Consider the following 52,866-nt stretch of genomic DNA (forward strand, 5'->3'; position numbering starts at 1 on the left):
GGCGACTCTGACGTTCTGCTTTCCGTCTGTAAATGTGCAAGATGAAGTGGATTCACTTTCTAAGTTCTTTAAGGTTGCAGTACCTGTGAAGCTCTCTAAATCAAAACTTTGATCCTGTGTCGTCGAAATGTATTGACCTAAAAAAAAAGTATAAGGCTTTGCAACATTAATTATTAGATATTTGACGACGCCAAGTACTTGACTTTCTATAACTTTATCTTTTTTAACATTTTTTACCTGTGGGTACAACGGTACATATACATAATTTAGCTTATCATTCTTATTTTCCCGAGTTGACTCATTCCATGCAGGGCTCCAAAAAACGGTTAACGAGTCGTTTAATACTTGATTAATTTTGGAGGCGTAGCCAGATTTATTAAAATAATTTTCTAGCTCTAAATTGCCATTTTCAAGAGGTGTTTCTGGTGTTACATCTTTTTTACAAGAAGTTGCAGAGAGGATGATTGCTACAATAATTGCTAAAACAGTGCTTTTCATTGACTTTTAAGTTAGGTTGAAAAAATAATTATTAAGCACTATGGATACTACATCGGCGCTATTGCCGAAATATTTATTGTTTATTTATAAAGACTAGACTGGTTTTTGTCGAAATAGTAACCGATGTACAATAAATTATTTGATCAATGAATTCATGAGTTTATATAGATTGATTTCTTTTTGCTCATAATGAGTGAGTTGTCGATTTGTTTGAATTAAGAAATTAATAAGCTCGCAACATGGGCCTGTGTCTTCACAGGACTGTCGCACTATATATTCCCCAGCCATTTGATTAGTTGAACAAAAGATCAATTACATACACAACAATCCGTTAATCGAGTGGTGGAATCGGACTTGTCGCCAGAAGTGTAACGTTTGACATCTGCTAAATTTTATGAGTCAGATAACGTTGAGTTTGGTATTTTGACGAATTATAGTGAGCGTTTTTAAATGGCGTTTTGCAGGGTGCATTTCAATTCTTCGCACCTAAAAAAATCGACAGAATTTTCTTCTGAGACTATGAGGCGGAAGAGTAGATATGGACTAAAATCTGGCAACCACAGTCTTGCGCGAAGCCGATTACTCGAAGTAAATCAAATATGTAGCTAACAAAATTTGGTCATTTTTTTCTTAACCGAAGTTTTGAAATGCACCCGTTTTGCACTAAGTCCTGTAAAGACAAAGGCCACGGTGGGCCGATGTCGCTAATAACTTCTCCAATGGTTTATATCCTTATTAACGGCTATTCCACTTTTACGTATTTTTCGTAGCAATATCAATCAGTTCCTCAATCATATGGGTGGTAGAATCTATTTCTTTTGCCTTTCTAAATAAGTCCTGTGCCTTTAGATATTCTCCTTTGTCAAGGTAGTAAATGCCCAAATTGCGGTAGCTATATGAATTGTTCTCATCGAGTTTGAATGAATGACTTATATTATCTAGCCCTTCCTCAAGTTTTCCAATTTTGATCCTGGCAAGTCCTCTATTGCTGTATGAATAAGCGAATGTTTTATCAATATCAATTACTTTATCAAAGTATGGAATCGCTTCTTCAAATTTATTTAGTAAGTTTAATGTTAAGCCCTTGTTGTACAAAGAGTATTTATTGTCTGGATCTAATTCTATTGATTTGTTGTAAAATTCTAATGCATCGTCGTGAAGGCCAAGTTGCGAGCAGGAAATGCCTGCTGTTGAAAAGTCTTCTGAATTCATTTTACCTTGATTATTGAATTTGTTGGATAATTATTTTACTTCAATATATTCTTTGATTTGCATATAGGAAATAATCGCTAACCTATAAATATTTTCATCTTTTACCCCTCTATTCAAAATGTCGCTAAAAGCAATAGCGGCTTCTGCAAAATCTTGTTGATTATATAATGTCTTAGCCTGTTCATACTCTTTTGAAAAGCTTTTGTAGGACAGCAACCGTCTTAATTGATAGCCGTCATTGTATGTCAATGTGCCATCATAAAGCTTTATTGGTGTTTTTCTTGGTATAAGGTTTATGAATAGGTCGGTAATTGCGGAAAATAGAAATACAATAAAAATGATTTTAAAAAAACCGTGCAAGTCATAAACAAGTGTGAAATAACAAGCAAATAAGGCAATTGCTAGTGATGTTAACGGTCCAGTCAGTGTGAAAATAATTTGTTGATTGATTGAGATTGATTTTTCTGAAGGAATGCAAAGACCATAAGTCCATGCAAATGGATTATTCGTAAACCAAAGGTCCAAAAGGCCAACCTTAAAATGTAAGTTATTCCTTGGGTCACCATAAGAGCCAATATAAATTGAAACTGTCTGTTTAGTAATTAGAATTGCCGGAATTGCATGACCAAGTTCATGAAATAAAACGATGAATGGTCTTATGAAAAGATAAAGTAAGATTAGAAAAAAGAGTATAATTGGAAAATTTACCATGGAGATGCAATTGTTTTGTTGTTGATTATTGCGCTGTCAGAATGTCGAAGTTGATAAATATAATAGAATGTTATTTGATAAGTTACCAACTATTGTTACCCAACTAAATAAAACTTTGAAATCATAATTGAACAACAAGTTGTCTCCAGCAATAGAATTGAAATTTGTAGTTTTGGAACTGCGAAATAAGCCTCTTCACCCAGAATAATCAACTCCTTTGCTGATGCCGAAGGAAACATCATCACATCTCCCTTCCCAATGGATTTTCCTTTGGAAATTTTTAATCAGATCACATTGGAGGAAAACGAGGGAGTTACCACATTAACGATTCAGGGACAGCCCGTTAACGCCACCGCAGCACAAATCGAGACTTATAATTCAATTAGGGATAACATGGAGCAAGGTTTTGGCGGGACATTTGATCAGTTAGCGTCTTATTTGGCGGAAGTCCAAAAATGATTGCTAATCGGGAACGGTAGGGCGTTTGGATATCTTTTATTTGACATTTCTTTGGACTGGCGGAAATAGTGCGATCAGCAAAATATCGGGCGGAAAGGTCTTAACTTTAAATAGTTTGAAAACGGATTCTTTTAAAATATGGATTATGAAACAATGCGGACGGTATCGAGCAAACCTAAGCCAGAATTTGTTGTTTAAATAGCACAAAGACAAGATTTATTTTTAACTTTCGAAAGGATCTGTTACTCAAACTCAATCATCTGAACTGACATGAAAACAAAACACTACGTTGCCTTACTGGTTATGTCAATCAGTCTATTGTCGATTGCAGCGCACAAGGCATTCAAAGCTGAGGATCTGATCGGTACCTGGAAATACCTGATCAGTGATGTGCCACCTGAATATGAATCGGGACTTTTGGTTTTCGAGCAAAAGGATAATAAGATGGTTGGGTACGTCGAGAGTGCTGAAAAGAATGAGATGAAGGATTTGACAGTTGATCAAGGTAAAGTCACTTTTACGACTGAAAACCAGAGCGGAGTGTTTAAATATAGCTTTGCCCAAACAGGCGATACGCTAACAGGAATGATCGGGTCTCAATATGGAGATTTTCCGATAAAAGCAGTCCGGCAGGCAAAAAATTAATTTTTTCAAATCTGCGTTGCTCCGCCAAACCGCCAGAGGGTATATCAAAAAAGCTTGCAGATCTTTGGAATGCAAGCTTTTTTGATTTTCCTCTCCGCGCATGCAGCTCACTGCAAAATGCTCATATATCCGCCCTGGCTATTGGCATACATACAGGCACCTTAGTCTTATCATATTTAAAGGTTAACTTTTTCGCAGGAACTTTGACAAATGCGTCGTCTCCTTCACGAATCTTGATAAACTGATTGGCAGCGATATGGCGGAACGTCTGCACTTTTCCACTGCCATTCCACTTGATTTCAAGTTCGTCTATCATCTGAGCCTGACCTAAACCTATTTCCCGCTTGAATGGCGAAGAGCCGAAACTTCCACCGGAGGTTACGTTTCGGTAAACGCTCCTGGTCTTTCCATTTTCGGTGAACGTTACTTTGAGTCGTGACCCCACGGCTGCTTTGTTTGATGTCACGCCTTCAAGGTCAATCGAAACCCAGTTGTTATCACCCTGACCAGGATTCATGAAAAACGAGTTCTGATAGGCATCACCAATATACGCGCCACCCATATCGATGTAAATGTCCTGATCACCGTCGTTGTCCATATCGGCAAAAGCTACTCCATGACCCTTTTGCAGGTTACCTACTTTGGCAGACGTTGTGACGTCACGGAAGCTCTTTCCATCGACATTCTTAAACATTTTGTTCGGAACCAGCGATTTATAACTCGGATTGCCGGTTCCAAGGAATAGGTCAAGATAGCCATCGTTATCAATATCTCCGAAATTACCTCCCATCGCGAAGGCTGTTTTGTCGAGTCCCATCGCTTTGGTGACATTGCTGAATGTACCGTCGTGGTTATTATGATAAAGAACAGGTTGTCCGTGGAATTCAGGCGATTGATTAAGTCGTTCAGCAGCAGCGTAGTAACTTAGATTATGATCCATTGTGTAATCGCCGCAAAGAATATCGAGCCAGCCGTCGTTGTCATACTCCCAAAACCAGGTAGAGAAACTACGGTTCTGGTCTCTGTCCAGTGTTGCTGATGCCGTCACATCTTCAAAACTCATTCCGGTGCCATTTCCTGCTTTTCCCATACCTTTGTTTTTCAACAAAAACCGGCGACCACTTAATGTTGAAATGAATATATCATTCCAGCCGTCGTTATCATAATCTGCTGAATTAACGCCTTTTACAAATGCCACGACGTCTGTGCCAGTTTGCTTTGCAACTTCTGTGAACGTTCCGTTTTTGTTATTCAGGTAAAGCTCGCAGGGATGGTAATTGGCGCCAATTGTTGTTTCGTTTCCAATAAAAACATCAAGCCATCCATCGTTGTTAAAGTCATTCCAGGTGGCAGTCTGGGTAGGGTGCATCGAAAGCAAACCGCTGTCAATAGTAACATCCGTGAAGGTACCGTCGCCGTTATTTCGCAGCAGGGAATTGGGCTGTTCACCAAACTGGCCATTCAGCCAAGCCCCGCGAAGAACAAAAATGTCTTTGAAGCCGTCGTTATTATAGTCCGTTTGAGTCATATGCAGCCCTCCGGTGAATTTGCTCAACCGCGATTGCTCCGATCTGTCAGTAAATGTCCCGTCACCATTGTTTTTGAAATAGTGCATGGGTTCGCTAAGGTCCCAGCCAGTCGTTGCAAGATCCGTAAATCCGTCGTTATCGAAGTCCTCGGTAATTACTCCACCGGCCATATTTTTAATATCCAGTTTCAAGTCAGGAGCAATATCCAGGAAAGGTTGGATGGCAAACGAATCAGGAGCGTCAATGGCCGGTACTAACATCGGCTTTGGCACACGGGCAGGATATTGGCCCAAAGTCATATAAGCGATGTTAAGGAGCCATAGATTTTCAAAGTCATTCGTTTTTTCGGACAAAAGTTCGGTGTAAACGGCCACGGCACCTTGCGAGCCCCGCATATTTCGATGTACGCCTCCGTCTTTAATCGGTAGAATGCAACCATCTACAGTATGGTTGTTGATACAATTGATCTGTTCTCCAAAACGCAGATAGGCAACGGCCATATCGTCGGCCACTTTCCGTAACACGCCTGGCAATCTTTCGAAAGAGCCAGGGTTGTTTGTGAGTTGTTTAAATATAACAATCGCATCTTCGGCCTTTCCCAGCTGCAAAAGCACATTGGCCTTGAAATGCATAACCCTGAATCGCTACGCCTCCTCGTCTTCCGGTATTGCTTTGAGCAAAGAATCGAGATATAGCAGCTGCGCTTCGGGGCAAAAGTTATTCTGATAGTTATAGGCCCTTTACTTACTCTCTTGTAGCAGAGAAAGCATCTTGTCCTCTGACGTCGGCTTCATGCGCAGGCATATAGCCAGCACACCCAAAAGCACGACGATAAACAATAAAAGTTTTCGCCTCATTTTCTTGATGTTACTGTGATTTTTTGAAAAATACACGATGACCTCCCCGCACAGTTTAGTGGCAGAAAGGGGTGTAAGGGGTAGGGGGATATTTCAAAAAATCACCTTTGGAGGCGGAGAAGCAACCAGCATATGCAGGGTTGGAAAAATCAAAAAGATACCTTTGAAACTGGTCCGGTGATCAAGCCAGTCCATTACAAAAAACCAGTGTTTTCTGTTAAAAGTGAGGTAATCTTTTAAAAAGTTTTTGAGTAGTTGTGGGGTTTTGCCCTTGCCATCCGTTACGTCTCCTTTTACATGCTTATCGACGTGGGAAACTAAATCCAGATAGCGGTCTTTTGCAGTGATATCAAGCTTACATTTAACGTACAACGTATCATTTTTCAGTTGTTGTTCTATGATCTGATAAAAGTCGTCGCCACGTCGCAAACGCCCCTCGGCGGGTTCTGCTACCTGCCAGTCGGTTTGGTATGGAATCATGATGGGGATTTTCAACATTAGAAAATCCTCTTTTTCGACGGCTTCCAGTGAAAAATGCCCGGTTTCACCAATCGACAAATACTCCTCTATCCAATATACAATGGGAAAACCCATGATATTGTAGAGTATCAGTCCTGACAAGAAAATGGCGAAGACCTTTTTCAACCTGATGCTTTTTAATCAAATGTAGGGCTTTTGTAGGTATTTTTTAATATTTAGTATGCTTATATTTCTATTTGGAATGTATAATCAGGCTGTCGAAACAAGGAGTGCGGGGAAGGAATTTTGTGAAAGTTTTGGAACGCTGTTGGATTTGCCTTAATGTCTCTTTCATATCTATTTGAGCAAATGGTATTGTGTATTAATATCCGACATTTGCCGAACTTTCAATGAGAAATATAGTATCTATACGTTGGTTTCGGAGGTGTTGAATTTTTTGCTTGATCTGACTCACGATGTTGTCACCTAAAAACAGAAGAATTATTGGCAGAATCATGCCATATGGTGTGATTTGGCTGATTTTTAGTTTCGTTTATACCTTTCTTGAAAGAGGACTGCTAGGCCCGATCAACTACTATCCCGGAACAGGCAATCCGTACAGTTTCAGGACTGCACTTTTAGCTACTCCCATCGCTGCCACGTTAACGGGTCTTTGCCTGGGTACGCTTGAAATTCTTATCATTAGCAAGTGGTTTAAAAAGACTAGTTTTGGCAAGAAGATTATCTATAAGTCCGCGATATATCTCACATTTATTTCAGTTTTTCTTATCCTTCTGGTTGCTTTCGGAGAATACTTAACTTTAGACAAAGGTTTTTTCAGTACGGAGCTTCGGGATATGGTGAAAGCGTTTCTATTTACCTATTCCTTCTTCAGTATTCTCCTTTTTATAGCTTCGATACTTGTTGTAAACCAGTTTTTCATTGAAGTGAGTGAGAAGGTTAGCTTAGGCGTTCTTCAAAATTTCTTTATTGGAAAATATCACAATCCAGTGGAGGAGGAGCGGATTTTTATGTTTTTGGACATGAAATCTTCAACGACGATCGCCGAACGTATGGGGCATATCCGGTACTTCGAGATGCTTAAAGATTACTATGCCGATTTATCCGATCCGATTTTGAATCATTCAGGAGAGATTTATCAATATGTTGGCGACGAAATCGTAGTGTCATGGAGCCTTAAAAACGGATTGCATGATAACAATTGCATCCGATGTTTTTTTGATATGAAGTCGGCAATAGAAACCCAGGAATCGAAATACAAAGAGAAGTTCGGAGTCGTACCTCAATTCAAAGCAGGCTTTCATTTTGGTAAAGTCACGACAGGCGAAATTGGCGTGATAAAAAAGGAAATAATTTTTACAGGAGACGTACTCAATACCACGGCCCGAATTCAGGAACTTTGCAATCATTTTAATGTAGACATACTAATCTCCTATAATTTAATTTCAAAACTGAATCTCGACTCAGATTATCAGGTCAAGTCGCTGAGTGATTTTGAGTTGCGTGGAAGAGATGAGAAAATCGAGCTGTTCACGATTTCCCGGTTATAACCACCAGCAATTAGCCCAGATCCGTTTTTACGTTTAGGTTAAATAATGGACGAGCCGTATCTGGTTTTTTGGTACCTAAGTGCACCTTTTATATCGGTGCCTGATGTGACTGGTATATACCCGCATGAACCTATCTTTTAAAGGCTGGCCATGGTGTAACTGACCCCATCAAACGTTTTCCAGATATACCTCTCGTTTTAAATTAAGCTTTTTGAAATAGGATGGAGTAAGACCTGTTATTTTCTTAAACTGGTTTGATAAATGTGCAACGCTGCTATAGTGCAGCCTGTACGCAATTTCTGTAAGATTGAGATCCTCGTTTAGCATCAATTCTTTCACCCTTTCAATCTTATGGCGGATGATATACTGCTGGATATTAATGCCTTTGACCGCGGCGAAGGTGTTGGCAAGGTAAGTATAGTCGTACCCGAGCTTCTCGCTGATATAGTTTGAATAGTTGGTATGAGGCAGTTCATCCGAATAATGTACCATTCCAATGATGACAGTTTTAATCTTTTCGATCAGAATATTTCTTTTGTCATCCAAAAGTTCAAGTCCCAATTGGCGGAGGTTTTTTTTGAGTTCATGATGTTGCTGGTGAGTAATATCACCAACTATCTCAGCCGATCCCAATTCCACAACACTGTAGTTTATCCGGAGTTTTTTCAGTTCCTGTTTCACCATCAATTTGCACCGCAAGCTGACCATGTTTTTGATATATAGTATCATTTGATGTATCTGAAGTGGGTTATACGGAAAATTTGTATTTCAATAATCGGGTATCCTCCAGCTGGCTATTACCTATCTGACAGGGAGGCATGCAAATTTCCGAGGTCGCAACACTGACCGCGTCTGCAATCATTACGATATACCACAACCATGCCAATGGTCAATTAATATCAGAGAGATTTGAATCAGCATGGTGAGCGGCGCAGGCTGATGAGGACGAGGTAGTGAAAATTAGTTTACGTTATGGGTAACGTGATATGTTAAATTAGTTTTTTCAAGCTTGCATTTTCCAGAAAGTTTCGGTTACGTTCATTTTTATACCTAGAAAGGAATCGTTACATAATCCTTCTTTTGCAGATAGTAGAATGCGAATCCCATATCGATCCTCATGGGAAATATGGGTTTAATTGAATAGCTTTTTCCATGATAGTGAAGCCATCATTGAAATAGCTTGCGCATATCAACATCACACTGTGCACATCAATGATATTGCGATCGCTGATATCCATGTTCCGTCGTTGGAGGCAGATGGCACAGCGAAAATTACAAAGTTGGTAAAGTCTTTTCTAACAGCCGATCGCAAGCTAAATATGTCGGTTGAACAGCGTTCCTTTGAGAGTGAAACACCGGGTTTGAAAGATGTTGTTGCTAACCCACCTCCGTTATTTTTATGGGTAACGCCGAGCCATTTCACCTTAGCTGGATGGTGCTCCGACAAGTGCTGCTACAGGTATTCAAAATCTGGATAAAGCACCGTGACCGAAGAGTCATGAAGGTATACCTAAGGTCCTCTTTCTCATTCCTCACTTAATAAAAATGAGGTGAAGTATTTCACATACTTCACCTCACAAAAACTTAATGTAGCTATCTAAAAAGATGTCTTGCAATATAAAATTTTATCACTATTCACCTGGCTTGACAGCATTATTAGCCTCCAGATCAGCTAATTTTTTCTCGTCTTTCTCTATACGTGACTCCAGAGATTTGATGTCATTCCTGAGGTCTTCCAGATCGCTGGCTGCCTTCCGGGCTCTTTTGGCATCTGCCCTCGCCGAACTGGCTGTCTTGTCTGCTTTTTTTGCCAGTTTACGATCTTGAGATTGCGTACCAAGAGCTTCCGCAGCTTCCTTGTTAGCATCGGCAGATTTCTGTGCATTTTCAGAGGTTTCCGAAACGGCTCTGGTTTTTGCCTCTAATTCGTTTTGAAGCTTCGCAAGTTCAATCTTATTGTCGTTGATCTCCTTGCTGACCTCCAGCATTTCTTTTTGCCCTTTTAACACCGAAATGGAATCCTTGGATACTTGGGCGAAGAGTGCATCTGATGCAAACAGAAAGCCTAGTGTGATGATTATGAGACGTGCTTTCATTATTGACTTTTTAATTGTTACTGGTAATACAAGTTCGGTCAAAGATGACCATAGTTATTCAATATCGCGAAGTTCAGTACGTTTTTTGAGTTGATTGTTACATATCTGAGCTTAATTGTTACATATTTCACACATTTTAGTGTAATCACCGCGAACCTCGCAGGCGACCGATAAACCGTAATGGTGTTCCAACAACTGCGCAGGCTTTGATCTATGTGGGGTAAACGCATCTTAAAATCCCATGACCCCTGTACTGATGGCAATAGCGAAAATGGAAGCGGCGATTCCGAGGATACCCAATACAATTCCGGTGATGGCCTGTTTTTTAGTTCGCTTAATATTGTCTTTTTCTGAAGCCGGATATCCTGTTTTTGTTAAACGATTTCTTTTGAACAAACTATCGATACCACTAATCACCGCAACTAGTCCGACAACAATACCAATGGCAAATATCCCGGCCTTGTCGTCGAATTTGCCATTCAAAGCCTGGGTCACACCAAAAATTCCGAAGAGAGCAGCGCCTGCACCGGTGCCAACGGAAACACCCGAAGCCGTCAATCCCGAAGGAGATATTCCATGAGTACTGTCAGGAATCGTATCGCGCACAAATATTGGAGAATCGGACGCGAACGCATTGGTAGAGAACGCCAAAATTAAGATCAGGATATGTTTCATCTGGAGCGATTGAGAGGTGAGAAGGAGCGACCTTAAGAATTCGCTTTTAAGATCGGGATCGAGCCTCTAAATGTAAAAAAAACTACAAGAAAAACAATCGGCACAAAAGGATCATGAATAATCTATGTCGGGCAATGACACAGAGGAATTCAAGAAAATAAGTGGGTGCCAGAATCCCTGATGATTTGACGCCCTCTTATTTCAGATATAAAGTTGTTGCTTTTCAACATACTCCAATATTATACAGAGACATGAGTCTTGACAGTGAGACTACCGTTTCTATATTTAATTTTTCCATTATTCGTCTTTTATAAGTATTTCCGGTTGAATACTGAATATGCAATTGAGAGCATATATCATTTAAAGTTATTCCTCTTTTAAGGAACATCGCTATTTCTAATTCTCGTGTAGAGAGTTGGGCAAACGGATTTGCAACTTTTTCTCTTTTTTGAGCGTGAGACACTACCTCTGCCAATGTTGGAGTGATATACGTCCGGCCGAATAATGTGGCCCTGATCGCTTCAACCAGTTCGCTGTTATCACAGTTTTTATTCAAAAACCCTTTTGCACCCATATTGAGACACCGAATTCCATAAAAGGATTCTTCATGCATGGTAAAAACGAGAATATTTGTGGCAGGAAAGGAAAAACACAGCCATTCCAAAGTTTTTATGGAGTCAGAATGGGGCATGTTCATATCCAGAATGATCAGATCATAACGGGTTTTGTTAACATGTTTTCTGATGGCCGCTTCACTATCGGCTTCGTCAATTCTATCCACATTCAGGTTTTTCAAAATAATATTTTTGACTGCCAATCTAACGATAGGGTGGTCATCGGCGAGAAGGATATTTTTCATATACTATGGATGGGTAAAGTTGTTTATCATATACTCAATAGGGCGATGTACAAGTGTGAACCCTCTGAGTTCGACTTTCGTACCTTCGCCGGGGCTGCTTTCAATAGTCACAGTGATGCCCATTAGTTTACTGAAATGAGCAATAAGTTTGTAACCATGACCACTGTTTGACTGTAAGCCGGGTAGAGTTAGTCGATTATCAATCAGCACTTGATTGATCTCAGATAATCGATCCGCGGGTATTCCAGTCCCTGAATCGATTATAGTGATCGTGCAATATTCGCGGTCTTGGTTAACGGATATTTTAATGAGGTTGTTGGAGCTATTTTTATTCGCGTTATCAATGATATTCCTGATAATTATCTTCACCAATTCTTTATTGGCCCTAACGTTCAGCTCTTGGTCGATATCTTTAAAATGAAATTTATTATTCCTGCCTTTAAATAGCTCGTCAAAAAATAATTCAATTTCATTAAGTGTTTTATGCAGATTTACGGATTCAAGGGGCAGCTTATAATCTTTGTCGATGGATTTTATCCAATTTGATAACTCAGTTACAAATATTAATGTTTCATGTATCGAATTTCTCAACGCTGTCGGGATAGAATCGATTTTGTCATAGTCTCTTGCTGAAATTAATTCATCCAAAGTTTTGGAACTGAGATGCAGGAATTTAAGAGGAGACTGGATATCGTGTGAGATTGTCGATAGCAAATCTTTCAAAAGCCTGTTATTTTCAAATAGCTGTTCCTTCGAATCTTCAACCTGCTGAACGGTGGTTTCAAATTCCGCGATCAATGCTTCCTGCTCCTTCTTCATATCTGCGAGATCTATCCTTAACTTATTGTTTTTGCCCCACAGGGTGTAACAATAGTATATCAGGTATGCTGCTATCGTTGCAAACAGTATAATCACATAATGGTCGGCCATCTTTTTTGCTCTAGCACTGAAGCGAGGAATGATTGGGGAATTAAACTGACCTACAGTTAATAAAAATCGAGCCTGGAGCAAAGCGCAATGAATTTTGCTTTTATTTAAGCCGTCGGTTCCCTTAAACCGGATACCAATGACACACTCACTATAGAAGCCTATTCAGGAATTTACTCCTTGAGAAGGCAAGTTGACAATGGCATGTAGTAGGCGTTGATATCAGGTCAGCGGTATTTTTACGGGTTGAATATGCTGATATACAGGCTATTGGTGTCATTATATTCTAGAACGAATATAATAATAAATGGGATATTCGAAGCAAAAAAATATTCAACTTTTATTTAACGGTAGCGGCTCAAAGAAAAGATTTGTACGTAACATAAATGGGGTACCAGTGGGGCGTTTTTTGGCCAGACATGTGAAAATGAAAAACGGGGCAGTGCAGAAACCTTTGATTCTGTACTGCCCCGTTCTCATTTTGATCGGCAATAATTTTAAATACTTAACAACTTAAAAGCTGAGGTTATCTAAGCAGTTCATCGAAGTTCAGGCTGATGTAGTACATGCCTCCCACCGCCGGTGAGCCATACGCCTGAACGATGTATTTATTGGTGAGGTTCGATGCGCCCAGTTTTACGATCGTTTTCAGACTCGGTATCTTATAGCTTATCTGCGCATCCAAAAGGCTGTAACCCGGGACTCTTCCCGGACGCATTTCGTTAAACGATCCATACCAGTCGAAGCTTTCCTGCCAGTGCCACGCTACACTGAATCCAAGGTTTTCGGTCAATGCGGGATTGCTAAACGTCAGGTTAGTTTTCCATCTTGGTGTGTTGAAAGCAGGAACGTTGTTCTTGTCTGCTTCCTGCAAATTAAAGTCGGCCCATGTGGTATTAAAGCCAACCCTGTATTTTTTAGGTAATGCATATTGAATCCCGGCACTAACGCCCTGCGTGCTCACTTTGTCAGTCGCGTTGGTATACAATTGAAACAGTTGGCGTGCAGGGCCCAGCAGTTCGCCGGCCGCTGCGGGATTTATTGTTCCATCCGGAAGCAGGATACTGGAGTTGGCCCTGGCAACCACAGTATTCATCAGGAAATTGGTGTATTCGCTGTAATAATAGTTAATATCAAAAAACAGGGTTTTACCCAACAAACCTTTATAACCCACCTCGAAACTTTTAACTTTTTCGGAGGTAATAGGCGGTACATTGGACTTTACCAGCAAATCCTTATTATTGAGCACCGCCTGAGGGAAAGGAGTGCCTTTCTGCAAATCAGCTCCTGCTGCTCCTGCAAACTGACCAAAAGAAGCGATGGTAACCGAGTTTTCATATGCATTTGTTCCTGCAACGTTGTCCGGCGCACCTCCCAAAATGATAATAGGGCCAACATTCAATTTAATATACTGGTCACTGATTGACGGATTACGGAAGCCTGTCTGATACGATGCACGGAAATGGTGGTTGTCGTTAGGGGAATAAACGGCTGAAGCACGTGGGGTAAAACTGCCGTCGAAATTTTCATTTTTATCATATCTTCCTGAAAGAGTAAGTTTCAACTTTTCATTCAGGATAGCTTTTGAAGCCTGTGCGAATATACCGTATTCGTGATTTGTGATTTTTTTGTCCTTATCATCAAATAGCGTACCCTCGGAATTCAGAAAATACTTTCTGTAATTACCTCCCACCTGCAGATTTAACACCTTTATCACGGGCGTCAGATCATATAACCCTTCGATATGGCGAAGGCTTGACTTACTAAGAATTCCGGCTCCGTCGAGGCCTGTTGTTTGAATCAACTTATCTTTTGCCTGGTTAAAAGATGAAGAACCGGGCAAAACTCTACCTATGTCAGCAAATGATCTGGCAGCATCATTATTACCTCCGGCAACTCCGCTGATCGTTCCTTTATAGGCGGCTGTATAACGCTGAAACCATGTTTCGTCGGCTAATTTTGGATCTACCACATTGCCGGCAAGATCCTGAACCCATGTCCGGTTAATCTGCTGTCCCAAAGCACGCGTGTTATAAGAGTTAGTCGAATTCTCATGAGTTGAATAGGCTCTGATATAAAAATTGCTGCCACGCAATTCCAGACGATGCTGAATTAGTTTAAAGTCGTTGATTACGAAACGGTTGCTGCCTGTGTACTGCGCTGTACCCTGGTTAAAATTTCCTTGATATATTGCTTCCAGTTTGTCAGTAATCCGATAGTGAAATGCTCCGTTTAGCTTTAGGCTATATACCCCATAGTTTGCCAAATCGATCTCCTTATACCCAGTTCTGGAAACACGACCGACATCTTCGATGGTCTGCGCAACTTCATCTCCATAGATATTGAGTGCATTTCTGGCCGGATTATTCGGACCCCGGTTCGCTTCGGGAGTATTGGCGTCAATGTCTGTATAATCGGTTGCATACCAATCAGTACCTTTCAGATAAGAAGCGTTGATTTTGAATGCAAAACGGTTTTTAAATGCCTTTGCATATCGCAGAGCAAGGTCATACACTGGTTTCGCGCCCGTTCCGTCATTGATATGGTTTACGCCGAATTTTGTCTGTACGCTCAATCCCTGATATTCAAATGGATTTTTGGTACGCATGGAAAGCATTCCGTTGAAAGCAACCGGGCCATATAATGCTGACGCTGCGCCGGGAATCAATTCTACACTTTCCACATCCAGATCGTGTGGTCCAAACAAGTTTCCCATTGCAAAACCAAGCCCTGCAGGCTGATTGTCCACTCCGTCAACCAATTGCAAAAAACGACCGCTCCCTGTACTGTTGAATCCTCTGGTATTGATCTGTTTGTAAGTCAGGCTGCTCGTAACCATGTCGAGGGATTTCATATTGACCAGCCCATCATAAAAATTGGCCGAGGGGGTCTGCCGAACTGCTCGCACATCCATTTTCTCAATACTTACCGGTGACCGCAGAATATTCTCCTCCACGCGGGAGGCTGATATGACCACTTGATTAAGCTCTTCCGTGGCCTGGCCGATCGATATATTGATAGCACCCGGGTTGTCGACTCGAACTTCCTGACGGGCATAGCCAACATATGAAATAATCAACGTCGCAGGAGTGGAGGTTTTTAATTCGAAGGCACCTTCGCTATTTGTTACTGTACCTGAGTTTCTGCCTTTTACAGAAATTGAAACGCCTGATAAAGCACGGTTCGATTGGGAATCTCTGATTGTTCCGCTCACCACACCGGTTTGCGCCACCGATATATTCGTGAGTAAAGAGCAAAACAGGGCAATAAAGAAAAATAGATTTTTTTTCATAGTATATTGAAAGATGAAATATCAATGTCTGGACAACGATGTTTACCTGAAACACCGGTAATGAGGGTTGACTCTATTCAGGCTATGCGCGGACAATTGCTATTTAATAGTAGCCGCTATCATCCCATGCAGATGCAAAGGATGCTATGTCCGTATTAAATTGCCGAAGTCAATCACAATCCTGAAGAAGTTAACAGGCTGGATTTGGGGGAGGAGAAAGAACGGTCTGGTACTGTTCCGGTAAAAGAGCGTTGGATTGGGGTATTTCAGATTGAACGGATTCAACCCATTCCAGCAGATAAAAAATATGTTTTCTGTCGGGAGACATATATTCTTTGAGGAAACTCTTCAGAACAGAAGACGGCACAGGTTTTTCAGAGTTCGAATGACCTGTCACCTGGTCGTTGATCTTTGCCGCCAGATCCATGAATCGATCTCTGGCATTCTGATCGAATTCACATTTAACATACAGGGTATCATTAACGAGTTGACGACTTTTCATCTGATAAAACTGCCCGTTATACTCAACCTTACCTTCTGCCGGTTCTGGCGCATCCCAACTGCTTTGATATGGAACCGCCACGGGAACTTTGATCGTGATATTTCCACCCCCTGCCTGTTGTTCCACAAAATCCTTGGCATGATTACCTATTGTGCTTCTATCCTCTAACAAGTAGACCACAGAGTAGCCGATCATATTGTAGAGGAGAAGTACAACTAATAATATGGATAAAATCCTGCGCAATGTTTAAATATTTAAATTTTGGACGAGGTTCATCAAAATTAGACAAAGCGCGGATATTATCCAGAATTTTTCCGAGGTATTTTAGGAAGAATGAATGAGAGAATGCGAAAATAAGTGGAGCAGCCGAGGTTGCGGATGAATGAGAGGCGGGCGATCGCTGAATGGTAACGGGATAGATTTGGCTGTATTTATAGCGTCAGGAATAAATTTGGCTACTTGGCTGGTACTTTCCCTTAGGTACGCTCAGTTTTTTCATTTGAACGTATAAATGCATACGTTTCTACTACCAAAGTTCGGTTTGGTTTAACAAGGTTCTCACATCGGAATTGGGCTCTGTTTACTGACGCGATGGCTTTCTCTCGCTTCTTCATGAAATATTAGCAATGGAAGTATTGCGGAAATTCTATTCCGCGCTTTTTTGCAAAATTGGCATCATATTACTTTTTGAAGTTCAAATGCGTTCCCTCGCTATTTTTTCTCATCCTTCTTCTCATCTTTTTTTTCGTCTTTATCTTTTGAAAAGATCTTCTGAAAAAAGTTCTTCTTTTCCTTTTTCTCAAGTTTAACCGATCCAATATTTATTTCGTTATCAATGGAAGGCTGAAGTGCCTGAATGAATGCGTTTTGAAGAATTGTGGTTATAGCTGCCCAAACATTGGTTTCTGGTTTATCCAGGTTGCCTTGAAAAGGAATTTTAGTTGCCAACTGATCCTTCTTCTGATTCTCAAAAACCTCTCCAACCGCTCCAACAACTCCTTCCCATGCTTTTTGAAAAATATTGTCTTTCCGATCCTCGTGGCCAAGTACGTCCAGATCTTTAATAATTGGTTTCACATAACCCGCAAACTTCTTGTCTTTCGCTGCAACTTCGGTATATAAACCGAACGTGCCTTTGTTTACATCCACTTTGGCATATGCTTTAAAAAAGTCGTTTAATTTCACCAGATTGGTATTTTTAAGCTCAGCGCTCATATCAAAAGTAGGGGAGTCAGCCAGTGGATTTGCCCTTGCATTGAAATTCAAAGTCCCCTCATAGACTGACGCTTCAGCATCCACTGTTGCAGGAAGCACAGTAGTGGAATCGTAGCTGTTTCGTAAGTTTTGAGCCAGAAGGTCGATTTGGTTCATTTCGATATCCACTTTGGGATGAGAGCTTTCATCAATATATTGAACTTTCCCGCGGTTGATCTCACAACGGTTGATGCTAAGCGGCATGAAATCGTCAAGTAATTTTTTCAGATCCGAAGAATCCTTTGCGACGTCCTTCGGTTCCACTTTATCTTTTGTAAATCTTATCATCGGGCTGTCGAGCACGACCTCACCAACGATCGAGCCTTTAAAAAGTGCTTTCCATTCAACAGAAAGGTCGATTTCCGAAGCTCTGAAGAATGGTGTCTGTTTTTGAGTAATTGAATCCTTTTTATCGAGGTATATGCTGTCGACTACATAGGCGCCCCGCAAAAGGGCAATGTCGATATCTTCCACATGCCCGTAATATCCCTTCATCGTCGCCAGATTTTTGTTGACCAAACGCAGTACGACGTATGGCAGTATCAATCGTGCAATGATCAGCAGAACGATCAGTCCTCCAAAAAACCAAAGCGTCTTTCTTTTTTTACTGGTATGGTTCCTTGTTTCCATCAGATATAGTGTTGTTTTTAATTCTCATTCTATTGTAAAACGGCGGGTTGGTTCTTCCAATACTTGATTTGAACGCTTTCAGAGCCCCGGGAAAATACTCCCTCATTGTCCCTGCTAATTGCATATAGTAAAAACTGTTCCCGAAATGAGGTGGTACAATTGTTGTTGGTTCGCTTCCGGCTGAGACCAGGTAGTTCTCGGCGTTCGGAATTACATAAACAAGAATTCAAATGGGACGCATCAAGTTTATCTTCTCTTTATTAAAAGAAAGTTTTTCAGAATTCATGGATGACAACGGCTTAAAACTAAGCGCCGCTCTTTCCTATTATACTATATTTTCACTGGCCCCCATGCTTTTGCTGATCATCTCAATTGTCAGTATTTTTTATGGACGGGAGGCATTTCAAGGCGAGCTTTTTGGGCAAATCAGCGGACTCGTCGGTAAGGAAGCGGCAACCCAGGTTCAGGAGTTGATCAAAAACGCGGCGATAACGAACAAGTCGAACATGGCAGCAGCAATAGGAGTAATAACCTTGTTGATTGGTGCCACGGGAGTGTTTGCCGAGATTCAGGATTCGATTAACTATATCTGGTCTATCAAGTCCAAGCCTCAGAAAAGCTGGCTTCGGTACCTCAAAAACAGATTGTTGTCTTTTTCAATTATAGTAACGCTGGGCTTCTTGCTGATCGTATCTTTAGGTATCAATGCGATGGTAGATGTTTTGAGCGGGCGACTTGAACGCTACTTTTCCGAGGTATCAGTAATTATTTTCAGCGGACTGAATATCGCATTGGTTCTCGTCATCATAGCGGCACTTTTCACCGTGATTTTCAAAATTCTTCCCGATGGACATTTAAGATGGAAGGAATGTATGGTCGGTGCCACGTTTACCTCTATCATGTTTGCGATTGGTAAATTTGTCATCAGTTTTTATTTAGGGCAATCAAATCTTGGTGCAGCATATGGCACTTCTGCGTCTATTGTCATCTTGTTAACATGGATATATTATTCCTCCATTATCCTGTATTTCGGGGCAGAATTTACCAAGGTATATGCGAAACTAGATGGGGTATCCATTGCTCCAAACGAACACGCTGTGCTGATGGTAAGGAAAGAAATCGAGAAGGAGGCGCCTGTGGTAGCCAAAAACGAACAACGGAAAAGGGATTTTACAAGAGTGCCAGAGGGTGTCACTCATTTTTTTAAAGATTTGATCAACAACGGAGTTCAGAAGGTAAAAGAAGATATTGAGGTGGTGTTGCTAAAACTTTTCACGCCGGCCACCTATTATATTATCGCAGGAGTAATGGCAGTGGTCCTGTTGAACGTTCTTATCTTTTTCCTAGCTCAATTTTTAAACGGAATTATTGGGAATGAGTACCTTGGTTTTATTATTGTTTTAGCTATAGCGGTTATCCTGGGTGTCATTATGTGGAAGTATAAAAAAGGAGTATCAGAGATAATCCGCAGAACATTAATCAAATTGGCGAAGGACTGAGGAACCACGTTTCGATCATGGAGCGAACTATTTTCTTAAATTGGGTCTGGTACGATATTTAATGAAAAGGAGCTGAATAACAACAATGCCTGAACAATATGGCTAATAAATTGAATGAGATGTTTGACAAGATCGCATCTAAAATTACAACTTGGACCGGCAGCTCCCTGGCTTTTTTAACAGCTTTCGCAGTGGTTGTTATGTGGGCAGCAACAGGGCCCGTTTTTGGATACTCCGAGACCTGGCAGCTCGTTATTAACACCGGCACCACGATCGTGACATTTCTGATGGTGTTTATCATTCAAAAGTCGCAAAATAAGGATTCCAAGGCTATTCAGCTAAAACTAAATGAGCTGATCGCTGCCAGTAGATACGCCAGTAACCGCATGGTCGATATAGAAGATTTGACAGAAGAAGAACTGGATGTACTTCACAAATTCTATCAAAAACTATCCGATGAGGCAGAAGACGATCAGGACATCCATAACTCACATTCTATTGATGACGCAGAGGAGTTGCAGAAGAAAAAGGCAGGTGCTCACATAAAGAAATGAGCGTTGATTCGCAAAAATATAAACTCACGGATCATAGATGATCTTTAGAAATATACGGGTCTGATAGATGACCTGTCTGCATCTTTATGCGACAGGCTATTTTTCGTCAATCGGGACTGATATTTGTAAAAATCAAATCGGTATCCTAAACCCGAAAAGCCATCGGCGACAAGGTGGTTTGCTTTCTGAAGAAATTGGAAAAGTGCGCCACTTCTTCAAAACCCAGTGAATAGGCTATTTCGGAGATATTCCAGTCAGTCTGTTTTAGGAGGATTTTAGCCTCTTTCAGGATCCGGCTGCTAATTAAGTCAGTTGTGGTTTTGCCTGTGCTCTCCTTTAGGACTTTGTTCAAATGGTTGACATGAACGGCAAGTCGATCTGCGTAGTCCTTCGCCGTTCTGAATTTGAGTTTTTGCTGCGGAGACTCGATCGGGAATTGACGTTCCAGAAGCTCAACAAACAAGGAAGATACCCGAGCGGCCGCATTATGGGTAGGATACAATGCTGTGGCAGGTTGCAATTTTTGTCCATAATGAATAAGCTCCAGCACGTAGTTTCGCAACAGATCATACTTGAAGATATAGTCGGAAGCCATTTCTTTATGCATTTTAATGAATATAGACCGTATTTCCGCGGAGTCTTCTTCCGTTATCAGAAAGATAGGATATCCCCCTGAACGGAAAATGGGCAGGTCTTCCAGATTGACGCCGCTTTTGGATTGGACCAGAAACTCATCCGTGAAAATACAAAAGTGCCCCGACTGGTTCTGGTCATATGGTAGCCAATTGTAGGGGATCTTCGGTGTTGCAAATAACAAGCCGTTGTTCTCAATCTCGATCACCTTATCGGCATATTCAGCCCTGTTCCTACCTGTGATCAAACTGATTTTATAGTATGACCGGCGATTGTATGGCATAACGGGTTTTCCATTTCCCTTGCTGACTAGTTCGGCCAGATCAAAAACATTGAAGTGACCAATTTCTTTACTGATACCTGCGGGCAGTAGTTCAGAAGTTTCTTTATAAAAGTCGTTTACGGTTGTGGTCTTCATCGTTTCGATGGTTTGCAAAATTCAAATATATAGAGCAAGTAAGGCGTTTTAAACCTCGGTGCCTGATTTGTTCACCGAATGTAATGGATAAGTATGGTTATGCTGCAGGATCCGTCTTCAACGAGAATTTCTAAGATTTATAACGCCTTAAAATTCAGATAATTGCAGTAAATTTCTTATTGATAAAATGATTTAAACATTTGATTAAATTATTTGGTTAACTCAAAAATTTATTTTTACATTTGGCAAAATATTTGACGAATTATGACTTCAGAAGGACCAGGAGAAGAGCTGGATTACTCCACCGAGGCGAGAATCAAAAACGCTGCACGGTTGGTTTTTCATAAAAAAGGTTTTGCAGCAACAAGAACGAGAGATATAGCAGAGGAGGCAGGGATCAACCTGGCACTTTTGAATTACTACTTTCGAAGCAAACAAAAGCTGTTTGATTTGATCATGCTGGAAACAATGCAAATGTTTTTGATTTCGATTGGCCGGGCGTTTAATGAGCAGGATACAACACTAGAGCAGAAAATTGAAAAAGCAACTGAGGGGTATATCGACCTGCTGGTGGTGGAGCCGCAGATCGCCTTGTTTATAATGAGTGAGTTGAGAAACAAACCCGCAGAATTGTTTAAAGCTCTGAATATAAAAGGATTAATTCTCAATTCTTTTTTCGCAAAACAGTTTGACGAAGCAGTTGCTGACGGCCGGATTGCAGAGCCGAATATGCTCCATTTTATCATGAACTTTATCGGATTGACTGTCTTTCCTTTTATAGGGAGTCCGATGCTCAAAATGATGGGTGGCGTTGATGATGATCAATTTAATACAATGATGCAGGCCCGGAAGAAGATGATTCCGGTTTGGATGAAAGCCATCATGGTAGTAAAGTGATTTTTTTTTGCACCGAGTTTAAACAAATGATTAAAACCGATACGAGGTAAGATGGTTACAAGAAGAGCCGAAATTATTTCAATGGCAGGTATATTGCTGCTTATCAGCAAATTGTGCCTTGCGCAAAATGGGTATTCCTTGACTGTGGACAGCTGCTATTCATTGGCGCAACGTAATTACCCGTTGGTTAAACAATATGCGCTGATTGAAAAGTCAAAGGAATACTCTCTGGATAACGCTTCCAAAGGAACGCTTCCTCAGTTCAATATTGCCGGTCAGGCCACCTATCAATCGGCAGTGACCAAGGTCCCGATCGATATACCCAATGTGCATATCGCCAATATTAGTAAGGATCAGTATAAGTTATATGGCGAAGTAAGTCAGCCGATTACAGATCTCCTGACTGTGAAAGATCAGAAGCTGGTGATTGCTTCTAATGCTGCAGCAGAAGGTCAAAAGATTGAGGTTGAGTTATTTAAATTAAAGGAACGAATCAATCAGCTTTTCTTCGGAGTGCTTTTGCTAGACGCCCAAATTCAGCAGAATGAGTTGCTGAAAAGGGATATTTTGACCGGAATTGATAAAACGAATTCAGCAATCGCAAATGGTATTGCGCTCCGCAGCAGTGCGGATATTTTGAAAGCTGAATTGTTGAAGGCAAACCAGCGGACCATCGAGATGAAAGCGACCCGGAAAGGATATACCGATATGCTTTCGTTGTTTATTAATCGATCCGTAGACGAAACCGTAGTTTTTGAAAAGCCTTCGATGCTAACTCTTACTAATGAAATCAATCGACCGGAGCTTAAACTTTATGATTTACAGAAAACGATTTTTGATGCTCAGGATAAGCTTATTACCGCCAGAAACCTTCCGCGATTTAGCCTTTTTTTTCAGGGTGGTGTAGGTCGTCCGGCACTGAATATGCTGAGCAACGATTTGACAGGATATTATATAGGAGGACTGCGACTGAACTGGAATTTGTCTGGTTTTTATACAGCAGAAAAAGAGCGGGAAATTCTGTTGATCAACAAAAATCTGCTTGACGTGCAACGACAAACGTTCATTTTTAATACCAGCTTGACAATGAAGCAACAAACATCGGAGGTTGTGAAACTGCAGGAATTGATTCAGACGGATTCGGATATCATTGATCTTAGGGAACGGATAAAAAATACCGCGAAAGGCCAGCTCGAATTCGGAACTGCGACCACCAACGACTATCTGACCTATATCAATGCTGAGGACCTGGCGCGGCAAAATCGGGTACTCCATGAATTGCAACTTTTGATGGCGATGTACAACTATCAAACGACGGCGGGCAACTAGGAGCGTCGTGCGGGTAACTTTAATGGTCGGGAGTTGTCAGGAGCGGGGCATTTTTTGTGCTTATTCAAGAGAATGATATGGTCTGGTTTTGTCGGGAAGCGAACCTTTCTTGATGTTTATTAAGGGTTTGGTATTCAACTGTTTAATCTTGGCTTCTTCCAGCCTTCGTAGCAAAATAATCTTAATCAAAAGCGGAAAACAATGAAAAGTTTTAATTCAGCATTGGCGGCGTCGTTCATATTACTCAGCATCATTTCCTGTAAAAAGAAAAAAGCCGATTTTGATGCATCGGGTGCCTTTGAGGCGGAAGAGACCATTATTTCTTCCGAGGCGACAGGTACTCTGAAACAGTTTAATCTGGAAGAGGGGCAGGTCTTGAAATCAGGACAGATGGTGGGATACATCGATAGTGTTCAGCTTTTTTTAAAGAAGAAGCAGCTGGAGTTACAGGCTGAAGCGATGCTGGGGAAGCGTCCTGACGTCCCGGTTCAGCTGGCATCTTTGCAAGAACAACTCAAGACTGCAGAGAAGGAGAAAATTCGATTCACGAATTTGGTAAAAGCAGATGCTGCAACACCTAAACAGCTGGATGACATTTCGGCGCAAGTCGATCTTCTTAAAACGCAGATTTCGGCGCAGAAGTCGGCATTGGAAATTTCGTCGGGTGGCTTTAGCAAAGACGCTGCGCCATTTTATGCTCAAATTGACCAGCTCGACGATCAATTGGAAAAGTGCAAAATTATCAACCCGATCAATGGGACGGTGCTGACGAAATATACTGAACAGAATGAAATGACTTCTCCGGGGAAACCGCTGTATAAAATTGCAGATTTGTCCACCATAGTTTTACGTGCATATATAACTGGTGATCAGCTTTCTGGGGTTAGGTTGGGGCAAAAAGTAAGCGTGTTAACGGACGATGGGAAAGGCGGTATGCGTGAAGCAGAAGGAATCGTATCGTGGATCAATGATAAGGCTGAATTTACCCCCAAAACGATTCAGACCAAAGAAGAGCGGGCCAACATGGTATATGCCGTGAAGGTGAAGGTGAAAAACGACGGTATTTACAAGATCGGGATGTATGGCGAGATAAAATTCCATTGATATGACGGACGTGGTTTTAAGTAATATCGTCAAAACCTATAATAAAGGAGAAATCCGAGCAGTTGATGACGTTTCATTTTCGGTGGAAAAAGGCGAATTATTCGGTCTGATCGGGCCTGATGGTGCGGGAAAAACATCCATATTCCGTATGCTGACAACTTTACTTCTACCCGACAGCGGGTCAGCGTCGGTTACGGGCCTGGACATTGTGAAAGATTTTAAAACCATTAGGCGACATGTCGGCTATATGCCAGGAAGGTTCTCACTATATCAGGACCTGACTGTTGAGGAAAATCTCAACTTTTTTGCGACCATATTCGATACCAGTATTCAGGAAAATTACGATCTGATCAAAGAAATATATGTTCAGATCGAGCCTTTCAAAACCAGACGAGCGGGGAAATTATCAGGCGGAATGAAACAAAAACTGGCACTCTGCTGCGCCTTGATACACCGACCAAAAGTGCTATTTCTGGACGAACCAACCACTGGCGTAGATACCGTTTCGAGGAAGGAATTTTGGGAAATGTTGAAGCGATTGAAAGAACAGGGAATCACGATTTTAGTCTCAACGCCCTATATGGACGAGGCGACATTGTGCGAACGAATTGCTTTGATCCAAAATGGAAAGGTTATGTCGATCGATACGCCGGCTCATATCATCGGGCAATATCCAAAAAATCTTTATGCGATCAAGGCTCAGAAAATGAGCAAGTTATTAGTTGATTTGAGAAGTTCTGAAGAAGTAGAAACCTGTCAGGCATTCGGTGAATTCCATCATATCACTTTTAAAAATGACGATGAGTCAGCTAAGGACCAACTTAAGCAATATTTGACATCAAAGGGAAATATAGGAATAGAGATGAACTCAACAACACCGACGATTGAGGATTGCTTTATGCAACTGATGAGTGAATGAGCGAATGTTGGCAGGGCGGCGGCTTCCTCAAGAGCAGGCTGATCGCAAAATGCCGGTATACCTTGAATCTCTCAATTGCGCCGAACCATCGAGAGCCACTAAAAACTAATACCTAAACACTAACAGCTAAAAAATGTCAGAAATCGTTATACAAACCGACAAACTCACCAAACGTTTTGGCGATTTTGTTGCGACCAATGAGATCACTTTTGACGTTTATAAGGGTGAGATTTTCGGGTTTTTAGGTGCTAATGGTGCAGGGAAAACCACGGCAATGCGGATGCTTTGCGGTCTTTCGCGGCCATCGTCCGGTTCTGCGAAAATCGCAGGTTTTGACATTTACAAAGAAACTGAGGATATCAAACGCAGTATCGGGTATATGAGCCAGAAATTTTCATTATATGAAGATTTGACGATCCTTGAGAATATCAGATTTTTTGGTGGGATATACGGTTTGAGCAACAAGGATATTAAAGAGAAAAGTGCTCAACTGGTTGATAAATTAGGGCTTGGTAAAGAAGAAAAGAAATTAGTGGGTGCACTTCCACTGGGTTGGAAGCAAAAGCTTGCTTTTTCTGTGGCGATATTTCACGAGCCTAAAATTGTATTTCTTGATGAGCCGACCGGTGGTGTGGATCCTCTCACGAGACGACAATTTTGGGATATGATTTATGAAGCTGCCGACAGAGGAATCACCATTTTCGTAACTACTCATTATATGGACGAAGCAGAATATTGCAACCGGATTTCGATGATGGTCGACGGGGTGATGAAGGCCTTGGACACGCCGGTGAATCTAAAAAAACAATATGGTGCCAGGTCGATGGATGAGGTATTTTATGAATTGGCTCGAGGTGCAAAACGAACAGCAGACTGATATGAAACAGCTTTTCACTTTTATCCGAAAAGAGTTTTATCACGTCTTTCGTGATTCAAAAACCATGCTGCTGCTATTCGGGATGCCTATTGCGCAAATCATTCTTTTCGGATTTGCATTGACGAACGAGATCAAAAATTCCAAAATCGTTATTTGCGATTATGCTAACGACATTGGCTCTCACCGGATTATAAATAAAATTAAAGCAAGCAAAAGCTTTGATATTGAGAGGGTTATATTGAATCACCGCCAGATCGAGAGCTCGTTTAAGGAAGGAGCAGTTAAATTGGTAATCGTCTTCCCACCTAATTTTAACGATGACTTATCAAGGCTTAATAAGGCGCAGGTGCAGATTGTTGCAGACGCGTCTGATCCAAATACAGCCAGCACATTAACGAATTACGCTACCAATATTTTGATGGATTATCAAAGGCAATTGTCGATTGGATCGTCAATGCCTCACACCATCAATACCGATGTTAGAATGATATATAATCCTGAATTGAAAGGAGTTACGAATTTTGTGCCCGGTGTAATGGCGCTCGTGCTATTGTTGGTTTGCGTTTTGATGACATCCGTTTCCATCGTGAAAGAAAAGGAAACTGGCACTATGGAAATTCTGCTGGTTTCGCCATTTAGCCCTGTGTTAGTGGTTATTGCCAAGGCGGTTCCCTACTTCTTTTTATCGCTGGTCAATCTGACAGTCATTTTGTTGTTGAGTGTAAATGTGATGGAGATGCCGCTGAATGGAAGTATCCTTTTGCTTTATCTCGAAAGCTCTCTTTTCATTTTATGCGCCCTAACGTTAGGGTTGCTGATCTCGAACTCTACGGATTCCCAACAAGCCGCCATGTTGATATCGCTGATGGGGATGTTGTTACCGACGATGATGTTTACCGGTTTCATGTTTCCAATCGAAAATATGCCGCTTCCGTTGCAGATAATTTCAAATATCGTTCCGTCCAAGTGGTATTATATTATTGTCAAGTCGATCATGATCAAGGGATTAGGTTTTTCCGCAATTTGGAAAGAAACGCTTGTGTTGGTGGGGATGACGTTGGTTTTAGCATTGATCAGTATTAAGAAATTTAAAGTCAGACTGGCATGAGGACGCTTCGATTTTTGCTGCAGAAGGAGTTCCGACAAATTTTCCGGAATACGGTCATCCTCCGGATGATCATCATTTTGCCGATCATCCAGTTGATAGTTATGCCGCTGGCAGCCGATTTTGAGATTAAGAATATCAACATATCCATCGTGGATCATGATCATTCAACCTATTCGAGGAAACTGGCGAACAAGATTCTGGCTTCGGGCTATTTTAAATTGAATGATTTTAGCGGGTCTTTCAACCAGTCTTTCAAAGAGTTTGAAACCGACAACTCAGATCTCGTACTGGAGATACCGAAGAATTTCGAAAAGGATTTGGTGCGCGAAAACAAGAGCATTCTTTTTGTAGCCGTTAACGCCATCAACGGTACTAAAGCATCGGTTGGAAGTGCATATTTAGCCAGGATCATTACTGCGTTTAATGCTGAAATTCGTCTGGACTGGGTTCAACCACAGCCGATTGGCAATATGCCTATGCTGGAAATTATTTCGTTGAACTGGTTTAATCCATATCTGAATTATCCGTTTTTTATGGTGCCCGGTATACTCGTTGTGCTGGTCACAATGGTCGGGGCGTATATGTGTGCGTTGAATATTGTGAAGGAAAAAGAGGTGGGAACAATTGAGCAGATCAATGTAACGCCTATTAAAAAATATCATTTCATTCTGGGAAAGCTGATCCCGTTTTGGGTCATCGGCGTATTCATTTTCAGCGTCGGGCTGTTTGGCGTTGCCCGAATCGTTTATGGAATCGTATCCGTCGGTTCGCTGCTCGTTTTGTATAGTTTTCTGGCAATTTACCTAGTGGCTTTGTTGGGAATCGGGTTGCTCATCTCAACCTACTCGAACACCCAACAGCAGGCCATGTCACTGGCGTTCTTTTGCATGATGATATTCCTGCTCATGAGTGGACTTTTCACTTCTGTGGACAGCATGCCGGAATGGGCCAAATGGATCGCGAAATTTAACCCTGTCACCTATTTTATCGAAGTAATGAGGATGGTGGTATTGAAAGGCAGCTCGTTCTGGGATATCAGAATTCACTATCTCTGCATGATCGGCTTTGCGATTTTCTTCAACACCTGGGCTATCCTAAATTATCGGAAGACGAGTTGAGAGCGTAAACAGATCGGTTTTCTTCTTTAGTTTCACCCAAACAAGAGAAAAGTCAAGGCTTGCCGAGGGTACGCTGGTACCGATTTCAAATCGGTACCCAATGGTTCAGCGTTTTAAACGCGAAACTTTACGCCAGCTGACTTAAATAGAAATTAATTGTTAAAAATCATTTAACCGTCAGCTTCCTCGATACCCCTTTTGAAGATACCATTTCAACTTCTTTGACAGTCGATGGAATGATTAGTCGAGATGTAGTTTGAGATAGAAACGAGGAGCCCAGGTATACCTCTTGCTTTCGGGTTTTGCCGTTTGCCAGTTTTAATAAAGCTTTTGTATCTGTTCCCATCACAGTAGAAAAGGTGCTATGCCTGTTGACTCTGTGAACTATCAAAGAGTCGCGGTTTTGGGAGGTGATTGCCAGCGTATTACCATTGGCAGTTGTTATTTCTACCATTGCTTTTGCATTTCCTGAGACTCTGAAGCCGCTCTGCCATAGTGGTTTTGCCTGAAATCCGCCTGCGCCGTTTCCCTTTAGAAATAATCCGTTTTGTGCATCGTTTCTTCCGCCCGCCACGTCCGATCCGAAGTCGTTTCCGCAGATCAACACATCCGGATTGCCATCATTGTCAAAATCGTCAACAACCATGCCGAATATAGGCCCAAACTGAGCCTCCATTGGCAATTCGCCGATCACAAATCCTGCCTTTCCCTTGTTTTCGATATAGCTTGATTTCATCCAGTTTGCGGATAATTTGATTGCGTCCTCCAGTTCTTCTGGTTTGAAAATATCGTTAATTCCAGATTTCGCATATCGCTCATATTCCTGAAAACGCTGCCTTACCTGAATGACTTGCTTACCCATTTCATCACGGGTGTTGTATGGGAATTCCTGATAGGTTTGATCCTCAGCTTTATAGTATACCATCGGGATGGCGTCAAAGTATCCGTCCTTATTGAAATCTTTGGCGTACAACGTAACAGGTTTATTTGGCCTGACTCTGAAAAGAGTGTTCGTTCCCATATTGCCGGCGATGTAGTCGGTGTCCCCATCATTGTCAAAATCGCCTGCCGTCAAACTCATCCACCATCCGGTTTTGTTGTCACCAGCGGTCTTGATTTTGCTAAACTTTCCGTTCGTATTTTTCATAAAAGTGATTGGCATCCATTCTCCCGCCAAAATCAAATCCATCCAGCCGTCGTCATCAAAATCCGACCATAGTGCATCGCAAATCAACCCAATCTGGTTAAGCTCCGGGGCAATTTTGGAGGTGATATCTGTGAAACGGACGCCACCTTTATCTGAGTCATTCCTCAATATAAAACTTGAAACTGGCTTAGGATATCCTGCCGGTTCCACACGACCTCCAATGAAGAGATCCAGATCGCCATCTCTGTCGAAATCAGTTGCTTTTACACAGGAACCACTTGAGAAAATGCCAGGTAGCGCACTACGATCTGCAGTAAAATTTCCCTTCCCGTCGTTTATATATAGCCAATCCTGCAAATCCTCTTTTGGTCCCTGCATCTCATAACTTCCCGATACCAGATAAAGGTCATTGTCGCCGTCTCCGTCCGCATCAAATAACAATGCGCCCATGTCTTCCGCCACTTTTGAAGCATTGTCTTCCACGCGAATTCTATCGGAGACTTCAAATTTCCCATCCTTTTTCTGGATCAAAAATGTCCCCTTCTGATGTACGCTTCCGCCAACGAAAACATCTTCCAGTCCGTCGCCATCAATATCTGCCACAGCCAGAGCCGGTCCATATTGGGATAATTTATGTGGCAAAAGTTTCTGAATATTAAAATCGATAAAGTCCGTCTCCTGATGTTTGAAAGGAATAATTTGAGCGATGTTTTGAAAAAGAGTGGGAGGGGCAGAGGGTTGAGGATTATCGCCCACAATGGCATTTTTTTCTGATAATGTAAGAAGTCCGACCGGGATATTTGTTAAAACCTGCCGCTTGCCACCAGGCCAAGTCACTTCTAGTTGATCAATCTTTTTAATTTTGCCTAAGCCAAAATGCACCATAGCTTCTACCGAAGACAGGTATCCGCGATACGGTGAGTTTTCAGCAATTTGAATTTCTTTTTGGTTGAAGGTTATTTTCACAATTGCCCCAAGCCCGTTGCGATTATAACGTTCGCCTTCAAACCTGATCCTTAAAGAATTTGATATATCGGGATAGAGATCCCTGGCATTATTCCTGAATACAAAAGCAGAGTCGTTAATATTATTGACCACGTAATCCAGATCACCGTCATTGTCCAAGTCGGCATAGGCAGCACCATTTGAAAAACTCGGCATATCAATACCCCAGTCGTCGGTTACATTGTCAAATGTAAGATCACCCCGATTTTTGAACGCGTAGTTTTTAATTTTTACGGAAGGTATACTGTCCCGCATATCCATTTTTGTTACTAGCCCATACACTTCATTACGATAAGCAACAAAGTCTAAATCGCTTATATCGCGGGGAAATCCGTTGGTGATGATCAGGTCGCGTAGACCGTCATTGTCAAAATCGGTGAGCATCGGTGCCCAGCTCCAGTCAGTTTCTGCTATGCCACTCAGCAAGCCGATTTCACTGAAAATCATATTCTTTTTGTCCCCCTGATTAAGCTGCAGCGTATTTCGGGCGACCTGATATTGATATCCGAACAGGTCGTTATTCTGATAGTTGATATAGCTGTTAGCCGGCGTCATCATCTTTTTTCGGTAGTTCATTTCCGGCATCATATCGACAGCCACAATGTCTGGAAGCCCGTCATTGTTGATATCGGCGACGTCATTTCCCATCGCGGAATGGGAAGTGTGCTTGAAATAGCTATCGGCCATATTCACAAAGCCCGCATGTTTTCCATCCTTGATCCCCTGATTGACGTACATCAAATCATTGGTGAGATAATCGTTGGTAATATAGATATCCTTCCAGCCGTCCTGATTAATATCGGTCACATTTACCCCGAGGCCATATCCTTCGATCAAAATACCAGCTTCGGATGAGACGTTCGTGAAAACAGGATGGTTCAGTGCATCGCTCCAATCGTTTCTGAAAAGTCTATCAGTTCGTTTAGATGAACCGTCGACTATTTTCTTGTGGAATTTATTAGGGAAATTATGATCGTCCATTTCGTTAACGAGCACGAAAAGGTCTAAATCGCCGTCATTATCGTAATCGAAAAATGCCGAGTTGGTACTGTGTGTTGTATCCGATACCCCATATTCTTTTGCCATTTCCTTGAAAACAGGAACCTTATCTTTATCAATTCCCTGGTTTATAAATAGCATATTTTCGCGCTCTTTCGCCTCCTTTCGAACGCTGGCACAAACATATATATCCAGCAAACCATCGTTGTTAATATCGACTACCGAAACACCCGTTGACCATTTGTTTTCTGCTCCAACCCCTGCTTTTTTAGTAACATCTTCAAATTTGAAATCGCCTTTATTAAGGTATAATTTATTGGCAACAGAGTTTCCTGTGAAGTAAACATCCTGCAGGCTGTCATTATTGAAATCGCCCATTGCCACGCCTCCGCCATTATATACATATTCAAAGGCAAGGATGTTCATGGTGTCGTTTTCAGCGATCCGGTTAGAGAAGGTGATTCCCGTTTCCTCCGTTTCCAGCCCGGTGAATTGTTTTTTCTCTTTGGAACAGGAGGCTAAAAGAATGGCAGAAGCGATTACCGAGCAAAAATATTTAAAATACATGGAGCGATTAATGTTGAATTAAGAGCTGGAACGATACCCGTTAAAAAATACAAAGAGATGGAAAATACCACCTCTTTGTATCAAACTAAAGATTTAGAATAGGTTAATAACCAGGATTTTGTTTTAATATGTCTTTACCAATCAAGTCAATTTGAGACTGTGGAATTGGTAGCAGTTCATTTTTACCACCTGTAAATTTAGCTCCACCCAGTGCTCCGCTAAGTTTTTTGCTCTCGTAAGTCAAATAAGAGTTGACTGCGGAGTCCGCTATACCCCATCTTACAAGATCATAAAACCGGTGTCCTTCGCCTGAAAGTTCGAGTTTTCTCTCAAAACGCACGGCTGCGGTTGCTGCATCCTTACTTGTCCAGGCGTCTTTGTAGATATCGATCACATATTTGGCTGCGAGTGTTCCGTCCGCACGTTTAACAAAACTTGCTGGATTGGCAGCCCGGGCACGAACCAGGTTTACATACGACCGTGCTTTTTCCAAAGATCCACCTCCTTCAATTTCCGCTTCCGCAGCCATCAATAAAATGTCAGCAAAACGGATAATAGTAAAGTTGATAGCGGTATATCCCGGAGTCCAAGAACTGTTATCTTGCAGTGAGCCCACATCCGACTTATAGTACGCATATTTTTTAGGAGAATAAGGTCCCGCATTTGACTGGTTACGAATCCAGTCATTTCCCGGGTGATCTATCCAATCAAGAAATGGAATTCCTCTTCTTCCAAGCGAATGATCAAGGCGCGGATCCAGCGTTCCTGCGTCAGGAGTGAAGGCATCGGCAGATTTCAGCCCCATGTCAGTCTTAACCTCGTTTCCTGCATTGTTGTAGCTTCCATCCAATAACGGCAATCCAGCAGCCGTTGTTCTGAACGAGTTTGCAAGTTCAAAACTTGGAGCAAAGAAACCGCAGCAGTTGCCAGGACCATTCGGGCCGGTGTTGTAAGGCCAGTTCAAGTCAAATTCCGGGTTTGCATTATTCACACTTCCGGTATTAGCCGCGGCCTGGAAAGCGAAAATCGATTCGGAACTGTTATCATTGCTTGCACGGAAAACATCCTGGAACTTGTCGTCCAAACCATATTTTTTACCGCTGCTGGTTTGTCCGTTGGCAATGATCAGATCAAAAAGTGGTTTTGCATCTGTGAATTTCTTCTCGTACATATACACCTTTGCCAGGTAAGACGCTGCAGCCCATTTGTTGACGCGTCCTACAGCCGATTGAGTTTCCGGAAGATTGTCATAGGCATATTTCAAGTCTGCTTCGATCAATGGATAAAGATCCTTGTCGTTAGCAACCTTTTCGATACCCGTCCCATAATCAACTGTCTCGTCTACGTATGGCGTATTTCCATATGCTCTCTTCAGAGCAAAGTAATAATGTCCACGCAACATACGCGCCTGAGCAGCGATCGCAGTTTTTCCTTCTTCCGTCAAATCGGTAGTTTCGCCCAGCAATTTCAAAGTCAAATTTGCCCTTGCTACACCTTCATACAAACCTTTCCACTGATCTTCAACTACATCCACACTTGGCTGATACTCAAACCGTTGTATCTGGTTTATCGAACTGTAGTCACCGGGATCCGTTCCTTTGTTGGCATCACCACCGCGAATACTTCCCCAAACCCAGTTGCTTGGGCTGGCCATACGAAGGCCCCGACCATTTAGCTGGGCATACACCGATATCAACACACTTTCGACTCCCTTAGCCGTAGCCAACTGGGTTTCGTCCAGTTGGCCGGTTGCAGGAACCTCTAAAAAGCTTTCTTTGCAAGAATATCCAAGGACCATTGTCAACATAAGCGCCCCGATCAATCCTTTTTTACCAATTTTTTTCATATGATATTTTCTTTTAATCCTGTCAAATCTGTAAACCAATTAAACCGCAAGTTCTTAAAACCCTAGGTTTAGCCCGAACGTCCAACTTTTTGTGATTGGATAGTTACCAACGTCGATACCAAAGTTTGTATCAGCGTTTCCGCCCACACCAGGATCAAGACCTTGATACTTCGTGATTGTGAACAAGTTATTTGTTGAAGCGAAGACACGAACCTTTGTCATTCTTACCTTGGCAAGCAAATGTGAAGGAAGCGTGTATCCAAGCGTTATGTTCTGCATTCTCACATAGTTACCATTTTCGATATAGAAAGAGTTCGATTGCGTATTTGTGCTAAAATTCGAAGCTGGTTCAAAAATTGGAATGGTGGTATTGGTACGTGTAGGCAACCAGGAATCTTTAACTCTGTCACTAACGGCTGCTCCCGTAAATGAAGGATAAAAGTCGGTGAACCATTTAGATACGTTGAAGATTTTGTTACCCATAGAAGCATATACATAGGTGGCTAGGTCAAAACCTTTGTAGGTCAACTTGATGTTAAGACCGGCAGTGAATTTTGGAACCGGACTACCTAAAAATGTACGGTCGGCGTCCGTGATCTTTCCATCCTTGTCGATGTCTTCGTAACGGAAACGACCTGGCCCAGCTCCATCCTGAGTAGGAGCAGACTTAACCTCTTCGATGTTTTGGAACAAACCTTGTACTTTGTACCCGTAGAAGGACGAGAGCGAATACCCCAATTGATTACGAACTGGTTTGATCCCTCTAAAATCAGGATTTACTGTTGTCAGATATTGCTGATCACCTACGATGGAAACGATTTTGTTGCTCAAAACACCCGCCGTAGCATTCAATTCATAACCAAGTCCGTTGGTAATGTTACCACGGTTAATGAGTTGAATATCAATACCTTTATTAGACATTTTTCCAACGTTGACAGATGGTACCGAAGCATTGTAACCAGCTGTTTCAGTAACAGGGACAGGAGTTAACAAATCTTTGGTATCCTTTTGCCAAAAGTCCAGGATGATATCCAATTTTCCTTTGAAAAACGTCCCGTCGATACCAAGGTTTTTGGTAATACTTGTTTCCCATTTGGCGTTGATGTTGCCAATACGAGTACGATAATTACCCGCCACCGCGCTAGAGTTTGTTCCATTGATGTCATAAGAAGAAAGATCAAGACTGGAGCCGTAAAGACTATACTGGTTGTTCGGATCCACATTATTGGAGTTACCCATTAATCCGTAACCACCTCTGATCTTAAGATCTGTAATCCACGCAATGTCCTTCATAAATCCTTCAGATGAAAGTCTCCAAGCTGCGGAGAATGCCGGGAAAACTCCATATCTGTTGTTAGAACCAAATCTGGATGAACCATCACGACGAATTACTCCAGTTACGATATACTTGTCATCCCAGGAATAATTCAAGCGCCCGAAGAGTGAGTAAAAGTTAACACCGCTATAAAAGTAGCTGTCAACTTTCTTGGAACTCACATTGGTCATATTAATATAGTTGTAGTCAGTCGAGAAAGGGTTTAAACCCGATGAGGATTGATTTTTTCCATAGCCAGTGTTCAGCGCTTCCTGCCCTAACAGCACATCAAAGTTGCTTTTTCCTATTGATTTTTTGTAGGCAAGCGTATTTGTCAATGTCCAGCTAAGCCGTAATGACGAACCTTCGTTATATCCGTATGCAGAGTTGTTTTCGGAGTTTTCATATTGTAGTCTGCTAAATCCACGGTTAGAGGAAGTGACAAATTGTGCTCCAATGCTAGAGCGGAATGTCAATCCCTGGATAATATCCCACTCTCCGTAAAGATTACCAAAACCCTGACCTGCAAATGCTTTATTATTGATCAAACCATCACGTGACGCCACCGGGTTTCTTGGGTTGTTGAAACCTTTTGCTGCGGTACCTGCGTATCCCCCAAATTCATCATATACAGGAATAATAGGGGGCATACGGAAAGCTGAAAGAACGTCATTTTCGTCCGCGGCTACTCCCTGTCCACCGGTTCCACCACTTATTCCGAGGATCTGAAGGTAGGTGAACTGTGCATTTTGTCCGATTCTGATGTTCTTGGTTACGTCAAATTCGGAATTAGCACGGAAGGCGTATCTTTTGAAGCTATTGTTTTCAAGAATACCTTTTTGATCCTGAGCGCTTACTCCAACATAAAAACGGCTAGCTTCACCACCACCTGAAAATCCAAGTGAATGGCGCTGCATCGGAGCAGCACGTGTAATCGCGTCATACCAGTTTGTGCCAGCTTTGTTGGCTGCAACCACTTGATAGATAGGTCCTTTTGTAGGGTCGATGTTGTATTTGGCCTTCGCCGCTACTAAATCTACTGTACCAATAACCCCGGTAGCACCGCCGACATTGATGTAGTCTGGCAAACGAGGGGTGTCACCAGATCCGTATTGACCGCTTGCCACGTTCGAAAAGTCAGGCTTCACTTCCGGATCTCCTGGTTTTCTGATCAGATTGGCCTGATATGCGCCATTTCTAACCGCTTGCCATGTCCAGTCCGCTTGCTCCTGAGGATTAAGAATTGTTTGACCTTTTCCAGGATCTGTAACTCCAAAAAGTCCATCATAAGAAACGCTCAATTTCTTAGCCTTCTTAGACCCCTTTTTTGTAGTATAAACGATAACTCCATTGGCCGCACGAGCTCCATATATAGAAGCTGCGGCAGCATCTTTCAAAACCGTTGTCGACTCAATGTCGTCAGGGTTCAGGAAGTCGGTAGATCCCGTTGGGACTCCATCTACAATGTACAAAGGCTCATTTCCGCCAAATGCACCAAAACCTCTAACGCGGATCTGGCTGGTTGTACCCGGCTGTCCGTTGGTAATAACCGTCACACCCGCAACTTTACCTTGAAGCTGTTGTTCAACGTTGCCTGAAGGAGCAGTCGTCAAGTCCTTGGATTTAACCGTAGATACTGCACCTGTCGTCTCCCTTCGGCTGTCGACTGTGTAACCCGTTACAATCACTTCCTCAAGAGCGGATATATCATCTTCCATCTTGATTTCGATCGAGGTTTGGCTTCCGATGGTCATTTCGACAGGCTTGTACCCTACGAAACTGATAACCAAAACATCCTTGGGTGATCTTGTTTGAATTGTGAAACGGCCATCGGCGTCGGTGTTACTGCCAATTGGCGTGCCCTTAATCAGGACCGTCGCTCCTGGGATTCCTGTTCCGGAAACATCAATGACACGACCGGTCACTTTTGTGTCCTGCGCTTTTACACATGTAAATACGACACTTAATGCCGCAAACACGAAAAGTGCCAGCTTTTTTCTGATAAAACTTCTTCTCATAGGTATAAGTTAGATTTGTTGTACTGGCCATAAAAGTATAATTTTTTGCTTGAATTATATAAAAATGACACAGAATTACATAAATAAAATAATTTAAAATTTAAATTAACCGATAATCAGATAAAGTTGTATCGTGGCGCAAGCTAGGTTTCTACATAAAACTCCTATCCCTCTTATCTATATACGTTATAACTATTTGTTGCTTAAAAATGTGCTTAATCGATTGATTCGTTTAAAACGCACATTGCATTTTTGGTTTGAATACTTTGCAAGTCTATCGGAGCAATGGAGAAGTTTGCAAAAAAGGAGCAGCAAAAAGAAGACTCTATATGGCTGCCGCGGCTGAAAAAATCTCCATAAAACAGAAAAGACCGCTCCCGATCCGAGCGGTCTTCTCTGTTTTATGGAGCAGTATATGGGCCTTATCTAACAGGATTTCTTCAAATCGACATTCGTTTCCACCATCTAGGTGTTCAATACGCTTGCTTTCTCAAGTACTTTCTCGAGGTCAATACCTTTACCCAGAACAGGTTTAAAAATATCTCCTTCTTTTTCCAACCTATCCATGGCGTTAAATATGGTAAAGTCTTTCAACTGGAGACCCGGTTTTACTTCCTCCCAATGCAGCGGCATCGACACCGTGGCTCCGGGTTTGGGCCGGACACAATAGGGAGCTGCGAGTGTAGCCTGGGGCCGGTTTTGAAGAAAATCGATATATAGTTTTCCCTTCCGTTTTTTAGTCAGCCTTTCAATACTGGTGAATTTTGGGAGTTGCTCATGCGCCTGAACAGCAATCCATTGCGCAAGGATTTGGCATTGATCATATGAATATCTGGCTTCGAGCGGAATATAGATATGCATACCCGTAGAGCCGGAAGTTTTACAATAACCTGGAATATCCAGGGAGTCAAGAAGTGACTTGATAACCAATGCTGTTTCAATTACCTGTTCAAATGTGTTTTTTGTATCAGGATCAAGATCAAGCAGGCACCAATCTGGATTATCTTCGGTAGCGACACGGCTGTTCCACGGGTTCATATCAATACACCCCAAATTGGCCATATATAGTAAGCTGGCCTTGTCGCTGGCGACCATATAGTTTTTTTGCTGGTCTTCCTCCTCCTTACTTCTATATTCAAAAGTCTCAATCCAGTCTGGCACTTTGCCGGTCACATCTTTTTGGTAAAAACTCATTCCTTTTATACCGTTAGGGAAACGGTTTAACGACATCGGCCGGTCCTTCAGGTAGGGTAGGATGAAGGTGCTCACCTGATCATAATAGTTGATCAGATCACGTTTCGCTATCTTTTCATCTGGCCAGTATAGTTTATCAAGATTGGTGAAACTCAGTTCGTGACCGTTAATGGTCTTGACAGCATCATTTTCAGATTCAGCCAGAAGTGATTTTTTCGATGTCGTTTTCATGCCTTTCGGATCGTTTTGATTTGAATCAGTATCCACTAAATCTTCTGAGGGCAGTTTGCTTTCAATGGTAACTTCGCTTGCTTTTTTATCTTCCCTCATACCCACAAAAACCGGGTGCCGAAAAGTACCGTTCTCGGTGATCTCCGTGAAATTGATCTCACATATCAGGTTCGGTTTTAGCCATATTACTTCGGTGGTAAGTTGGGCAGGTTTGAACCTTGTCGGCTTATTCACGTCGGTATCGGGTGGAAAAGGACTTTTCTCGGTGATGTAGGGCTTAAAAAGCTTTAGTAATTCTCTCTGCTGCTGGTCTTTAAAACCTGTTCCGACTTTTCCGGCAAAATGTAAAACGCCATCGCGATATACCCCTAAAATCAATGAACTAAAAGGTTTGGGAGTATCCTCAATCCGGGTATATCCTGCAACGACCACTTCCTGTCTATTTTTGGTTTTAATCTTCAGCCAATTCCGGGAGCGGTCACCCACGAGATACGGCGCGTCCGCTTTTTTTGCAATGATGCCTTCCAAACCCATTTCTCTGGCTGTCTCGAAAAACTCGATACCTCTTTCTAAAACACTAAAGCCAGTTCTGATATGAGGTATATCGTCATTCAAAAGCGTTTTCAGAATAGCACTCCTGGCGGTTTGCGGTTGAGATGTCAGATCATGCCCATCAAGCCATAGGATATCAAAAACATAGTAGACAAGTTCCCCGTCTTTTTCGCTTTTCCAATTTTGAAGCGCGTTAAAATCGGGGAGGCCTTTTTCATTAACCACTACCACCTCACCGTCAACAACAGCGTGAATATCCCATTCCTTCAATGCATTATATATAGGAAAGAATTTTTCCTCGTAAGGTTTCTGATTTCTGGATTTCAGTTCAACATTTTCTCCGTCCATGAAAGCCAGCGCCCGATATCCGTCCCATTTAATTTCATAAACCCATTCGGGGTCATCAAATGGTTCGTCCACCAGAGTTGCGAGCATCGGCATCAAGTCAGTTTTGAATTTGGCTTTGGGTGCATTTTTGACGATGTGCTTTAAATCAGTGTCGTCTGCGGGAAGCTTGTCGGCAGATTCTTCCTCAATCGCTTTTTTTACCGCTTTTTTCGAGACAGGCTTCTTGTCCTTGCCTTCGGGTTTTTTGCTTTTGTCTGACTCATATATATGATCTTTCGACTTGGCAATCTGGGCGATATCCTTTTTCGAGACTACCGACTTGTCTTTTAAAAGTATATCATCTTGCGAGGCATATTTGTCTTCTATTTTCATCAGTAGCCAGGTGTTTTCTTCTTTGCCGTGCATTTTGGCTAATGAAAAAACGCCTTTCAACTTCTTGCCTTTAAGGACAAATTTGAGCCGGCCAGCGTGAAGTTGTTGAAGCAATTCCTTTTCGTTGCTGGATTTATCTGATTCATTTTCCGCCGGTTCGTAGGTGCCTTCGTCCCAAACCATCACGGTTCCTCCGCCGTATTCTCCCTTTGGAATGATGCCTTCAAAAGTCCGGTAATCGTATGGATGATCTTCCACCATAATGGCGAGCCGTTTAGTTTCAGGATTCAGGGACGGGCCTTTCGGAACCGCCCAGCTTTTCAGAACTCCTTCCATCTCAAGCCTGAAATCATAATGCAAATGAGACGCGTCGTGTTTCTGTACCACAAATCGTAGTTTGCCAGCCTCAGGATCACCGGCTTTTGGCTCAGGCGTCTTATCGAACGACCGCTTTTTATGATAGGTTTCCAGACTCATGATCAATTGATTATATGGTTCAATATCAATATGATATAAACTCTATGCCATATCCGGGTTTGAGCTGATTTCTGGGGCTGATCATTGTGTTTCTCAGGTTGTAGATGATACTGGCTTTTGACCAAGGTGAGGAGATACTTCCGCAATTGCATTCCTGTTTTAAGTCCTGATTTAAGCTGAATGTTTGTAAGCCTTTAATTATGAGTATAAGTCTGTTACAAGCAGGAAAAAAAATTACTAATTCTTGCCTGGTATTGATTTGGTATGAGAATTTTCCATTCACAGAAAAATTCTAAATGCCGCACAACATGTCGCAAACCATAGCCGCCACGCTGCCAGCAGGATTACCCGTAGTCTCTGTCAGGCAGATGAAAAAATTTGAAAAAGATCCGAAGCAAACTGCCGCCGCAGCGGGACTAAATTATGTAAGTGGATCAAATACAGTAGGGTATTTCCGTAAAGGAAAAAGCCCCAGATTTTACTACGTTGACCAGAATGGAGTGAAGTGCGCCGACAAAGCGATGGTCTCGAAGATAAAATCGCTCGTGATTCCTCCGGCCTGGAAAAATGTATGGATAAGTAAAGATCCGGATGCGCACTTATTAGTCACGGGAATTGATGAAGCTGGCCGGAAACAATATCGGTATCATCCATTCTGGAATTTGATTCGTAATCAGGCGAAATTTTATCGTTTACTTATGTTTTCAGAAGCATTACCTCAACTACGCGAACAGGTGGATAGCGATTTGAGGAAACAGGACTTTACGATGGATAAGGCTATGGCGGTGATTATCAAGTTGATGGACAAGACTTCCATCAGAGTTGGTAACCTTCAGTATAAATTGAAATATGGTTCGACGGGTATTACTACTTTGGATTCGAGGAATGTGACTGTCAAAGGGAAGACCGTTCAATTTGTGTTTAAAGGCAAGAAAGGGGTGAAGCAGGATATTACGATTCGGGATGAATCGTTGGCGCGACAGATTAAGAAATTCAAGGAACTTCCCGGGAAAAGGCTGTTTCAATATATAAAGGAGGATGGACAGCGAAGCGCGTTGTCAGCCAGTGATATCAATAACTATATCAAAAAACACACTTGTGGAAACTTCTCGGCTAAAGATTTCAGAACTTGGGTCGGTACGGTGGTCGCCTTCCAATACCTGAGTGAGAAACCCGAGTTCAAAACCAAAACGGAGTTTACCAGAACCGTGAATACCTGTTTGGATGCAGTCGCGGCTAGGCTTGGAAATACGCGGACGGTTTGCAGGAATTATTATGTACACCCCGCAGTTTTGCGTTGTTATGAAACCAGTAAAATGCGAAAGATCGCGAGCGCTGAAGTGGCGGAAATGAAGTATCTATCAGAAAGTGAACAGCGGTTGAAAGCGTTATTGTCCCGTTCATCTGTTGCCTGAAGGGCTAAACCGGCATGGGATTTGATGATTGTGAATTGGAGAATTACAAAACACGAAAGCTATGCGCGCAATATGGACAGGGGCCATCGGATTCGGACTGGTGAATATCCCCATCAAACTTTTTAGTGCTGTACAGGACAGTGAACTGGATCTGGATATGCTGGACAAGCATGATAATGCCAATATCAAATTTCAGCGCGTCAATGCCGATACGGGTAAAGAGGTGAAATGGGATGATATAGTTCGTGGATACAAAATCGAAGATAAATATGTGGTGCTGGACGAAAAAGATTTCGAAAAGGCGAGTCCCGAGAAAACGAAATTGATAGAAATTCTCGAGTTCATTCAGGAAGATGAAGTGGATAGCATGTATTATGAAATGCCTTACTATATCCAACCTGAAAAATCGGGCGTAAAACCATATGCGTTGCTGAGAGATGCGTTGAAAAAAACGGGTAAAGCAGGGTTAGGATCATATGTACTTCGAAATCGGGAAAGCCTGGTTTTGGTAAAGCCAATTGGTAATATGCTTGTTTTGAATAAGATACGATATCAAGAGGAGATACGAGACACCGACGAACTTGTCATTCCAGATGTGAAAATCAAACCGGCCGAAATGGATATGGCGATCGAACTGATCAGCCAGCTTTCCACTGATTTTGATATAGCTCGTTACAAGGATAGTTACAAAGACGAGCTGCTGAAACTCATCATGGCCAAAGCCAAAGGCAAAAAAATGACTGCTTCCGCTCCTAAAAAGACTTCCTCTGCAAGTAGTGATTTACTGGGGCAATTAAGGGCTAGTCTGGAATCTTCCAAGAGGAAGGCTTCGTGATGTAATCAAGCGCAGTCTTCTAAGCTGCAGGTTTGTATAGTCAATTTTAGATGTTGAACAGTGTTTCCAAAGAGAAATTGATTCTCACTGTCAGCATCTCAATGAGTTCCTCATTCATAAACTCGTATTCATCAGCGATATCCATTATTTCAATAGATGGGAGATCAAGGTGACTATATGTGTCTCGTTAAATAGTGGGAAATGTCGGTGAGAATCTTATATATTGGATGCCCAACCGCCTTTTTATGTACTTCGATATCCATACGCACCATTTCGGGATTGTTCAGAATGTTACAGCCATTGAAAATGTCTCAAAGGATTTTGCCGCAATTGAAAAAGGTAGAAGAGTATCCGCGGGGCTTCATCCATGGTATGTAAGTTCTCAAAGTTGGCAGAACGATTTTGCGGCGCTAATGAAAGCTGCAGGCAGAGAAGAAATTATCGCTATCGGTGAGTGTGGCCTGGATCGTATTTGTAACACTGATTTTGCTCTTCAGCTCATGGTGTTTGAAAACCAAATTCAGTTGGCGGAGCAGTTGCGAAAACCTCTTGTTATCCACTGTGTTAAAGCTTTTTCCGAGTGTTTATACATGTTGCGAAATGTGACAGTACCTGTAATTTTTCATGGCATCAACAACAAACTTTCGACAATAAGGCCGGTGATGGAAAGGAATTATTATTTGTCCTTCGGGAAAGCCATGTTGAGTTCGAATGAAGCCATTCGGGATGCCTTTAGGGAGGCGCGCTTGCATCAGGTTTTCTTGGAAACGGATGATACAGGTTCAGACATAATGGAAATCTATAAAATGGCGGCTCATATTAAGAATATTGATGAAAAAGAGATTGTTTTGCAGCTGGAAAGGAATTTTTTAACTGTTTTTGGTAAATAATGGAGGATTTTGGCTGGCTCTCCAGAACTGAATTGTTGGTTGGTAGAGAAAAACTGGTTCGGTTGAGTAAAGCGCATGTATTGGTAGTCGGACTAGGTGGAGTGGGTTCATTCGCAGCGGAATTTGTTTGCCGCGGCGGCGTGGGCAAGATGACCATTGTGGATGGAGACGTAGTGGATCCGAGCAATCGGAATCGGCAGTTACCGGCACTATCGACCAATCACGGGCAAAGCAAGGCCGATATTATGGCCGAGCGATTGAAGGCCATTAACCCCGAATTGACCCTTCACGTGATCAAAACTTTTGTCAATCCGGAAGCTGTTGCAGATATCCTTTCCGCTGCCAACTACGACTATATAGTAGATGCAATCGACAGTGTCACTCCAAAAATTACGTTTTTGAAAGAGGCATATCGCCTTAATTTAAAGATCGTCAGCTCTATGGGAGCGGGTGGTCGAATGGATCCAACTGCATTACGCGTGGTTGATATCTCCAAAACCCATCATTGTTTTTTTGCACAACAGGTCCGGAAAAATCTGAAAAAGGAAGGGATATATAAAGGCATCAAAGCCGTATTTTCCACTGAAGAACAAGATAAAAATTCGCTCATGTTGACAGACGGAAGCAACTTCAAGAAGTCGGCATATGGCACCATGTCTTATTTGCCAGCCACTTTCGGTGCTACTTGCGCATCAGTAGTGCTCAGAGATTTGATGGATGCCGAGATTCAGGAAGGGTAAGTTTGTTTCGTATGTTCAACAGAGTTGATAATTATTTCTGCCAGAACATCGGTGTTGATATCTTCCAGCTTTTTGACATAAATACAGGCTTTGCTGGTTTTAAATTTCCCCAATTTAGCCAGCAATGCATCTCTCCCCTCAAAAACGGAGTCAAGGTATAAGGTGATGGCATTGGCACGAGACGACAACCCTGTCAGTGGCGCATCCCCTTCATGTCCGCTTTGGTACTTATAATGATAGCTGCCAAATCCAATAATGGCAGGGCCCCACATTTTTGCGGGAAGGCCTGTTTTTTCAGTGAAAATTGTAATGAGCTTTTCGCAATCATGTCTTCTTTTCTCATCTGAAATTGCATTCAGATAGTCACCCACGTTACTTTCAGTTTCAAAGGTTTTATTTTCAGCCATTTTGGGTGTTGATTAGGTGAAGATAATAGTTAAATAATATAGCTTTCTTCGAACTATTGCAGCTCTCCAAATGAAATTCTGTGACCGTCAATTGTTTGCAGGCCGAATTCGCGCATGCCCCAGGGTTTATCTTCGATTTCACTAACTATATCGAGCTCTTTTGACCGATACTCTTCGTATAAAATATCAATGTTGTCCACCTCGAAATATGCAAAGTAGGAGTGGCATCCGGTTTCAAACGCGGATACATCATCGGGACATTCACCCAACATAATTTTGATTTTGTCTCGTATTAAAAAGTGCCAGGAGTCATCACCCCAAAGTGTTCGGAATCCGAGTTTTGTCTTATAATACTCAACAGATTTTTCCAGGTTCTTGACGGCCAGAACGTAGCGACCTGCTGTAATATGGGCTTTCATTTACTTTTTTTTATCTAATCTATTCGTTTCCGGAGTATGCCAAGTTAAGCACTTTTCGGTAAATCGCGATCATTGGAATTATGTCAGATATGATTTTAGAATGTAAAAAAATATCTTTGATATTGTCCGGATATCAGCCCCGCCAGTGTCTTTGAACATATACTTAATTCTTACTGTAAATATAAAAAATATGGAAAGGGAGTTAAAAGTAAATGAACCGTTTGACACATCGCAGCGCCGGGTAATTTCCGACGAAGAATGGATGAAGGAGCATAAAGAGCATGTGAAACTCGAAAAGGAATTCACTAAGTTATATGACAAGCTGGTATCACGCCGGAAGAACCTGTCGTGGAGGAAAATTGAAAAGGAATATGTGTTCGATGGACCTGAAGGGCCAGTGAATTTGGCAGATCTTTTTGAGGGACGAAAACAACTGATAGTTCAGCATTTTATGTTTGCTCCGGATGATAATGAAGGGTGTGTAGGTTGCTCATTTACGGCCGATCATGTGGATAGCGCAAGAATGCATTTCGAAAATAATGACGTTTCTTTTGTGGCCATTGCCCGCGCTCCGATTGATAAATTGCTGGCATATAAAAAACGGATGGATTGGAGTTTTAATTGGGTCTCGTCATTTCACAACGATTTTAATTTTGACTTTCACGTCTCATTTACTGAAGACGAAATTCGGAAAGGCGAGGGTTTTTACGGGTTTGATATGGCTAAGATAAATGGCCCGGAAGCACCCGGGACCAGCGTTTTTTACAAAGATGAGAACGGCGATGTTTTCCAAACTTATTCAAGTTTCGCGCGGGGTGGGGAGTTGATGATCAACACGTTTAACTATTTGGATATTACTCCAAAAGGAAGAAACGAGATTGGGCAAAATGGAAATTTAACGGATTGGGTTCGCCACCATGACAAATACCAGCACGGTGGGTTTGTTGATAATACAGGGAAATACCACGGGGAAAACGAGTCGCACGATTGCTGCTCCAACGTCTCCGATATCATCTCTATGGTCGAGGCGAAACCGTAATATAAGAGGACTGGCACAAGGTGGATTAGATCCATCAGATTGTGATGAAGAAATTAAAAATTAGTACTTTAGGTTTAGTTCTCTTGCAGTTTCGTGACAGAGCTGAATTAACTTATTAGCTATTTCTGGGGAATAAATAAGGCCAAAGCTCTGAACGATTGGTGTATCGGACGAGTTTCGCCTTGTTTATTTAAGTGACAGTGTGGTGTAACGGTGAAACAGGGTTCCAATTGTTTAAAGTTTCGGGGAAGTGCTTCTCCTGCAAAACAGACTTTCGACAGATGTCTGTAAGCCGTCAAAGTAAACGGAATCTTAAATAGGAGGGGTACTGAAGTTTTTGAAAATTTTTTTCAATCGAAAGATTGCTAATTTAATGTTGATGAAGAGCTATCAAAATTGAAGTTTTTGTAACCAAAGGTTGATATATTCTGAATACAAGCGCAAAGGTAAAGCAACCGTATTTAATAAAACGGTAACATTTGTTACATTTTTTGATGTGACCTGGGCTTCATGCCTAAATTATCGGAAGAACTTAAAGTTTAGTCTTTGAAAAGTGGGGTGAAATCGTGATTTAAGATCACAATTGCCGGTCCATTTCCTGATTTACCCTGACTGTTTCGCCCATTCTCGTGGAATGTGTACCTGTAACAAAAAAGAATGTGTAAAATAAAAGTTCTAAAAGTGCTTTTTAAGTCTGCTTAAATGTACCCGTGAAATTCCAAGATAGGATGCTATCATATGCTGTGGCACCCGGCTATGAATCCCCGGAATAGCTACATTGAGTTCTTTATATCGTTCTTCCAAAGTGTGGCGATATTGCGAATTGTGCTTTCGGATGAAAAGTATGAATTGGGATTCTGCAAGCAAACGGCCTAGTTTATTGCCATCCCTTACCTCATTGTGTATCGATTCGATCGCTTTTCTATCTAGAATCACTACGGAGCTATCTTCAATTGCCTGTATGGTGAAAAGAGAGGGCGTATTTAAAAGATAGCTGCTGTAATCGATTACGAAAGTGTTTTCAGGCGTGAAATAAGTAGTGATTTCCTCGCCCTTTTCATTCATGACAAAATTTCGTAGTAATCCGTCGGTGACGAAATAGCATTCGTTACAAAAGTCGCCCTCCTGGAGCAGAATCTCGCGTTTTTTAAACAAACGGACGTCTATAACCGAATTGATAAATTCGAGTTCGTTGGCTGAGAGTGAAATAATTTTTAGCAAAAATTCATTAAATGTATTCAGAGGCATGAAATTCGGATAATGACAAAAATTGTTTCCGGCACAAAAATACCTTCGTGGCAAAGAATTACCTGCTGGTTTAATTTTTCAAAACTACCGTTGTTCTGTAAAGATATCAATAGAATGGCACTCGGAATTGAGGCTTCCCCGACAGTAATGCAGATTCTACTGATAATCGTTTGATTTTCAATCTTTAATTTTTAGAACTCTGAGTTAAGAAAGGCTTGAAAAGGCGGAATTGCTCAGAAGGAAGAGTACAGATTTCAGGCGGGGATTGGAAATTTCCCGATGCGACGTAGTTTTGTATCCCAACCTCAATTTGTTATAGAATGTCCGAAATCTTCAGAAAAAGAAAGTACTTTTTGATTTTACTCCTTCTGGTTACGACTCTTTTTGTCAAGGCTCAAAATTCAGGAAGTGAAGCTCAATTCCTTATTTATAACGCTCAAATTATCGATGTTTTTACCGGAAAAATTAAAAAGCAAAAGGCCGTCCTGATTGAAAATCAAAAGATTAAAACCCTCGGGGATTTTAAAGTTTTAGCCAAGTCTGCTCCAAAGGCAAGTCAGATTGATGCAAACAACAAATTTTTGATCCCCGGTATATGGGATATGCATATTCATCTGGAGGGTCAGGATCTGGTAGAAGATAACAAGGCTTTGTTGCCATTATTTTTTACATTCGGAATCACCACCGTTCGTGACTGCGCCAGTGATTTGGGTGAGCAGGTTTTGGCCTGGCGGAATGATATAAACGCAGGCAGATTATTAGGCCCTTCAATCTTTACAGCCGGACTTAAGCTTGAGGGAATCAATTCGATCTGGAAAGGAGATCTGGAGATTGCCAATGAACAAGAGCTGAATCAGATGCTGAATAAGCTGGACAACTGGAAAGTCGATTTTGTAAAAATAACGGAAAACACACTGAAAGGCCCGTTGTTCCTAAAAAGCATTCAGGCTGCTCACAAACGAGGGTATCTGGTGTCGGGTCATGTACCGATTGAATTGACAATTGAAGAAATGGTGGATGCAGGCTTTTCTAGTGTTGAGCATTCAAGTTACCTGCACAGATTAGGTTCTGACGAGAAGCAAATCGTCGCCGATTTGAAAGCAGGAAAAATTACCAGTGCAGAGGCCGGAAAAATATATCAAAGCACTTTTGATCAGGAGCGTGCTAATGAAAATTACGTCGCCATGGGTAAAAAAGGCCTTGCAGTTACACCAACTCTTATCGGTGGAAAACAGTTGTCATTTCTGGATGAAAACAATCATATGCAGGACAGCATGATGGTGAACTATCTGACCAAGGCATATACGGATAATTATCAGTGGAGAATTGGTCGGATGGCAAATGATACGCCGGAACAAAAAGCTGAACGTAAGAAAAGATATGAATTTGGGGCGAGCCAGGTTCCGTACATGCAGAAAGCGGGGATTACAATTTTGGCAGGAAGCGATGCGGCCGCACTGAATACCTTCGTATATCCCGGCGAGTCACTGATTGACGAGCTTGGACTTTTCCAAAAAGCAGGAATGAAACCATTGGATATTCTACAGGCAGCGACGATCAGTGGGGCACGGTTTATGAAAAAGATTGATACGATGGGCTCGGTTGATGAGGGCAAAATGGCTGATCTGGTTTTGTTGGATCAAAACCCCCTAGGGGACATAAATGCCGTTCGGAAAGTTAACGCCGTATTTACGAAAGGTCGCTATTTTGACAGAAAAGCTTTGAACCAGATATTGACCGAGGTAAAGGCGACCAAAATTCGTTTGGATCAGGAAAGAGCTAAATGATATTGCTATCTAATGAATATGTCCCGTCAAGTGCAGCTTTACGGGACTTATTTATTATATGCTGATTAAATACCGGAAATGAGAATTATTCTTTCAAAAACTCGTCAACGAGGTAGGCAGTAATTTCGGGCTGCTTGCTGCCTTCCTTCGCAGTACAAACCTCGCCAATCATCACACCATGTATTCCGGGCAATATCACCAGTTCAGCGCCAGGGATCATTTTAGTCATTCTAATGGAATGTTCTGGTGTGACAACGTCCTTGTCTCCCACCATAATAAGGGCTTTTGCTTTGATATTCGTCAAGTCGCTATCGGGGAAATCAGGGAAATTGATCATTCTGTACGCGTCTTTCGTGAACATATTGAGCAATCCTGCTTCACTTGGCGTGACTTTCAGAAAATCAGCTTTGAGCGGTGCGGGCATGTTATCGAGCGTCGCGCCCGCCATTCCTTCAAAAAAACCAGGTATAAATCCTTCACGCTGATATGCGCCGGCAGCTACGATAATTCTGTTGACTAACTCAGGATGTCTTCTCGCAATCTGGAGGGTTGTAGTTCCTCCATTACTGAATCCAAAAAAATTGGCCTTTTCGACTTCTAAATATTTCAACAGCGAGGCTGCATCATCCGCATCCTGTTCAAAAGTTTCCGGTGCATCGCGGTCGCTGGTTCGTCCATGCGCCTGCAGTTCGATTGCAATTACTTTCCTGTTTCTAGCAAATAAGGGCAATATATTCCCGAAACTCGACTCAATAGTGGACCCGCCGCCATGTAGCAACACCAACGGCATATCGCCCTCGCCATGGATTTCATAGTACATTTTCAGACCGTTGACTGGCGCGTAGCCGGAAGTTTTTAAAATTGTCATCTTTTTGGATTGCTGAGCGTATGAAGATATAAAAGTGGTGCAAAAAGCGAGGTTGAATATAAGCAGCCTGGTCGGGATTAGCCATCGATTGAATATCATGATCTTATAAGGATTTGTGCTCTTCCAGATATACGCTCAATTTTTCGATATTTTGTTGTAGACCAGCGTCGGCTTTGAAAACCTTAACGACCTTTATAAAATCTTCGGCAGAATCAAAAAGCATATGCCATTTGAGGAATGTCACCTCGCCCAAGCTTTCAAATTCCACTGTCGTAATGAAGTGTGGGTGAGATATATGCTCGTACACAATCTTTCTGAACGGTACGATTTCTATGAAAATGCTCTTGTTGGGATAATTTGCTCCATCTGGCCCGTGCATTACCAGGTGCCATTCGCCGCCCTCAGTTACATCCATTTTGGATATAGTATTCGTAAAACCATCAGGTCCCCACCAGTTGGCAATGTGATCGGGATTCGTCCAAACCTCCCAAACCAACGCCACTGGTGCATTCAATTTGCGGGTAAGGAGCAGTTCCCGGTCTGCCCAGTCCGGATTTTGTGTGCTATTTTTTTGACTCTCCATATCTTTCTTTTTTTAGTTTTTCCAAATAGATTTCCAAAGCGTCAAGTTTACTTTCCCAATGTTGTCTATACTGATCGACCCAGCCCGACACTTCTGCAAGCTGATCCAATTGCGCTTCACAGATTCGGTCTCGACCACTTTGCCGGATGATGATGAGGCCACAATCATTCAGAATCTTGACATGAAGCGATATCGCTTGCCTGCTTACGTCAAATTTTTCAGCAATCGAGTTCACATTTTGTGGCTGAATTGCAATCATATTTATGATCTCCCGTCGGGTCGGGTCTGCTATGGCCTGATATACATCGCGTCGTGTTTTCATAATATGCAAGTAAGTGCTTGCGAATATAAATGCAAGTATTTGCTTGCGCAATTTTTTGATGGAAAATTATTGAAGAAATTGGAAATGAATGGGGTAGGAGATCAATACTAGCATATTTTGAAATTTTGGTCGTTATTCGAGATTTTGCTAATAATTGGAATATGGTTGAAGGCAGATATGATTCAACCCAAAATCCGGCAATTCTTTTGCCGAATTTTGGGTTGATCATACTTATCAAATTGCGATAATATTAAATACAGGAAGCTTGGATTAATTACTTCTCAAACTTCACGACAAACTCCTTCACGAATTCTTCCAATTTGATTTTTCCGGTAACGGGCGAACCTGTTTTCACGAAATCTGCAGCTATGATTCCAGTCCGGAAGCCTGCTCCCATTTCGTTGTATAATCTTGCGATTTCTTCGGGTAATCCGGCGCCAAGCATACCCTGCAACGATTGTTCATCTGTGAATTCAACCCATGGGAGTTCAGGTTTGCCTATCGCTGAGCCAATGATGCCGGCCACTTCCTTAGCTGAACGGACATCACTAACGATATACCTTACATTTTTGCCTTCCGAAGGTTTTTGCAACTCTTCCGCGATGGCTGCTGCTATATCTTTTGGATGAACCCAAGGGATAAGAACGTCGCCAGGATAGTTGGCGCCAATGATATTCAGTCCCTTAATGACAGGGATGTCGTTGAACAGATTGATATAGAAATATCCAGCACGAACATAAGTGATGGTAACGCCTTCTATCTGATTGTAAATCTGTTCGATATTGTGGATACCCGCGATTGGCCCATTACCTGTCGGCAAGTCTGCACCAATACTACTCAACGCTACGACGCGCTTGATATTAGCATCTTTGATGGCTTTGGCGAAGGCTCCCCCCGCAGCGGTCGTGTTGCCGATTACATTACTTCCGCCCAAATTGGGTGGAGTCATAGTATAGATGGCGTCAGCTCCGGTAAATGCGTCTGTTAGAAAAACGGCGTCGCTAACCGAACCGATCGTGGCGGTAGCTCCTAATGCTTCGATATCTGATTTTCTCTCTGAGTGGCTGCTGATTACCGTTACCTGATGACCTGCTGCTACGAGTATTTCGGCCAACGGTTTGCTAATGTTTCCCAAAGACCCTGCAATTGTTATTTTCATCTTGTTTGTTTTTTAATTGATGGGACAAAGCTATATTTGTACTTACTTTTATACAAGTACTTACCCTAAAGTATGTATCATGGCAGCCATCAAACAGAGTTCAACTATCCAGGACAATAAACGTTACGCATTGGAACAATGCCCGGTGACGTATACCATGGAGAAAATAGGAGGGTATTGGAAGCCCATCATTCTATATCATTTATCGACCGGAGATAAAAGATATAGTGAACTGAGACGCTGCATTCCGGCCATAACAGAGAAGATGCTGATTCAACATTTGAAACAGCTTGAGAATGATAAGCTTATAGTCCGTGAATCAAAGCCCGTGGTTCCACCTTTTGTGACATATCGGTTGAGTGCTTCCGGACAGGGCTTGCAGCCTATTATTAACGCAATGGCCCAATGGGCCTTTGTGGATATGGCAGGATCTTTTGGAGAGGAGTAAAGG

At 42.0% G+C, this 52,866-nt stretch carries 45 protein-coding genes; 20 read left to right on the forward strand and 25 right to left on the reverse strand.

All coding sequences use genetic code 11. The features are described from left to right. The 3 genes from AC1XUD_RS25515 to AC1XUD_RS25525 form a co-directional block, all read right to left on the reverse strand. On the reverse strand, positions 1 to 498 hold a 498-nt coding region (locus AC1XUD_RS25515), incomplete at its 3' end, for a hypothetical protein (protein ID WP_483363879.1). Positions 499 to 1,251: 753 nt separating this feature from the next. Continuing rightward, positions 1,252 to 1,710, reverse strand: a complete 459-nt coding sequence (locus AC1XUD_RS25520) for a tetratricopeptide repeat protein (RefSeq protein WP_483363880.1) — start codon at positions 1,708 to 1,710, stop codon at positions 1,252 to 1,254. Between the two features lie 30 nt (positions 1,711 to 1,740). Continuing rightward, positions 1,741 to 2,421 (reverse strand): hypothetical protein, encoded by a 681-nt coding sequence (locus AC1XUD_RS25525; RefSeq protein WP_483363881.1) that lies wholly within the window; start codon positions 2,419 to 2,421, stop codon positions 1,741 to 1,743. A 258-nt stretch (positions 2,422 to 2,679) separates the two neighbouring features. Here AC1XUD_RS25525 and AC1XUD_RS25530 point away from each other — a divergent pair, with 258 nt between their 5' ends. Continuing rightward, on the forward strand, positions 2,680 to 2,880 hold the full coding sequence (locus AC1XUD_RS25530) for an SRPBCC family protein (RefSeq protein ID WP_483363882.1): 201 nt from the start codon (positions 2,680 to 2,682) through the stop codon (positions 2,878 to 2,880). Between the two features lie 270 nt (positions 2,881 to 3,150). Further along, complete coding sequence (locus tag AC1XUD_RS25535) at positions 3,151 to 3,525, forward strand: hypothetical protein (protein WP_483363883.1); 375 nt, start codon at positions 3,151 to 3,153, stop codon at positions 3,523 to 3,525. A 121-nt stretch (positions 3,526 to 3,646) separates the two neighbouring features. Here the strand turns inward: AC1XUD_RS25535 and AC1XUD_RS25540 are convergent, their stop codons facing one another. Together AC1XUD_RS25540 and AC1XUD_RS25545 are read right to left on the reverse strand one after the other, a co-directional pair. Then, a complete protein-coding gene (locus AC1XUD_RS25540) occupies positions 3,647 to 5,686 on the reverse strand; it encodes a CRTAC1 family protein (RefSeq protein WP_483363884.1) in 2,040 nt (679 codons plus the stop codon). Between the two features lie 318 nt (positions 5,687 to 6,004). Beyond that, on the reverse strand, positions 6,005 to 6,556 hold the full coding sequence (locus AC1XUD_RS25545) for a hypothetical protein (protein WP_483363885.1): 552 nt from the start codon (positions 6,554 to 6,556) through the stop codon (positions 6,005 to 6,007). Positions 6,557 to 6,846: 290 nt separating this feature from the next. Here AC1XUD_RS25545 and AC1XUD_RS25550 point away from each other — a divergent pair, with 290 nt between their 5' ends. Beyond that, the gene (locus AC1XUD_RS25550; protein ID WP_483363886.1) at positions 6,847 to 7,941 is read left to right on the forward strand and encodes an adenylate/guanylate cyclase domain-containing protein; all 1,095 of its coding nucleotides are present in this window, start codon (positions 6,847 to 6,849) and stop codon (positions 7,939 to 7,941) included. Positions 7,942 to 8,109: 168 nt separating this feature from the next. Here AC1XUD_RS25550 and AC1XUD_RS25555 read toward each other — a convergent pair whose 3' ends face one another. Next, a complete protein-coding gene (locus AC1XUD_RS25555) occupies positions 8,110 to 8,670 on the reverse strand; it encodes a helix-turn-helix domain-containing protein (protein ID WP_483363887.1) in 561 nt (186 codons plus the stop codon). Positions 8,671 to 9,143: 473 nt separating this feature from the next. Between AC1XUD_RS25555 and AC1XUD_RS25560 the strand changes: the two genes are divergently transcribed. Continuing rightward, positions 9,144 to 9,419, forward strand: a complete 276-nt coding sequence (locus AC1XUD_RS25560; RefSeq protein ID WP_483363888.1) for a hypothetical protein — start codon at positions 9,144 to 9,146, stop codon at positions 9,417 to 9,419. A 153-nt stretch (positions 9,420 to 9,572) separates the two neighbouring features. On the opposite strand, the gene AC1XUD_RS25565 is transcribed toward AC1XUD_RS25560, so the two are convergent. The 7 genes from AC1XUD_RS25565 to AC1XUD_RS25595 all read right to left on the reverse strand — a co-directional run bounded on the left by AC1XUD_RS25565 (position 9,573) and on the right by AC1XUD_RS25595 (position 18,176). Next, the gene (locus tag AC1XUD_RS25565; RefSeq protein ID WP_483363889.1) at positions 9,573 to 10,037 is read right to left on the reverse strand and encodes a hypothetical protein; all 465 of its coding nucleotides are present in this window, start codon (positions 10,035 to 10,037) and stop codon (positions 9,573 to 9,575) included. 231 nt (positions 10,038 to 10,268) lie between these two features. Further along, on the reverse strand, positions 10,269 to 10,712 hold the full coding sequence (locus AC1XUD_RS25570) for a hypothetical protein (RefSeq protein ID WP_483363890.1): 444 nt from the start codon (positions 10,710 to 10,712) through the stop codon (positions 10,269 to 10,271). Between the two features lie 223 nt (positions 10,713 to 10,935). Further along, the gene (locus tag AC1XUD_RS25575; protein ID WP_483363891.1) at positions 10,936 to 11,571 is read right to left on the reverse strand and encodes a response regulator; all 636 of its coding nucleotides are present in this window, start codon (positions 11,569 to 11,571) and stop codon (positions 10,936 to 10,938) included. A 3-nt stretch (positions 11,572 to 11,574) separates the two neighbouring features. After that, a complete protein-coding gene (locus tag AC1XUD_RS25580) occupies positions 11,575 to 12,501 on the reverse strand; it encodes a sensor histidine kinase (RefSeq protein ID WP_483363892.1) in 927 nt (308 codons plus the stop codon). A gap of 523 nt (positions 12,502 to 13,024) precedes the next feature. Next, positions 13,025 to 15,790: a TonB-dependent receptor gene (locus AC1XUD_RS25585; protein ID WP_483363893.1), complete on the reverse strand. Its 2,766-nt coding sequence runs from the start codon at positions 15,788 to 15,790 to the stop codon at positions 13,025 to 13,027. Positions 15,791 to 15,980: 190 nt separating this feature from the next. Next, on the reverse strand, positions 15,981 to 16,535 hold the full coding sequence (locus AC1XUD_RS25590; protein ID WP_483363894.1) for a hypothetical protein: 555 nt from the start codon (positions 16,533 to 16,535) through the stop codon (positions 15,981 to 15,983). Positions 16,536 to 17,003: 468 nt separating this feature from the next. Continuing rightward, entirely contained in the window at positions 17,004 to 18,176 is a 1,173-nt protein-coding gene (locus AC1XUD_RS25595) for a DUF748 domain-containing protein (protein WP_483363895.1), read from the reverse strand. Between the two features lie 230 nt (positions 18,177 to 18,406). Between AC1XUD_RS25595 and AC1XUD_RS25600 the strand changes: the two genes are divergently transcribed. Both AC1XUD_RS25600 and AC1XUD_RS25605 read left to right on the forward strand, forming a co-directional pair. Further along, on the forward strand, positions 18,407 to 19,675 hold the full coding sequence (locus AC1XUD_RS25600) for a YihY/virulence factor BrkB family protein (RefSeq protein WP_483363896.1): 1,269 nt from the start codon (positions 18,407 to 18,409) through the stop codon (positions 19,673 to 19,675). A gap of 98 nt (positions 19,676 to 19,773) precedes the next feature. Next, complete coding sequence (locus AC1XUD_RS25605) at positions 19,774 to 20,229, forward strand: low affinity iron permease family protein (RefSeq protein ID WP_483363897.1); 456 nt, start codon at positions 19,774 to 19,776, stop codon at positions 20,227 to 20,229. 145 nt (positions 20,230 to 20,374) lie between these two features. Here AC1XUD_RS25605 and AC1XUD_RS25610 read toward each other — a convergent pair whose 3' ends face one another. Then, positions 20,375 to 21,280 carry a helix-turn-helix domain-containing protein gene (locus AC1XUD_RS25610; protein ID WP_483363898.1) on the reverse strand — a complete coding sequence of 302 codons (906 nt, stop codon included), beginning with the start codon at positions 21,278 to 21,280 and terminating at the stop codon, positions 20,375 to 20,377. 264 nt (positions 21,281 to 21,544) lie between these two features. Here AC1XUD_RS25610 and AC1XUD_RS25615 point away from each other — a divergent pair, with 264 nt between their 5' ends. From AC1XUD_RS25615 to AC1XUD_RS25645, 7 genes are all read left to right on the forward strand, one after another. Continuing rightward, positions 21,545 to 22,177, forward strand: a complete 633-nt coding sequence (locus AC1XUD_RS25615) for a TetR/AcrR family transcriptional regulator (RefSeq protein WP_483363899.1) — start codon at positions 21,545 to 21,547, stop codon at positions 22,175 to 22,177. Positions 22,178 to 22,228: 51 nt separating this feature from the next. After that, the gene (locus tag AC1XUD_RS25620) at positions 22,229 to 23,506 is read left to right on the forward strand and encodes a TolC family protein (protein WP_483363900.1); all 1,278 of its coding nucleotides are present in this window, start codon (positions 22,229 to 22,231) and stop codon (positions 23,504 to 23,506) included. A gap of 201 nt (positions 23,507 to 23,707) precedes the next feature. Next, positions 23,708 to 24,610: an HlyD family secretion protein gene (locus AC1XUD_RS25625; protein WP_483363901.1), complete on the forward strand. Its 903-nt coding sequence runs from the start codon at positions 23,708 to 23,710 to the stop codon at positions 24,608 to 24,610. 1 nt (position 24,611) lies between these two features. Further along, entirely contained in the window at positions 24,612 to 25,529 is a 918-nt protein-coding gene (locus AC1XUD_RS25630; RefSeq protein ID WP_483363902.1) for an ABC transporter ATP-binding protein, read from the forward strand. A 133-nt stretch (positions 25,530 to 25,662) separates the two neighbouring features. Next, positions 25,663 to 26,406 (forward strand): ABC transporter ATP-binding protein, encoded by a 744-nt coding sequence (locus AC1XUD_RS25635; protein ID WP_483363903.1) that lies wholly within the window; start codon positions 25,663 to 25,665, stop codon positions 26,404 to 26,406. Position 26,407: 1 nt separating this feature from the next. Next, a complete protein-coding gene (locus tag AC1XUD_RS25640) occupies positions 26,408 to 27,514 on the forward strand; it encodes an ABC transporter permease (RefSeq protein WP_483363904.1) in 1,107 nt (368 codons plus the stop codon). Then, complete coding sequence (locus AC1XUD_RS25645; protein WP_483363905.1) at positions 27,511 to 28,632, forward strand: ABC transporter permease; 1,122 nt, start codon at positions 27,511 to 27,513, stop codon at positions 28,630 to 28,632. The genes AC1XUD_RS25640 and AC1XUD_RS25645 overlap by 4 nt, the downstream gene beginning before the upstream one ends. Positions 28,633 to 28,798: 166 nt before the next feature. Here the strand turns inward: AC1XUD_RS25645 and AC1XUD_RS25650 are convergent, their stop codons facing one another. The 4 genes from AC1XUD_RS25650 to ligD all read right to left on the reverse strand — a co-directional run bounded on the left by AC1XUD_RS25650 (position 28,799) and on the right by ligD (position 40,703). Beyond that, complete coding sequence (locus tag AC1XUD_RS25650; protein WP_483363906.1) at positions 28,799 to 32,350, reverse strand: VCBS repeat-containing protein; 3,552 nt, start codon at positions 32,348 to 32,350, stop codon at positions 28,799 to 28,801. A 103-nt stretch (positions 32,351 to 32,453) separates the two neighbouring features. Beyond that, complete coding sequence (locus AC1XUD_RS25655) at positions 32,454 to 34,196, reverse strand: RagB/SusD family nutrient uptake outer membrane protein (RefSeq protein WP_483363907.1); 1,743 nt, start codon at positions 34,194 to 34,196, stop codon at positions 32,454 to 32,456. Between the two features lie 54 nt (positions 34,197 to 34,250). Then, complete coding sequence (locus AC1XUD_RS25660) at positions 34,251 to 37,529, reverse strand: SusC/RagA family TonB-linked outer membrane protein (RefSeq protein ID WP_483363908.1); 3,279 nt, start codon at positions 37,527 to 37,529, stop codon at positions 34,251 to 34,253. Between the two features lie 465 nt (positions 37,530 to 37,994). Beyond that, positions 37,995 to 40,703 (reverse strand): DNA ligase D, encoded by a 2,709-nt coding sequence (ligD, locus tag AC1XUD_RS25665; protein WP_483363909.1) that lies wholly within the window; start codon positions 40,701 to 40,703, stop codon positions 37,995 to 37,997. A gap of 308 nt (positions 40,704 to 41,011) precedes the next feature. Between ligD and AC1XUD_RS25670 the strand changes: the two genes are divergently transcribed. The 4 genes from AC1XUD_RS25670 to AC1XUD_RS25685 all read left to right on the forward strand — a co-directional run bounded on the left by AC1XUD_RS25670 (position 41,012) and on the right by AC1XUD_RS25685 (position 44,583). After that, positions 41,012 to 42,118: a DNA topoisomerase IB gene (locus AC1XUD_RS25670; protein ID WP_483363910.1), complete on the forward strand. Its 1,107-nt coding sequence runs from the start codon at positions 41,012 to 41,014 to the stop codon at positions 42,116 to 42,118. Positions 42,119 to 42,179: 61 nt separating this feature from the next. After that, the gene (gene ku / locus AC1XUD_RS25675) at positions 42,180 to 42,953 is read left to right on the forward strand and encodes a non-homologous end joining protein Ku (RefSeq protein WP_483363911.1); all 774 of its coding nucleotides are present in this window, start codon (positions 42,180 to 42,182) and stop codon (positions 42,951 to 42,953) included. Positions 42,954 to 43,198: 245 nt separating this feature from the next. After that, complete coding sequence (locus AC1XUD_RS25680) at positions 43,199 to 43,843, forward strand: TatD family hydrolase (protein WP_483363912.1); 645 nt, start codon at positions 43,199 to 43,201, stop codon at positions 43,841 to 43,843. After that, on the forward strand, positions 43,843 to 44,583 hold the full coding sequence (locus AC1XUD_RS25685) for a tRNA threonylcarbamoyladenosine dehydratase (protein ID WP_483363913.1): 741 nt from the start codon (positions 43,843 to 43,845) through the stop codon (positions 44,581 to 44,583). Before AC1XUD_RS25680 ends, AC1XUD_RS25685 begins: the two co-directional genes overlap by 1 nt. On the opposite strand, the gene AC1XUD_RS25690 is transcribed toward AC1XUD_RS25685, so the two are convergent. Together AC1XUD_RS25690 and AC1XUD_RS25695 are read right to left on the reverse strand one after the other, a co-directional pair. Then, positions 44,571 to 44,990, reverse strand: a complete 420-nt coding sequence (locus AC1XUD_RS25690; protein WP_483363914.1) for a DUF1801 domain-containing protein — start codon at positions 44,988 to 44,990, stop codon at positions 44,571 to 44,573. The two genes, AC1XUD_RS25685 and AC1XUD_RS25690, sit on opposite strands and share 13 nt — an antisense overlap. Before the next feature lie 53 nt (positions 44,991 to 45,043). Next, the gene (locus tag AC1XUD_RS25695) at positions 45,044 to 45,409 is read right to left on the reverse strand and encodes a VOC family protein (RefSeq protein WP_483363915.1); all 366 of its coding nucleotides are present in this window, start codon (positions 45,407 to 45,409) and stop codon (positions 45,044 to 45,046) included. 190 nt (positions 45,410 to 45,599) lie between these two features. On the opposite strand from AC1XUD_RS25695, the gene AC1XUD_RS25700 reads away from it, so the two are divergent. Next, on the forward strand, positions 45,600 to 46,448 hold the full coding sequence (locus AC1XUD_RS25700; protein WP_483363916.1) for a DUF899 domain-containing protein: 849 nt from the start codon (positions 45,600 to 45,602) through the stop codon (positions 46,446 to 46,448). Positions 46,449 to 47,123: 675 nt separating this feature from the next. Here AC1XUD_RS25700 and AC1XUD_RS25705 read toward each other — a convergent pair. Continuing rightward, positions 47,124 to 47,696, reverse strand: coding sequence for a Crp/Fnr family transcriptional regulator (locus tag AC1XUD_RS25705; protein ID WP_483363917.1), 573 nt, complete (start codon positions 47,694 to 47,696; stop codon positions 47,124 to 47,126). A 320-nt stretch (positions 47,697 to 48,016) separates the two neighbouring features. Between AC1XUD_RS25705 and AC1XUD_RS25710 the strand changes: the two genes are divergently transcribed. Next, positions 48,017 to 49,483 (forward strand): amidohydrolase family protein, encoded by a 1,467-nt coding sequence (locus AC1XUD_RS25710; protein ID WP_483363918.1) that lies wholly within the window; start codon positions 48,017 to 48,019, stop codon positions 49,481 to 49,483. An 85-nt stretch (positions 49,484 to 49,568) separates the two neighbouring features. Here the strand turns inward: AC1XUD_RS25710 and AC1XUD_RS25715 are convergent, their stop codons facing one another. The 4 genes from AC1XUD_RS25715 to AC1XUD_RS25730 all read right to left on the reverse strand — a co-directional run bounded on the left by AC1XUD_RS25715 (position 49,569) and on the right by AC1XUD_RS25730 (position 52,415). Further along, entirely contained in the window at positions 49,569 to 50,351 is a 783-nt protein-coding gene (locus tag AC1XUD_RS25715; RefSeq protein ID WP_483363919.1) for an alpha/beta fold hydrolase, read from the reverse strand. Between the two features lie 103 nt (positions 50,352 to 50,454). After that, entirely contained in the window at positions 50,455 to 50,934 is a 480-nt protein-coding gene (locus AC1XUD_RS25720) for an SRPBCC family protein (RefSeq protein WP_483363920.1), read from the reverse strand. Then, positions 50,915 to 51,256, reverse strand: a complete 342-nt coding sequence (locus AC1XUD_RS25725; protein ID WP_483363921.1) for an ArsR/SmtB family transcription factor — start codon at positions 51,254 to 51,256, stop codon at positions 50,915 to 50,917. The genes AC1XUD_RS25720 and AC1XUD_RS25725 overlap by 20 nt, the downstream gene beginning before the upstream one ends. 274 nt (positions 51,257 to 51,530) lie before the next feature. Next, complete coding sequence (locus AC1XUD_RS25730; protein WP_483363922.1) at positions 51,531 to 52,415, reverse strand: NmrA family NAD(P)-binding protein; 885 nt, start codon at positions 52,413 to 52,415, stop codon at positions 51,531 to 51,533. A gap of 79 nt (positions 52,416 to 52,494) precedes the next feature. Between AC1XUD_RS25730 and AC1XUD_RS25735 the strand changes: the two genes are divergently transcribed. Further along, complete coding sequence (locus AC1XUD_RS25735; RefSeq protein ID WP_483363923.1) at positions 52,495 to 52,863, forward strand: winged helix-turn-helix transcriptional regulator; 369 nt, start codon at positions 52,495 to 52,497, stop codon at positions 52,861 to 52,863. Positions 52,864 to 52,866: the final 3 nt, after the last annotated feature.

The organism is Dyadobacter sp. HNCC25DJ184, assembly GCF_056895215.1.

Excerpts from the sequence above, each read along its gene's own strand:
- AC1XUD_RS25645 (WP_483363905.1), top strand. The coding sequence starts at position 27,511 with ATGAGGACGCTTCGATTTTTGCTGCAGAAGGAGTTCCGACAAATTTTC.
- AC1XUD_RS25680 (WP_483363912.1), top strand. The coding sequence starts at position 43,199 with ATGTACTTCGATATCCATACGCACCATTTCGGGATTGTTCAGAATGTT.
- AC1XUD_RS25570 (WP_483363890.1), bottom strand. The coding sequence starts at position 10,712 with ATGAAACATATCCTGATCTTAATTTTGGCGTTCTCTACCAATGCGTTC.
- AC1XUD_RS25660 (WP_483363908.1), bottom strand. The coding sequence starts at position 37,529 with ATGAGAAGAAGTTTTATCAGAAAAAAGCTGGCACTTTTCGTGTTTGCG.
- AC1XUD_RS25620 (WP_483363900.1), top strand. The coding sequence starts at position 22,229 with ATGGTTACAAGAAGAGCCGAAATTATTTCAATGGCAGGTATATTGCTG.
- AC1XUD_RS25520 (WP_483363880.1), bottom strand. The coding sequence starts at position 1,710 with ATGAATTCAGAAGACTTTTCAACAGCAGGCATTTCCTGCTCGCAACTT.
- AC1XUD_RS25575 (WP_483363891.1), bottom strand. The coding sequence starts at position 11,571 with ATGAAAAATATCCTTCTCGCCGATGACCACCCTATCGTTAGATTGGCA.
- AC1XUD_RS25610 (WP_483363898.1), bottom strand. The coding sequence starts at position 21,280 with ATGAAGACCACAACCGTAAACGACTTTTATAAAGAAACTTCTGAACTA.
- AC1XUD_RS25690 (WP_483363914.1), bottom strand. The coding sequence starts at position 44,990 with ATGGCTGAAAATAAAACCTTTGAAACTGAAAGTAACGTGGGTGACTAT.
- AC1XUD_RS25705 (WP_483363917.1), bottom strand. The coding sequence starts at position 47,696 with ATGCCTCTGAATACATTTAATGAATTTTTGCTAAAAATTATTTCACTC.
- AC1XUD_RS25630 (WP_483363902.1), top strand. The coding sequence starts at position 24,612 with ATGACGGACGTGGTTTTAAGTAATATCGTCAAAACCTATAATAAAGGA.
- AC1XUD_RS25530 (WP_483363882.1), top strand. The coding sequence starts at position 2,680 with ATGGATTTTCCTTTGGAAATTTTTAATCAGATCACATTGGAGGAAAAC.
- AC1XUD_RS25550 (WP_483363886.1), top strand. The coding sequence starts at position 6,847 with ATGTTGTCACCTAAAAACAGAAGAATTATTGGCAGAATCATGCCATAT.
- AC1XUD_RS25700 (WP_483363916.1), top strand. The coding sequence starts at position 45,600 with ATGGAAAGGGAGTTAAAAGTAAATGAACCGTTTGACACATCGCAGCGC.
- AC1XUD_RS25715 (WP_483363919.1), bottom strand. The coding sequence starts at position 50,351 with ATGACAATTTTAAAAACTTCCGGCTACGCGCCAGTCAACGGTCTGAAA.
- AC1XUD_RS25615 (WP_483363899.1), top strand. The coding sequence starts at position 21,545 with ATGACTTCAGAAGGACCAGGAGAAGAGCTGGATTACTCCACCGAGGCG.
- AC1XUD_RS25650 (WP_483363906.1), bottom strand. The coding sequence starts at position 32,350 with ATGTATTTTAAATATTTTTGCTCGGTAATCGCTTCTGCCATTCTTTTA.
- AC1XUD_RS25710 (WP_483363918.1), top strand. The coding sequence starts at position 48,017 with ATGTCCGAAATCTTCAGAAAAAGAAAGTACTTTTTGATTTTACTCCTT.
- AC1XUD_RS25540 (WP_483363884.1), bottom strand. The coding sequence starts at position 5,686 with ATGCATTTCAAGGCCAATGTGCTTTTGCAGCTGGGAAAGGCCGAAGAT.
- AC1XUD_RS25625 (WP_483363901.1), top strand. The coding sequence starts at position 23,708 with ATGAAAAGTTTTAATTCAGCATTGGCGGCGTCGTTCATATTACTCAGC.
- AC1XUD_RS25640 (WP_483363904.1), top strand. The coding sequence starts at position 26,408 with ATGAAACAGCTTTTCACTTTTATCCGAAAAGAGTTTTATCACGTCTTT.
- AC1XUD_RS25580 (WP_483363892.1), bottom strand. The coding sequence starts at position 12,501 with ATGGCCGACCATTATGTGATTATACTGTTTGCAACGATAGCAGCATAC.
- AC1XUD_RS25565 (WP_483363889.1), bottom strand. The coding sequence starts at position 10,037 with ATGAAAGCACGTCTCATAATCATCACACTAGGCTTTCTGTTTGCATCA.
- ligD (WP_483363909.1), bottom strand. The coding sequence starts at position 40,703 with ATGAGTCTGGAAACCTATCATAAAAAGCGGTCGTTCGATAAGACGCCT.
- AC1XUD_RS25685 (WP_483363913.1), top strand. The coding sequence starts at position 43,843 with ATGGAGGATTTTGGCTGGCTCTCCAGAACTGAATTGTTGGTTGGTAGA.
- AC1XUD_RS25525 (WP_483363881.1), bottom strand. The coding sequence starts at position 2,421 with ATGGTAAATTTTCCAATTATACTCTTTTTTCTAATCTTACTTTATCTT.
- AC1XUD_RS25670 (WP_483363910.1), top strand. The coding sequence starts at position 41,012 with ATGTCGCAAACCATAGCCGCCACGCTGCCAGCAGGATTACCCGTAGTC.
- AC1XUD_RS25585 (WP_483363893.1), bottom strand. The coding sequence starts at position 15,790 with ATGAAAAAAAATCTATTTTTCTTTATTGCCCTGTTTTGCTCTTTACTC.
- AC1XUD_RS25695 (WP_483363915.1), bottom strand. The coding sequence starts at position 45,409 with ATGAAAGCCCATATTACAGCAGGTCGCTACGTTCTGGCCGTCAAGAAC.
- AC1XUD_RS25595 (WP_483363895.1), bottom strand. The coding sequence starts at position 18,176 with ATGGAAACAAGGAACCATACCAGTAAAAAAAGAAAGACGCTTTGGTTT.
- AC1XUD_RS25735 (WP_483363923.1), top strand. The coding sequence starts at position 52,495 with ATGGCAGCCATCAAACAGAGTTCAACTATCCAGGACAATAAACGTTAC.
- ku (WP_483363911.1), top strand. The coding sequence starts at position 42,180 with ATGCGCGCAATATGGACAGGGGCCATCGGATTCGGACTGGTGAATATC.
- AC1XUD_RS25600 (WP_483363896.1), top strand. The coding sequence starts at position 18,407 with ATGGGACGCATCAAGTTTATCTTCTCTTTATTAAAAGAAAGTTTTTCA.
- AC1XUD_RS25605 (WP_483363897.1), top strand. The coding sequence starts at position 19,774 with ATGGCTAATAAATTGAATGAGATGTTTGACAAGATCGCATCTAAAATT.
- AC1XUD_RS25555 (WP_483363887.1), bottom strand. The coding sequence starts at position 8,670 with ATGATACTATATATCAAAAACATGGTCAGCTTGCGGTGCAAATTGATG.
- AC1XUD_RS25730 (WP_483363922.1), bottom strand. The coding sequence starts at position 52,415 with ATGAAAATAACAATTGCAGGGTCTTTGGGAAACATTAGCAAACCGTTG.
- AC1XUD_RS25720 (WP_483363920.1), bottom strand. The coding sequence starts at position 50,934 with ATGGAGAGTCAAAAAAATAGCACACAAAATCCGGACTGGGCAGACCGG.
- AC1XUD_RS25655 (WP_483363907.1), bottom strand. The coding sequence starts at position 34,196 with ATGAAAAAAATTGGTAAAAAAGGATTGATCGGGGCGCTTATGTTGACA.
- AC1XUD_RS25725 (WP_483363921.1), bottom strand. The coding sequence starts at position 51,256 with ATGAAAACACGACGCGATGTATATCAGGCCATAGCAGACCCGACCCGA.
- AC1XUD_RS25635 (WP_483363903.1), top strand. The coding sequence starts at position 25,663 with ATGTCAGAAATCGTTATACAAACCGACAAACTCACCAAACGTTTTGGC.
- AC1XUD_RS25535 (WP_483363883.1), top strand. The coding sequence starts at position 3,151 with ATGAAAACAAAACACTACGTTGCCTTACTGGTTATGTCAATCAGTCTA.